The following is a 53,539-nucleotide window of genomic DNA, read 5'->3' as shown; positions in this document are numbered from 1 at the left end:
GTCCTACACCGTCCGCTGCACGATTAATCAGGCTTACGCCATGACCCTGGACGCGCCGGGGGGCACCTTGCTGGGCCTGAACTACACCCTGTCATTGAGCGCGCCCGGTAACCGCACCGGCACCGGTTTGCCGGAAAACTTCACGATCAACGGCACCATCCTGGGTGGCGGCAGCACATCCGGTACCTGCAGCGGTGCCACCTGCAACCAGACGCAGCCACGTACCCTGACCATCACCTACTGAGGCAATCACCGCTGTTTTTCTGTCTGGGCAGGCCTGCGGTAGGCCATGCCGTCAAGATCAGCCGCTGATCCGTTTGGGCCTCGCTTCCTGCTGAGTTGCCATCTGGCGCCGGTCGGCAAGAGGTACACGAGCATCCAGCGTTGGCGCTTCACCCCTGCGCGTGTGCGTCGCAACAGCTTTGCGTCGCGGCTCCGCGTGGTTTCGCCTCAAAACTGATAAATACGATCTGGAAATCGATAATAATTTCTAATTTTGGTTAATATTGCCAAAAATTTCACGAATTAATTACAGAATCAATTTTTACTAAATTTATCAATTTAATTAGAATGGTCGTTACTACTGACAGATTCAGGAGTACACGCCATGCGGACTTTCAAGACAGTTTTGGGCTTCCTGCTTGCCACGCAAGCTTTGCTGGCCTGCCCTGCGCTCCATGCGCAAAGCGCTTCAGCATCGTTTGGCGTCACCATCGTGCTGAACACCTTCAGCGAGGCCGTGACGGCCGACCACCGCTGCACCCACCGGGGACGAGCCGACGGGCCCAAGGAAACCCTGCGCATCAGCTGCCCCGCCACGGTGGATGTACAGGCCATTGCAAGCGCCTCGAATGGGAAAACGGGACAGCCCCAACGCCTGAATGCGCTGGCTGTCGTGGCGGGAAAACCCATGCGGTCCACGGAACCGCTTGAGCTGACCATCTCCTGGTAGCCCGATCTGGCCGGCCCCGGGGTCGCGCAGGCCCCTTCAAACCCAGCGCGAGGCTATTGACCCAGCCAACGCACCAGCTGCCGCCCCACCTCAGGCCGGCTCAGCAGTTCCATGTGGTTCATGCCCTGCGCTATCCACTGGTTTTCCGGCGCAAACGCCAGGCAACGCTCCGGCTCCGCATGCAGGCCCAGCGCGCTTTCGAGTGACACCAGGCCGTCGCCGACCATCTTGCGCGCCAGCGCCTCCCGCACCGCCATCAGCGGCCCCTTGCCGGGCGCCAGCGTGGTGGCCGCGACGGTGTAGCAATTAACACCGGCCGGCAGCGGCACGGGCCGGCGCGCATCGGGCCCGCGCTCAAAGCGCCCCGCGTCATGCCAGTCGGCACGCAGCACATTGCCGTGGCGCAGGTCGGTGATGCCGGCGCTGCGCACCTGGCCTATCCTGGCGAACGGTTTGGTCACGATGTTGCCGCCCAGCACACCGTCCACCCAGCTGCCCAGGCGCTCCAGCGGCGCGCCGTGATGCGGGGTTCCCAGGAACACCAGCGCCTTGAGCTGCGCCAGCCAGCTGTAGCCGGCCTCGGCCGCCTGGTGGCAGGCGCTGCGCGCGACCAGGCCGCCCATGCTGTGCACCAGAAACGTGATGCTTTCAACCGGCTGCGGCCAGGCTTTGGCCAGTTGCTGCAGCAGCCCGGCCAGTTGCTCGCCGTTGTCCGAGGTGTGCAGGCCGGTGTTGTAGTGCAGGTAGACGGGCGTATACCCAAGCTCGCGCGCCAGCTGTTCGCCGTGGCCCTTGAAGCCGCCGGCGGCCGCGCTGTTCCATTGCAGGTCGTTCATGCACAGGCCGTGCACTACCACCAGCAGCTTTCCCGTCGCATTCGGCAAGCGCACGGCCAGTGCCTGCGCTTCCAGCAGCAGCGGCTGGCCCTGATGGCGCAGGCGCATGGAAATCGCCAGCGGGTTGGCTGTCTCGGCCAAGCGGTCGCCCAGCACGCCATTGAGCGCCGACAACATGGCCTCGCGCTGCGGCGTCGAGGCCCGTCCCGCCAGCGGCGCCGCGCGCGACAGCAAGGCATTGGCCGTGCCGCCGGCCAGCCGCGTCACACCCTTGATGCCGCCGTAGACCAGGCCGGTGATGCCCAGCGGGCGCACGCCGCTGGCGCCCGGCATGCGATTGATGAATTTCGCGCCCAGCGGGCCGAAAGGCGCGGCGACGGCCTTGTAGATATTGCCCTGCACGCTTTCGGCCAGGCCGGTGACGCCCAGCGTGGCCTGCGTGGCAAGCTGCGCCAGCCCCTGGATGTCGGAGACATGCAGCCAGGTGGGCAACAGGCCCGGCGAAAAAGGCCCTGGCGTTTCGGGCTGGTCGGGTGGGGTCATGCCCGATTGTGGAGGCAGAGCCGCACGCGCGCCAGCAGGTGTTGGGACGGCCCTGGAAGCGCCTCGCCCCGAGCCCTGGCCCTAGTGCGGCAATTTGCCCGGCTCTTCATGCGCGGTCTGCTCCGCGCAGTAGGCAAACAGGCTGTCCAGTTCACTGGATTTATCGAATACGGCGTCGGCGCCCAGGTCCGCGGAGCGGCGGCGGATTTCCGGCGTCGCGTAATTGGTGAGCACCACGACCTTCTGGTAAGGCTCGCGGTTGCGGCAGCCCGCCAGCACGCCCAGGCCGTTGCCCTCTWTCAGGAAAAGGTCGACGATGGCCAGCTGCCATTCCCCGTTGTGCGCGCGCAGCCAGCGGCTGGCCTCGGCCTGGGTAGCCCCATGGCCCGTGACCTGGACAGCGGCGATTTCCTGGAGCGCCTCGATCAGGTTCTCCAGGACGATCTGGTTGTCCTCGACCAGGTAAGTAATAAGTGCCATACACCCACTTTAGRCCGCTGCGGGGCAGGCGCTGCCATCCGTTGGCCCGCCTCCAGGTAGGACAGCGTAGTACCCGCTGGCCGCGCCAACATCAAGGTCGGAGCGGCCCTAGAAATGCTCGTGCGGCGCCAGGTAACGCCACTGCCCCACAGGCAGGTGCCCCAGGTTGACCTGGCCTATGCGCACACGCTTGAGCCCCGTCACAAACAGCCCCACCTGCTCGCACATGCGGCGGATCTGGCGTTTTTTGCCTTCCTTGAGCACAAAACGCAGCTGTTCGGGGTTTTGCCACGACACMTTCGCGGGCCGCAGCGCCTGGCCGTCCAGGCTCAGGCCGTGGTTCAGCAGGGCCAGCTTTTCGGGCGGGAGCACCGACTGCACGTTGACCGTTTCCGGCCCGTAGCTCACGCGCACCAAATACTCCTTTTCGATGTCCGAGTCTTCGCCGATCAGCTGGCGCGCCACGCGCCCATCCTGCGTGAGCACCAAAAGGCCTATCGAATCGATGTCGAGCCGGCCCGCCGGCGCCAGGCCGCGCAGCTGTTCGTGGCCCCAGCGCATGTGGCTGTTGCATTCGCGCCAGCGGTTTTGCGGCTGCACCAGCACCACGGCCGGCTCGTGCCCGTCCTCGGCCTGGCCGCTGACGTAGCCGACCGGCTTGTTGATCAGGATGGTGACCTGCATGCGCTGCTGTTGCTCGGCCTGGCGGTCGATCTCGATGCGCGCGTCCACCGCCACCGGCTGGCCCATCACGGCGGGCGCGCCGTTCACGCGCACCCAGCCGCGCGCGATCCAGTCGTCGGCCTCGCGGCGCGAGCACAGGCCCAGTTCGGCCATGCGCTTGTTCAAGCGCACGGTAGGCGCGGGCGCACCCGCTGCGGCGGCCGGGGCTTTGGGGATGCGGACGGCGGCGCCCACGGGTTTGGGGGCTGAGCCGGGTTTGAGGGGGTCTTGCATGGGCTGGGTACTTGATCGAGCTAGGTGCCCGGCTGTCGGGCGCTATGGTGGCTATTGTCCCACCCAGAGCCGGTAACCGACCCCGGTTTCGGTCAGCAGGTGTTGGGGTTGCGCCGGGTCGGTTTCGAGCTTCTGGCGCAAATGGCCCATGTAGATGCGCAAATAGTGGTTTTGCTCCGCGTGCGAGGGCCCCCAGACTTCGCGCAGCAGTTGCCGGTGCGTCAACACCCGGCCGGCATGGCCGAGCAGCACCGTGAGCAGGCGGTATTCGATGGGCGTCAAATGCACCTCCACGCCGGCGCGCCGCACCAGCCGCGCCTGGCGGTCCACCTCCACCTCGCCGAAGCGGAACAGCGGCTCGTCGGGCGCGCCGTCGGCCCCGGCCCCGCGCGGGCGGCGCAGGTTGGCGCGCACGCGGGCCAGCAGCTCGCCCACGCCAAAGGGCTTGGTCAGGTAGTCGTCGGCGCCGRCATCCAGCGCGGCGATCTTGTCGGCCTCGTCGGCGCGCGCCGACAGCACCACAATCGGCACGGCCGACCAGCCGCGCACGTCGCGAATCACCTCCAGCCCGTCGCCGTCGGGCAGCCCCAGGTCCAGCACCAGCAGGTCGGGTTTGCGCGTGCCGGCTTCGGTCAGCCCGCGTTTGGCGGTGTCGGCCTCGAACACCTGCCAGCCCTCGGCCTCCAGCGCCGCGCGCACAAAGCGGCGTATCTGCGGCTCGTCTTCAATGACGACGGCAACGGGAGCGGGATGCGACATGGTGTGATCAGGCGGTTTCAGGCAGGCCCTGGGGCGGCGTGCGCCGCGGCAGGGTGACGGTGAATTCTGCACCACCGCCCGCTGCATTGCTTGCGGTGACCTGCCCGCGGTGCGCCTGCACCACCGCCTGGCAGATTGCCAGGCCCAGGCCCACGCCCGGTGTAGCCGATTCGGCCTCGCCACGCGTGAATTTCTCGAACAGCTCGTGCTCGCGGCCTTTCAGTGCGGCGGGCAGGCCGGGACCGTGGTCGCGCACCGTGAGCCGTAGCGCCGTGTCCGTCACCTCGGCGCTGATGTCAATCGGTGGCTTGCCGTACTTCGCGGCATTCTCCAGCAGGTTGACCAGCACGCGCTCCATCAGCACCGCGTCAAATTCGACCAGCGGCAGGTCGGCGGGCAGCGCCGTCACCACCGCCCTGCCGGCCAGCGCATGCTGGGCCTGACGTATCGCCGAGCCCACGATCTCCTCGACCGACTGCCAGTCGCTGCGCAAATTGACGGCGCCGCTTTGCAGCCGCGCCATGTCCAGCAGGTTGTTGACCAGTGCGCTCAGGTGGCGTGCTTCGCCGGCGATGGCGCGCGCCGCCTGCGACTGCTCATCGCTGAGCGGCGGCGCCGTGCGCTGCAGCGAATCGGCCAGGCCGATCAGCGCGGTCAGTGGCGTGCGCACGTCGTGCGAAATCGCGGCCAGGAGCATGTTGCGCAGTTTTTCGGACTCCATCTGCACCACCGCCTGCTGGGCCACATCCACATAGTGCACACGCTCCTGCGCGATAGCGATCTGCCGTGCCAGCGTGTCAAGCTGCTGCATCTGCTCCGGGATCAGCAGCCAGCGTGCCTGCGCGGGCTTCACGGCCAGCACGCCGCGCACCCGCATGGGCGCCTTGAGCGGCAGGTAATGCCAGGCCTGGGCCGACAAGGTAGCCGTGGCCAGCCCGGCCGGCTGTTCGTTACGAAACACCCAGTCGGCCACACTGGCGTCAAAATCCGCCGGCGGTTTTTCAGGCGGCAGCAGCTGGTCGTGGCCGTCGGTCACCAGCACCAGCGCCTGGCCGCCGAAGTTGCGCCGCGCGGCCGCCTCGCCGAGCTCGGTGACCTGCTCGCTCAGCAAGGCCGCCGACAAATCGCGCGTGAGCTCGAACAGCGACTGTGCGCGGCGCTCGCGGCTGGCCGCGATGCGCGCCTGGAAACGCAGGCCCGCCGTGAGCTGGCCGGTCAGCAGGCCCACCACCAGCATCACGCCGAAAGTCACGAGGTATTGCACGTCGCTGACGGCGAAAGACAGGCGCGGCGCGACAAAGAAGTAATCAAAGGCCGCGACATTGAGGAAAGCCGCGAGCGCCGCCGGACCGCGCCCGAACTTCAGCGCCACCAGCACCGTAGCCATCAGGAACACCATCACGATGTTGGCCAGGTCGAAGTAAGCCAGCAGCGGCAGGGCCAGCAGCGTGACGGCCGCGCTGCCCGCCGCGGCCCAGGCATAACCGGGCAGCTTTCCTTGCCAGGCGGCAGCCTCGTCATCCTCGGCCGAACGCTGCACGGCGCGCGCCAGCCGCCGCGCGCTGTCGGCATGGCCCACCTCGACGATGTCCAGCGTAGGCGCCAGCGTCGCGAGGCGGCGCGTCATCGAGGGGCCAGCCCACAACGCGCGCCAGCCCGGCAACTGCGGCCGTCCCACCACCAGCGTCGCGCAATTGAGCTGCTGCGCCTGCGCCACCAGTTCAGCGGCGGCATCGCTGCCCGTCAGCACCGCCGTGGCCGCGCCCAGTTCTTCGGCCAGCTGGATCACGGCCAGGATGCGGTCGCGTTCGGCCACCTCCAGCAACTGCAGGCGCGGTGTTTCCACATAAGCCGCATGCCAGCGCACATTGAGCTGGCCGGCCAGGCGCGCCGCCGTGCGCACCGTTTGTTCGGCGCCCTGGCGCGGGCCTATGCAGGCCAGGATCGCGCCTTCGGTGTTCCATACCGGGGCGATGGATTTCTCGACGCGGTAGCTGCGCACGTCGTCTTCCACATGCTCGGCCGTGCGCCGCAGGGCAATCTCGCGCAACGCAATCAGGTTGCCCTTGCGGAAAAAGTTCTGCGCCGCGCGTTCGGCCTGCTGCGGCATGTAGACCTTGCCGGCCTTGAGCCGCGCCATCAGCTCATCGGGCGTGACGTCGACCAGGATGATTTCATCGGCGCCGTCCAGCACCGTGTCCGGCACGGTCTCATGCACGCGTATGCCTGTGATGGCGCCCACCGTGCCGTTCAGGCTCTCCAGGTGCTGCACATTGACGGCCGACCAGACCTCGATGCCGGCCTCCAGCAGCTCGTGCACGTCCTGCCAGCGCTTGGCGTGGCGCGAACCTTCCACATTGCTGTGCGCGAGTTCGTCGACCAGCAGCACCGCCGGCTTGCGCGCCAGCGCCGCGTCCAGGTCGAACTCTTTCAGCGTGCGGCCGCGGTAGGCCACCTCCCGCAAAGACAGTTGCTCCAGCCCCGCCAGCAATTCCATGGTTTCGCTGCGGCCATGGGTTTCGACCACGCCGACCAGCACGTCGCGCCCGGCCTTGCGCTCGCGCTGCGCGGCGCTGAGCATGGCGTAGGTCTTGCCCACGCCAGCGCTGGCGCCGAAGTAAATACGCAAGCGGCCCCGGCGCGCCTTTTCTTCCTCGCCGCGCAGGCGGTCCAGGAGTTCATCAGGGTCGGGGCGGGCGTCGGGGGAAATGGCCATGGATTTATGGAGGGTGCCTCATGGTATCGATTAACGCAAAGCCTCAAGCGCGAGATTGAGCTTCAGCACATTGACCTGGGCCTCACCCAGAAACGCCGGCCAGGGGCGTTCGGTGTGCTGTTCGACCAGGGCCTGCACCTTCTCCAGCGGCAAGCCACGCGCCCTGGCCACCCGGGCTGCCTGGTAGCGCGCGGCGGCGGGGCTGATGTGCGGGTCCAGCCCGCTGGCCGAGGCCGTGACCAGGTCCACCGGCACCGCTGCGGTATTGCCGGGATCCGCCGCTTTGAGCGCTTCGATACGGCCTTTCACGGCATCGACCAGCGCGGGATTGAGCGGCCCCTGGTTGGCGCCGCTGGAAGCCGCGGCGTTGTAAGGCATGGGTCCGGTGGCGGAGGGACGGCCCCAGAAATGCTTGGGGTCGCCGAAGTTCTGGCCTATCAGCGCGGAGCCGACCGGCTTGCCGTCGCGCACGATCAGGCTTCCCGCGGCCTGCGACGGGAACAGCGACTGCGCGGCACCGGTCACCACCAGCGGGTAGGCGACGCCAGTGACCAGGGTCAGCACGGTGAACATCACGAGTGCGGGGCGAAGTATGGTTTTCATGGTGTTTCCTTATGCGAAATTCATCGCGACCAGCAGGAGATCAATCGCCTTGATGCCGACAAAAGGCACGATCAGGCCGCCCAGGCCATAAATCAGCAGGTTGCGGCGCAGCAGTGCCGCCGCGCCGACGGGCCGGTATTTCACGCCCTTGAGCGCCAGCGGGATCAAGAACATGATGACCAGCGCGTTGAAGATCACCGCCGACAAAATCGCTGTCGAGGGGCTGCCCAGGCGCATCACATTGAGCGCGGCCAGCTGCGGGTAGGTGCTCACAAAGATCGCCGGGATGATGGCGAAGTACTTGGCCACGTCGTTGGCGATGGAAAACGTCGTGAGCGAGCCGCGCGTCATCAGCAAGGCCTTGCCGGTCTCCACCACCTCCAGCAGCTTGGTAGGGTTGGAATCCAGGTCCACCATGTTGGCGGCTTCCTTGGCGGCCTGGGTGCCGCTGTTCATGGCCACCGCCACGTCGGCCTGGGCCAGGGCCGGCGCGTCATTCGTGCCGTCGCCCATCATCGCCACCAGCCGGCCCTCGGCCTGGTACTGGCGTATCAATTTCAGCTTGTCTTCGGGCGTCGCCTCGGCCAGGAAGTCGTCGACGCCGGCTTCGGCGGCGATCGCGGCGGCCGTGAGCTTGTTGTCGCCGGTGATCATCACCGTCTTGATGCCCATGCGGCGCAACTCGCCGAAACGCTCCTTGATGCCGGCCTTCACAATGTCCTTGAGCTCCACGATGCCCAGCACGGCGTTGCCGTCGGCCACCGCCAGCGGCGTGCTGCCGCGGCGTGCCACCTCGTCGGCAGCGCGCAGCACCTCGGCCGGCACATTGCCGCCCAGCGCCTCCACATGCTTGCGGATCGCATCGACCGCGCCCTTGCGCAGCTGGCGCGTGCTGCCGTCGGGGCGCTGCACGTCGATGCCGCTCATACGGGTTTGAGCCGTAAAAGGTACTTCGAGGCTGTCACCCACCAGGGCTTCACTCGCGCCCAGGCGCTGCGCCAAGGCGACGATGCTGCGGCCCTCGGGTGTTTCATCGGCCATGGAGGCTTGCATCGCGGCTGTGGCCAGTTTGGCGCCCGTCAAGCCAGGTGCAGGCAAGAAGCTCGAAGCCTGGCGGTTGCCGTGGGTGATGGTGCCGGTCTTGTCGAGCAGCAGCACGTCCACGTCGCCGGCGGCTTCCACCGCGCGGCCCGAGGTGGCAATCACATTGGCCTGCATCATGCGGCTCATGCCGGCCACGCCCACGGCCGACAGCAGGCCGCCTATGGTGGTCGGGATCAGGCAGACCAGCAGGGCCACCAGCGCCGTGATGCTGACCACAGTTCCCGCGCCCGCCGCGCCCACGCTGAACACCGAGAAAGGCAGCAAGGTGACCGTGACTACCAGGAAGACAATCGTCAACGCCACCAGCAGGATGGTCAGCGCGATTTCATTCGGCGTCTTCTGGCGTTTGGCGCCTTCAACCATGCTGATCATGCGGTCCAGGAAAGACTCGCCGGGGTTGACCACGATGCGCACCACCAGCCAGTCGGACAGCACGCGTGTGCCGCCGGTCACGGCCGAGAAGTCACCGCCCGACTCGCGCACCACGGGGGCCGATTCGCCGGTGATGGCGCTTTCGTCGACCGAGGCCACGCCTTCAATGACCTCGCCGTCCAGCGGGACCATGTCGCCAGCTTCGACGAACACCACCGCGCCCTTGCGCAGGTTTTCGGCTTGCTCCGGCAACCAGGCGGTACCGTGGAAGACCTTGCTGTTGGCCTCCTTGAATTTTTTGGCCCAGGTGCTCTTTTTAAGGCTGCGCAGCGACGCGGCTTGTGCCTTGCTGCGGCCCTCGGCCAGCGCCTCGGCAAAGTTGGCGAACAGCACGGTGAACCACAGCCAGACGGCCACGGCCAGAATGAAGCCTGCTGGCGCCTCGCCCTGTCCCTGCAAGGCCTGCAGGCCCAGCAAGGTGGTGAAGATGCTGCCGATGTAGACGACGAACATGACCGGGTTTCGCCATTGCACGCGCGGGTTCAGCTTGGTGAACGAGGCCGCGATGGCAGGTTTGAGCAGTGCGGGGTCGAGCAGCACAAAAGGTTTTTGGGTAGTCATATCACTTCTCTTTCGCTGCGATTCAATGGGCTGGCCAGAGCATCAAATGCTCGACCACCGGTCCCAGCGCCAGGGCTGGCACGTAATTGAGCAGGCCCACCAGCAGCACGGTGCCTATCAGCAGCATCACAAACAGCGGACCGTGCGTGGGCATGGTGCCAGCCGTGGCCGGCAGGCGTTTCTTGGAGGCCAGCGCGCCGGCAATCGCCAGCACCGGCACGATGACGCCGAAACGGCCCAGCCACATCACCAAACCCAGCAGCGTGTTGTAGAAGGGCGTGTTGGCCGACAGGCCGGCAAAGGCGCTGCCGTTGTTATTGCCGGCCGAGGTCAGCGCATACAGGATTTCAGAAAAGCCATGCGCACCCGGGTTGGCGATGCCGGCCTTGCCCGCGCCGGCCAGTACCGCCACCGCCGTGCCAGCCAACACCAGGATGGGCGTGACCAGGATGGTGATCGAGACCAGCTTCATCTCGTGCGATTCGATCTTCTTGCCCAGGTATTCCGGCGTGCGGCCAATCATCAGGCCGGCAATGAACACCGCCAGGATGGCGAAGATCAGCATGCCGTAGAGGCCGGTGCCCACACCGCCGAACACCACCTCGCCCAGCTGCATCATCACCATGGGCACCATGCCGCCCAGCGGCGTGAAGGAGTCGTGCATGGCGTTGACCGCGCCGCATGACGCCGCCGTGGTGATGACCGCGAACAGGCTGGAGGCATCGATACCGAAGCGGGTTTCCTTGCCTTCCATATTGCCGCCGGCCTGCAGCGCGCTGGCCGCCTGGTCCACGCCCAGGGGCGACAACAGCGGGTTGCCGGCATGTTCGGCCGGCGTGATGGCCACCACCGCGACCACAAACAGCAGCGTCATCGCGGCCAGCACGGCCCAGCCCTGGCGCTGGTCGCCCACCGCGCGTCCAAACGCAAAGCACAGCGCCGCGGGGATCAGGAAGATGGACAGCATCTGGAAAAAATTGCTGAGCGCCGTCGGGTTCTCATAAGGGTGGGCCGAGTTGGCATTGAAGAAACCGCCGCCATTGGTGCCCAGCATCTTGATGGCCTCCTGCGAAGCGACCGGGCCCATGGCCAGGGTCTGCGTGCCGGTCTTGGCATCCTCCATCACGGGATTGCCCTTGTCGTCTTTCAAGGCCTGGCCGTCGGCGCCGTTCTTGGCCACCTGGTAGGACGTGGTCTCCAGCGTGGCCACCTCCTTGTAGCCGTCGAAGTTCTGGATCACGCCCTGCCCCACGAGGAAAATCGCGAATACCAGCGACAGCGGCAGCAGCAGCCAGGCCGTGATGCGCGTGACGTCCACCCAGAAGTTGCCGATCGCGCCCGTGGCACGCGCGGCAAAACCACGGAACAGCGCGAACACCACGGCGATGCCGGTGGCGGCCGAGAAAAAGTTCTGCACAGCCAGCACCAGCATCTGCGTGAGGTAACTCATGGTGGACTCGCCCGCATAAGCCTGCCAGTTGGTATTGGAGACAAAGCTGATGGCGGTGTTAAAGGCCGAGTCGGGCGCCACGGCCACCATGCCGGCCGGGTTCAGCGGCAGCCAGACCTGCAGGCGCTGCAAGGCGTAAACGGCCAGCACGCCCAGCGCATTAAAGGCCAGCAAAGCCAGCGCGTACTGCGACCATTTCATGTTGGTATCGGCGGAGGTGCCGGCCAGGCGGTACAGCGGCGCTTCGAGCTTGTGCATCCAGCCGGGAAGGCTGCCGGAATAAATGCGGGCCAGCCAGAGGCCCAGCGGCCAGGCGGTGAGCAACAGGGCGACCAGGAAAAAAGCCAGCAGGCCCCAGGACGAATTGCTCATCAGAACTCCTCGGCGCAGATCAGCGCATACACGAGGTAGGTGAGCAGCACGATGGCGCAGACGCCGCCAAAGCCGTACAAAACGTCAAGGGGGATCATGAACGGCCCCCTTCGGATTTTTCGAGCCTCTGGAAACCCCAGACCAGCAAGACCATCACACCCCAAAGGGCGGCGGCGCCGAGCATAAACGCAAGATCCATGACTTTCTCCAACTGACAACGATGGGGAAAGTTTCGGATCCGGCGTGTAAAAACGGGGATGAAAGACCGGTGGCCGGTATAAAGAAAGCGTAAAAACCGGCCGTAAAACAATGCCTGCGCGCCAGGCCTTAGCCCGCAAGCCAACGTATCGCGCTGCCAATCACCATATAAAGGCCAATGGCCAGCAAGCCCGCAAAGAACAGCCGCTTGAAGTTTTTCTCATTCAGCCGGCCGCGCAGCATCTGGCCCACCGCCATCCCCAGCAATGCCGCAGGCAAGGCCACCAGCCAGCTCCATCCGCCGGGCAAGGCCGCGGCCGAAAATGAGCCTTCGAGCGCCAGGCGCCCAAACAGCGCGACGGTGGAAACGGTGAAGGACAGGCCCAGCGCCTGCACCAGCTCATCCTTCCTCAGCGACAGGGCCTGCAGGTAAGGCACCGCCGGGAAGACAAAAACACCCGTGGCCGCCGTGATGGCACCGGTGATGAGCCCCGTGACGCCGGAACAAAGCGCCTCGCCACGGCGGGGCACAGCCAGCGGAGCGGCCGCCAGCCCCAGCAGGGCATAGGCCATCAAGGCCGCCCCCAGGCCCGCCGAGGCCACATTGGCATTGAGGGTGACGAGGCTCACGGGCGCCCACAGCGTGCCGGCCGCCACGCCAAGTTGCAAAGGCCAGAGCCGCCTGGCCAGCCGGCCCAGCGCAGCGCCGTCCCACATCTGCCAGGCATTCGTCAGAAACGAAGGCAGGATCAAAATCACCGCTGCCTGCGCGGGCGGCATCACGCCGGCCAGCAAGCCCATGGACAGCGTCGGCAGCCCCAGGCCGACCACGCCCTTGACCAGGCCGGCCAGCAGGAATACCGCGGCAACCACACCCATCAAAAGGGTTTCATGCCCCGAGCCCGTGAGATTGTTTATCCAGTTCATGCAGCCGAATTCTGCGCAGCGACGCGTTCACGCTCAAGCGGTAATATGCGTTGGCAGCCTTCGTTTTCTCCGAAGGCCAGGACCCAACACAGCGCCATGCCCGCCACCCTCCGCTTTGACCTTGTCGACCTGCGGCTCTTCCTGCACGTCATCGACACCGGCAGCATCACGGCCGGCAGCAAGCTCTCGCACCTCGCGCTGGCCTCGGCCAGCGCGCGCATACGCGGCATGGAGGGCGCTCTGGGCGTTCCGCTGCTGGAGCGCCTGCGCGCCGGCGTCAAGCCGACCAAGGCCGGCCTGGCCGTGGCCCACCATGCGCGCCTGGTGCTGCAGCAGATTGAACGCATGCACGGCGAGATAGCCGACTACGCCGGCGGGCTGGCGGGCCGGGTGCGCCTGCTGTCCAACACCGCCGCCATCACCGACTACCTGCCGCAGGCGCTCGCGGATTTCCTCAACACCCATCCGGCCATCGACGTCGACCTCGAAGAACGCCCCAGCCACGTGATCGTGTCGCAGCTGCTGGACCAGGTGGCCGACCTCGGCATCGTGGCCGACTCCGCGGATATTTCCAGCCTGGAGTCCCGGCCGTTCCGTCGCGACCAGCTGGTGCTGGTGGTCCCGCAGGGCAGCGGATTCGGCCGACAGCGACAGACCAGCTTCGCGCAGGCGCTGGCCCATGACTTTGTCGGCCTGGGCGAGGACAGCGCCCTGCAGCAGCACCTGGCCCTGCAGGCAGGGCGCCTGGGGCTGCGCATGCGAACCCGCATACGGCTGCGCAGTTTTGACGCCGTCTGCCGCATGGTGGAGGCCGGTGTCGGCGTGGCCGTGGTGCCGGCCGTCGCGGCCGAGCGCCATGCGGGCGCGGGCAAGCTGCGCCTGCTCAAGCTGTCCGACAGCTGGGCCGACCGCCAGCTTTTGATCTGCGCGCGCCGCTTTGAGCAACTGTCGATGCCGGCCATCAAGCTGGTGGAGGCGCTGTGCGCGCCTGTCCCCGCAGCCACCGCCAAAAAACCAAAGCGATAAAGTCATGCCCATGGACGCACAAGCCGATACCCACACCATCACCAGCCTGCCGCAACTGGAGGCGCTATTCGGCGCCGTCGGTGACGCCTCCCTCAAAAAAGAGGTGGACTATCTGCACCCGGCCTACCAGGCACTGATCCAGGCCTCGCCTTTCGCGGTGCTGGCCACGGCCGGGCCCGGTGGCCTGGACGCCTCACCGCGTGGAGACCCGCCGGGTTTTGTGGCGATCCAGGACGACAAAACCCTGCTGCTGCCGGAGCGCCGCGGCAACAACCGCATCGACAGCCTGCGCAACCTGCTGGCCGATCCGCGCGTGGCGCTGCTGTTCCTGGTGCCCGGCGCCGGCGAGACCCTGCGCGTGAACGGCCGAGCCAGCATCACGACGGCGCCCGACCTGCTGCAACGCTTTGCCATGGAAGGAAAGCCGCCGCACTGCGTCATCGTGATCAAGGTCGAGTCGGTGTTCTTCCAGTGCGCGCGGGCCATCCAGCGCTCAAAGCTCTGGCAGGCCGTGCCGCAAGGCCGGCCCGACGTGCCCACGCCCGGCGCCATGCTGCAGGCGCTGACGGCGGCGGCCATAGACGGCGACAAATACGACCGCGAACTGCCCGCGCGGCAGAAATCGACGCTGTACTGATGGCAAATCTCGCTCCTGACCTTCTGGCCCGCTCCTGGCAGCGCTGCGCGGGTGCACTTGCGCCGCAAGCCATCGCCGGCAGCGTGTTTGATGAGCTGGTCGCGCGCTACTCGGAGCCACATCGCAAGTACCACACCGTGCAGCACCTGGCGGAATGCCTTGCGCATTTCGAGGCCGTCCGCCACCTGGCCGAACGGCCCGGCGAAGTTGAAATCGCGCTCTGGTTCCATGACGCGATTTACGACACCCATCGCCATGACAACGAAAGGCGAAGCGCCGACTGGGCGCGCGAAGTACTGGAAGGCCACGGCGCGCCGCACGCCACCGTGGAGCGGGTGGACGCGTTGATCATGGCCACCTGCCACAGCGCGCTGCCGGTGTCGCCTGATGCGAAGCTGCTGGTGGATGTGGACCTGTCCATCCTGGGCGCCCTGCCGCCACGCTTTGCCGAATACGAAGAACAGATACGCCAGGAATACGCCTTCGTTCCCGAAGAGATCTTCCGCCAGAAGCGCGGGGAGATCCTTAGCGCCTTCCTGGGCCGGCCCTTTATTTACAGCACGCCGCATTTCCAGGCCGCGCTGGAAGCGCGCGCCCGCGACAACCTGCGCCTGGCCATCGCCGGCATCACGAGCTAGGGCCTGTGCGGGGAGCCAGACCCGCCCCCTCGCCCGCGAACACACTGGAGCGCAGCGCCTCCAGGTCCAGCACACGCAGGCCGCCGTATTCGATGCGGATAAAGCCCTGGGCCTGCAAGGCGTTGAGCGCTTCGTTCACGCGCTGGCGTGACAGGCCGACCAGGTAAGCCAGTTCCTGCTGCGTGATACGCAGGATTTCACCGACCCCCGGGTACAGCACCGGGTTGAACAGCGAGGCCAGGCTGCGCGCCACGCGGATGTCGGGGTTGTTCATGCGGTCGATTTCGCGCGCGGCGATGAACTGGCCCAGGCGCTCGTTGAGCTGGTTCATCACAAAGCGGTTAAAGCCGATGGAGTGGTCCAGCAGCCAGTGAAAGGTTTCCACCGGCAGCCCGGCCACCACGCTTTTGCGCAAGGCCTGGATGTTGTAACGGTAGGGCTCGCGCTTGAGCGCCGTGCCTTCGCCGAACCAGCCGCCGGGCGGCACGCCGGTAAAGGTCATGGTCATGCCTTGCTCGTTGTCGCTGCTCATCTTGAGCAGGCCTTCGACCACGCCGAACCAGTAGGTCACCGGCTTGCCCACCCGGCACACATAGTCGCCCGGCGCGGCGTCGCCCACCTGCAGCCCCGCCAACGCGCGCGCGCGTTCATCCGGCAGCAGCAGGGGCAGCCAGGGAATGCCGCGCAATTCGTCCGGCGTGGGCGTCCTGCGGCGTTGGTGAAGGGGTGACTCAGTGGCCATGCTCGCAATGTTCAAGCAGAAACAGGGGTGGCGGATCAGGGAAAGTCCGGGGCGGGCGCAACCCTTGGATTGTCGTCGCGCAGACAGTTGGCCTTCTTTCCAAAGCATAGCATCGGCCCCGCGGAGACAGGCCACCAAGAGCCTGAAACAAGCCCGCCGAGAGCCCACAACGACCAGGAGACGCCCCCATGACAGCCCCTTCCATCCCTTCCATCACCTCGAAAATCGATTCGCCGCCGGCCCGCACCCGCCTGACGCGCCGCCGCATGCTGGGCGCGCTCGCCGCCGTACCGGCCGCGCTCTACGGCCCGGCACACGCGCAGGACAACAGCGGCCCGGTGCGCATCGCGCAATCCATCGCGCTGAGCGGGCCGCTGGGTGAACTGGGCCAGGCCATGCACCAGGGCGCCAAAGCCTGCTTTGCCGGCATCAACGCCAAAGGCGGCGTGAACGGCCGGCTGATCGAGCTCACAACGGCCGACGACGGCTACGACGTCAAACGCGCGCTGGGCAACGTCAAAGGCTTTATCGACGACAAGAGCAATTTCGCGCTCTTCAACTGCATGGGCACGCCCATGATCGAAGCCATGCTGCCGCAGGTGATGGAGTCGGGCATGCCCTTCTTCGCGCCGTTCTCGGGCGCGCTGTCGGCGCGCCCGGCCAACGCGCGCAATGTGTTCAACATACGCGCGAGTTACGCCGACGAGGCCGAGCAGCTGGTGCAGCACCTGGCGACCATAGGCATACGGCGCATCGCCATCGCCTACCAGAACAACTCCTTCGGCAAGGAGGTCTTCGACGCCACCCAGCGCTCCATGGCCAAACACAAGCTGGAAGCGACCGCCATCGTCACCGTGGAAAACAACGCTTCGGATGCCGGCGCGGCGGCGGTCAAGATAGCGGCGTCCAGCCCGGAGGCCGTGCTGGTGGGCCTGGCCGGCAAGCCGACCATCGAGTTCGTCAAAGCGATACGCGCGCAGCGCAAGGGGCTGTCGCTTTACGCGCTGTCCATCATGGGCGCGGCCGCGACGCTCAAGGCCATGGGCGACGACGCCACCGGCATCGCGGTATCGCAGGTGGTGCCGCTGCCGGGCAACACGGTGGTGCCCATGGTGCGCGAATTCCAGCAGGCCTGGAAGGCCGCCGGGGTTGGGCTGGAGCCTTCGCACCTGGCGCTGGAGGGCTACATCAATGCCCGCGTGTTCGCCGAAGCGCTGCGCCGCGCCGGCAAGAACCCGACACGCGCCGCCTTCATCGACAGCACCTGGAACTTGAAGCGCTACGACCTGGGCGGCTTCGAGGTCAGCTTCAGCGATTCGGCCCGAAACGCCTCGCGATTCGTGGAACTGACCATGGTTTCGCGCGACGGGCGCTTTATCCGATAAACCGGGCGGACCCCGGGCACACCCCAGTAGGACTTACCCGGAAATTGTCGTCGCAATGACACCGTAGCGTCAAAGCTGGTCCTACCATTCGACCCATACCAGCGGTTTTTCCCGAAAAAAACGCACATAACGGAGACAAGAAGCGAATGCAGACCACGTTCCCACGATTGCTGCTCAAACATGCGTCCGAGCGCCCCGGCGCCGCCGCCATGCGCGAAAAAGAGTACGGCATCTGGCAGGCGCACAGCTGGGCCGGCATGGCGCAGCTGGTCGAGCACATCGCCTGCGGCCTGCACCAGCTGGGCCTGCGGCGCGGCGAGCACATGGTCATCATCGGCGCCAACCGGCCGCGGCTGTACGCCACCATGCTGGCCGCGCAGGCGCTGGGCGCCATTCCGATCCCGCTCTACCAGGACGCCGTGGGCGCCGAATGCATCTTCCCCATCAACAATGCCGACGTGCGCTTCGCGCTGGTGGAAGACCAGGAGCAGGTCGACAAGCTGCTCGAGATCCGCAGCCAGTGCCCGCAACTGGACCAGATCGTTTATGACGACCCGCGCGGCCTGCGCAACTATGCCGAGGCCGGCCTGCAGTCGCTCGATGCGCTGCTGGACACGGGCCGCGGCTTTTCCGCCGGCCAACCAAATTTCTTCAGGGCCGAAGTCGAAAAAGCGAAGCCGGACGACGTGGCCGCGATGTTTTTCACCTCGGGCACCACGGGCAACCCCAAGGGCGTGGTCCACACACACAACACCCTGCTGGACCGCGCCAAGGCCGGCGCCGATTTCGACAAACTCACCTCCGGCGAGGAAGTGCTGGCCTACCTGCCGCCCGCCTGGGTCGGCCAGAACATCTTCAGCTATGCCCAGTGGCTGGCCTGCGGCTACGTCGTCAACTGCCCCGAAAGCGCCAGCACGGTGACCATAGACCTGAAGGAAGTCGGCCCGACCTATTACTTTGCGCCGCCGCGGATCTTCGAAAGCCTGCTGACCACCGTGATGATCCGCATGGAAGACGCGGGCCGCCTCAAGCGCGGCATGTTCAACTATTTCATGGAGGTGGCCAAACGCGCCGGCCCGGCCCTGATGGACGGCAAACCTGTAGTCGCCATGGACCGGTTGCTGTATGCGCTGGGCAGCGTGATGGTCTACGGCCCGCTGCGCAACACCCTGGGTTTTTCGCGCGTGCGCGTGGCGTATACCGCCGGCGAGGCCATAGGTCCCGACCTTTTCACCTTTTACCGCTCCATCGGCATCAACCTCAAACAGCTGTATGGCTCGACAGAGACCGCCGTGTTTGTCTGCCTGCAGCCGGACAACGAGGCGCGCGCCGACACGGTAGGGGTGCCGATCAGCGGCGTGCAAATCAAGGTGGCCGAGAACGGCGAGATCCTCGTCAAGTCCGCCGGCCTGCTCAAGGAATATTACAAAAACCCCACGGCGACGGCCGAGGTGCTGAGTGCCGACGGCTGGTATCACACCAGCGACGCGGGCTTTATCGACGCCGGCGGCCACCTCAAGATCATCGACCGCGTCAAGGACGTGGGCCGCATCAAGGGCGGCGCCAACGACGGCGCGATGTTCGCGCCCAAGTATGTGGAGAACAAGCTCAAGTTCTTCCCGCACATCAAGGAAGTCGTGGCCTACGGCGACGGCCGCGACCAGGTCTGCGTGATGCTCAACATCGACTTCGACGCCGTCGGCAACTGGGCCGAGCGCCGCAACCTGCCCTATGCCGGCTACACCGACCTGGCGCAGAAGCCCGAGGTCTACCAGCTCATCCAGGAATGCGTCGAGAAAGTCAACGCCGACCTCAGCGTGGACGCCCTGCTGGCCGGTTCGCAGATCAGCCGCTTCCTGGTGCTGCACAAGGAACTGGACGCCGACGACGGCGAGCTCACCCGGACCAACAAGGTGCGGCGCGGCTTCATCGCCGAAAAATACCAGCCGCTGATCGACGCGCTCTACGGCGGAAAAACCGAGCAGTTCATCGAAACCGTCGTGAAATTCGAAGACGGCCGCAGCGGCAGCGTGAGCGCGACGCTGAAGATCAGCGACGCCCAGACTTTTGCACCTGTGAAAGCGGCCGCCTGATGTCTAAAAAAATCGGTGACGTCATTCTTGACGTCAAGAACATCACCCTCAATTTCGGCGGCGTCAAGGCCCTGTCGGACATCTCCTTCAATGTCAAAGAGCACGAGATCCGCGCCATCATCGGCCCCAACGGCGCCGGCAAAAGCTCCATGCTCAACTGCATCAACGGCGTCTATGCGCCGCAGCAGGGCTCCATCACCTTCCGCGGCCAAACCTTCAAGCACATGAACAGCCACCAGGTGGCGGTGATGGGCGTGGCGCGCACCTTCCAGAACCTGGCGCTGTTCAAGGGCATGAGCGTGCTCGACAACATCATGTCGGGCCGCAACCTGAAGATCAAAAGCAATCTGCTGCTGCAGGCGCTGCGCATAGGCCCGGCCGAAAAAGAAGAAATCATGCACCGCGAGGCGGTTGAAAAAATCATCGACTTCCTGGAAATCCAGGCCTACCGCAAGACGCCCGTCGGCCAGCTCCCCTACGGCCTGCAAAAACGCGTGGACCTGGGCCGCGCCCTGGCCATGGAGCCGCAGGTGCTGCTGCTCGACGAACCCATGGCCGGCATGAACGTCGAGGAAAAACAGGACATGTGCCGCTTTGTACTCGACGTCAACGACGAGTTCGGGACCACCGTGGTATTGATCGAGCACGACATGGGCGTGGTGATGGACATCTCCGACCGCGTGGTGGTGCTCGACTACGGCAAAAAAATCGGCGACGGCACCCCCGACGAAGTACGCAACAACGAAGACGTGATCCGGGCTTACCTCGGCACCAGTCATTAAAGCGGCAGGATTAAAAAGATGGCTTTCTTCTTGGAAACTTTGCTTGGCGGCCTGATGGCCGGCATGCTGTATTCGCTGGTGGCGCTGGGCTTTGTGCTGATCTTCAAGGCTTCCGGCGTCTTCAATTTCGCGCAGGGCGCGATGGTGCTGTTTGCCGCCTTGGCCATGGCGCGCTTTTCGGAATGGATTCCGCGGTGGACAGGCATCAACAGCCTGCTGCTGGCCAACGTCGCGGCCTTTGTGATCGCCGGCGCCATCATGTTTGTGGTGGCCTGGGTCATAGAGCGCCTGGTGCTGCGCCACCTGGTCAACCAGGACGGCGCCACCCTGCTGATGGCCACGCTGGGCATCACCTACTTCATGGAAGGCCTGGGCCAGGCCATGTTCGGCAGCGATATCTACAAGATAGACATCGGCATGCCCAAAGACCCGGTCTTTGTGCTGGAGTCGGTTTACCAGGGTGGCGTGCTGATCAACAAGGAAGACGTGATCGCAGCCGCCATTGCCGCCGCGCTGGTGGCCGCGCTCAGCATCTTCTTCCAGAAGACCGCCACCGGGCGCGCCCTGCGCGCCGTGGCCGACGACCACCAGGCCGCGCAATCCATAGGCATACCGCTCAACCGCATCTGGGTCATCGTCTGGTGCGTGGCCGGTGTGGTGGCGCTGGTGGCCGGGATGATCTGGGGCAGCAAGCTGGGTGTTCAGTTCTCGTTGACCACCGTGGCCCTGCGCGCCTTGCCGGTGGTGATCCTGGGCGGCCTCACCTCGGTGCCCGGAGCCATCATCGGCGGGCTGATCATAGGCGTGGGCGAGAAGCTCTCCGAGGTCTACCTGGGCCCCTTTGTGGGCGGCGGCATAGAGATCTGGTTCTCGTATGTACTGGCGCTGGTGTTTTTGCTGTTCAGGCCACAGGGCCTGTTCGGTGAAAAAATCATCGATCGCGTCTAGATATGAAGCCCCCACGCTTTTCACTTCGCCTTCGGCTCCGTGTAATGCGCTGCCCCCCGGGGGGGCCGCTGCGCCTGCGGCCCGGCAAAGCCGGTTCCGCGGCCCCTGCTGAATGGGGCGCACCCGTACGCAAAACTTCGTTTATCTCGATCTAACACCGGTTCACCTTTATGTTCTACAGAGAAAACGGCCAGTTCAAGACCAGCTATCGCGCCGACCAGCAGATATTTCCGATCGCGCAGGATCGCATCGTCATGCTGGCCCTGCTGGCCGTCGCCTTCATCGCCGTGCCCGCCATGGCCAGCGACTACCTGTTCCGCGCCATCCTCATGCCTTTTGTGATCATGTCGCTGGCGGCGCTGGGCGTGAATATCCTGGCCGGCTACTGCGGCCAGATCTCGTTGGGCTCGGGGGCCTTCATGGCGGTGGGTGCTTACGGCGCCTACAACTTTTTCGCCCGTATCCCCGGCATGCCGCTGATCGTCACCTTGATTTTGGGCGGCCTGTGCGCCACGGTATTCGGCATCCTTTTCGGCCTGCCCAGCCTGCGCGTCAAGGGCCTGTACCTGGCCGTGGCCACGCTGGCGGCGCAGTTCTTCGCGGACTGGATGTTTTTGCGCATCAAGTGGTTCACGCTGGACAACGCCTCAGGCTCGGTGGCCGTGTCCAACCTGCAGGTCTTCGGCCTGCCGCTGGAAAGTGATGTGAGCAAGTACCTGTTCTGCCTCAGCGTGCTGTGTGTGTTGAGCCTTGCGGCCAAGAACCTCGTGCGCGGCGCCATAGGCCGCGAGTGGATGGCCATACGCGACATGGACGTGGCGGCCGCCGTGATCGGCATACGCCCCATGTACGCCAAGCTCAGTGCCTTCGCGGTCAGCTCCTTCATCATCGGCGTGGCCGGCGCACTCTGGGCATTCTTCTACCTGGGTGCCTGGGAGCCGGGCGCCTTCTCGGTGGACCTGTCCTTCAAGCTGCTGTTCATGGTGATCATCGGCGGCATGGGATCCATCATGGGCAGCTTCTTCGGCGCCGCCTTCATCGTGATCCTGCCGATCGCGCTCAGCCGCTTGCTGCCGCTGCTGGCCTCCATGGCCGGTGTCGAGATCACCACCACAGCCGCCTCGCATGCCGAGCTGATGGTCTTCGGCGGCCTGATCGTATGGTTCCTGATTGTCGAGCCGCACGGGCTGGCCAAGCTCTGGTCCACCGCCAAGCAAAAGCTGCGCCTATGGCCCTTCCCCCATTGAGAGAGCCGCACGTGCACGCACCAAGCCGCCCCATATGCTCGCTAGTCCCGATGCGCCGGCCGGCTCCGCAATGTTTACTGACAACGTCGTTCCTTTAACACCCACAGGAGAAGTTCATGAAGATTCGCCAACTCGTTCTAGCCGCGGCCGTCGTGGCCACCAGTGCCACCGCGCTGCTCGGCGGTACGGCCTTCGCCCAGGCCAAGCAGCAGTACATGCCGGTGCTGTCCTACCGCACCGGCCCGTATGCGCCTAACGGCACGCCTATCGCCAACGGCATCGTCGACTACTACAGGCTCACCAACGCGCGCGGCGGCATCAATGGCGTGAAACTTCTGGTCGAGGAGTGCGAAACCGGCTACGACACCGCGCGCAGCGTGGAGTGCTATGAGCGCCTCAAGGGCAACAACGGCGGCGCCGCCGTGATCCAGCCCTGGTCGACAGGCGCCACCTTCGCCATCACGGAAAAAGCCCCGACCGACAAGATCCCGCTGGTGACCCTGGGCTATGGCCGCAGCGAAAGCGCCGATGGCACGGTGTTCAAATGGAATTTCCCGCTGGCAGGCAACTACTGGGTGGCCGGCGACGTGATCATCCAGGCCATCGGCAAGAAGGAAGGCGGGCTCGACAAGCTCAAGGGCAAGAAGATCGCGCTGGTCTACCACGACAGCCCCTTCGGCAAGGAGTCGCTGCCCATCCTGCAGGAGCGTGCCAGGGCGCACGGCTTCCAGCTGATCGAGCTGCCGGTGACGGCCCCCGGCGTGGAACAAAAGGCCACCTGGCTGCAGGTGCGCCAGTCGCGCCCCGACTACACCATCTTGTGGGGCTTCGGCGTGATGAACTCCACCGCGCTCAAGGAAGCCCAGGCCACCGGCTACCCGCGCGAGAAGATGTACGGCGTGTGGTGGTCGGGCGCCGAACCCGATGTGCGCGACGTGGGTGACGGCGCCAAGGGCTACAACGCCGTGGCACTGCAAAACAGCTCGGACTTCGACGCCAAGGTGGTCAAGGAAACCCTGAGCAGCCTGCACGCCAAGGGCCAGGGCACAGGCCCCAAGGAAGAGGTAGGCCAGGTACTGTGGCTGCGCGGCGCCATGAGCGCCATGCTCACCGTCGAAGGCATACGCGCCGCCCAGGAGCGCTTCGGCAAAGGCAAGGTCATGACCGGCGAGCAGGTGCGCTGGGGTCTGGAGAACCTGAACCTCACCCAGGCCAAGCTGGATGCACTGGGCTTCAGCGGCGTGCTGCGCCCCATCAGCACTTCCTGCCAGGACCACATGGGCGCCACCTGGGCTCGCATATCGACCTGGGACGGCAAGGCCTGGAAGATCAGCAGCGACTGGATGCAGGGTGACGAGCAGATCATCAAGCCCATGGTCAAGGCCAACGCCGCCAAGTACGCCGCCGAGAAGAAGCTGGCGCCGCGCACCCCGGCCGACTGCCAGTCTTGAGCGGCGTAGCCGCTCAGCTGGCTTTGCCAGGTACTGACGGCACCCGCCCCAACCCCTCCCGCCAGGCGGGAGGGGCGCGGCTCTCGCGAGCCGCCAGCCTTGAGGGCTGCCCTTACCGGCAGCCCTCAAGATTGGTCAGGAAAAAATATGGACACACCTAACATCATTCTCAACGTCAACGGCATCGAGGTCATCTACAACCATGTGATCCTGGTGCTCAAAGGCGTTTCCCTGCAGGTGCCGCAAGGAAAAATCGTCGCCATCCTGGGCGGCAACGGCGCGGGAAAAACCACAACCCTGCGCGCCGTCTCCAACCTGCTGCAGGGCGAGCGCGGCGCGGTCACCAAGGGCTCCATCGAGCTGCGCGGCGAGCGCATCGAGAACCTCTCGCCGGCCGACCTGGTGCAGCGCGGCGTGGTGCAGGTGATGGAAGGGCGCCACTGCTTCGCCCACCTGACCATCGAAGAAAACCTGCTGACCGGTGCCTACACGCGCAGCAGCAAGGCCGAAGTGGCCGCCAACCTCGAGAAAGTCTACAACTACTTTCCGCGCCTGAAAACCCGGAGTACTTCGCAGGCGGCTTATACGTCGGGCGGCGAGCAGCAGATGTGCGCCATCGGCCGGGCCCTGATGGCCAGCCCGTCCATGGTGCTGCTGGACGAGCCCTCCATGGGCCTGGCGCCGCAGATCGTCGAGGAGGTCTTCAACATCGTGAAAGACCTGAACCAGAAGGAGCAGGTCACCTTCCTGCTGGCCGAGCAGAACACCAATATGGCGCTGAAGTACGCCGACTACGGCTACATCATGGAAAGCGGCCGCGTGGTGATGGACGGCGCGGCCGCCGACCTGGCCAACAACGAGGACGTGAAAGAGTTCTACCTTGGCGTGGGCGGCGGCGAGCGCAAGAGTTTCAAGGACGTCAAGAGCTACAAGCGCCGCAAGCGTTGGCTGGCCTGAGGGGGATAGGGACATGAGCAATTTCTTCGACACCCTGGAACACCGGCCGCATGCCAGCCGCGAGGCCGCCCAGCTGGCCGCGCTGCCGCAGCAGATCGCGCACGCGCAGTCGCACGCGCCGGCTTTTGCCGGCATCCTCAAAGGCGTGAGCGGCGCGGCCGTCAGCTCGCGCGCCGCGCTGGCGCGCCTGCCCGTCACGCGCAAGTACGAATTGCTCGAGCGCCAGCAGGCTTCGCGCGAGGCGGGCGGCGACCCCTTCGGCGGCTTCAGCGCGCTGCGCTATGGCGCCGCGATGCCGCGCGTGTTCGCCAGCCCCGGCACGATTTACGAACCCGACAGCACGCGCAAGGACTACTGGCGCATGGCGCGCGCGCTGCACGCCGCCGGCTTCAGGCCCGGGCAGCTGGTGCACAACTGCTTCAGCTACCACTTCGTGCCCGCCGGCACCATGATGGAAAGCGGCGCCCATGCGCTGGGCTGCACGGTGTTTCCGGGCGGCACCGGGCAGACCGAGCAGCAGGTGCAGGCCATGGCCGAGCTCAAGCCCGCCGGTTATGTCGGCACGCCCAGCTTCCTCAAAATCATTGTCGACAAGGCCGCCGAGATGAAGGTGGGGCTGCCCAGCGTGACCCGAGCCATGGTCTCGGGCGAGGCCTGCCCGCCCAGCCTGCGCGACTGGTTCGCCGAGCACGGCATCGCCGCCTACCAGTGCTATGCCTCGGCCGACCTCGGGCTGATCGCCTATGAAACCGAGGCCCGCGAAGGCCTGGTACTGGACGAAGGCGTGATCGTGGAAATCGTGCGCCCCGGCACCGGCGACCCGGTCGCCGAAGGCGAGGTCGGCGAGCTCGTGGTCACCACGCTGAACCCCGACTACCCGCTGATCCGCTTCGGCACCGGCGACCTCTCGGCCGTGCTGCCGGGCCACTGCCCGAGCGGGCGCACCAACACGCGCATCAAAGGCTGGATGGGCCGGGCCGACCAGACCGTCAAGGTGCGCGGCATGTTTGTGCACCCGGGCCAGGTCGCCGACATCGCGAAACGTTTTCCTGAAGTGCTCAAGGCCAGGCTGGTGGTCAGCGGCGAAATGGCCAACGACAGCATGCACTTCCAGGCTGAGGCCTCATCCACCCCCGACGGATTGGACCAGCGCATAGGGGAAGCCATACGCGATGTCACCAAGCTGCGCGGCACGGTGCAGCTGGTCGCGCCCGGCAGTCTCCCCAACGACGGAAAGGTTATTGAGGACGCTCGGAGTTACAAGTAAAAGTAGCCTGAAAGGCCGCATAAACAGTGCTTCCTAACGGTTCTTGACGTTTCCTTAAACCCGGAAAGACGGGTTCATAAAGGGGATAGCCCTTACGTAGTTCCCGCGATGTTTACGCCGTAAGGGGACCGTAAACTTGGCGCGTTCAATACTAGGAGACGCTCATGAAACGCCTGTTAATCCTCGCCGCCGCCGCGACGGCCATGTTTGCCGCCCACGCGCAAGCCCCCGCCTTCCCCGGCTCCAAACCCATCAGCCTTGTGGTGCCCTTCGCGGCCGGCGGCCCCACAGACCGCGTCGCGCGCGACCTCGCTGAAGCCATGCGCAAAGCCATGGGCGGCAGCGCCAACTTCGTTGTTGAAAACGTCAACGGCGCCGGCGGCACCATAGGCGCGGCCAAGGTGGCGCGCGCCACCCCTGACGGCCACACCCTGCTGGTACACCACATCGGCATGGCCGCCGCGACGGGCCTGTACCGCAAGCTGCCTTACWAGGTGCCCGAGGATTTTGAGTTCCTCGGCATGGTCAACGAAGTGCCCATGACAATCATCGGCAAGCCGCAGCTGGCCGCCAACAACTACCGCGACTTCGAGAACTACATCCGCGCCAATTCCGGCAAGCTCAACATCGCCCACGCCGGCCTGGGCTCGGCTTCGCACCTGTGCGGCCTGATGTGGCAGGCGGCCATCAACGCCAAAGACGCGATGACCACCATCCCCTTCGGCGGCACCGCCCCGGCCATGAATGCGCTGGTCGGCGGCCAGGTCGACATGATGTGCGACCAGACCACCAACACCACCGGCCAGATCGAAGCCGGCCGCGTCAAGGCCTTTGCCGTGACCACCGCCAAGCCGCTGTCGAACAACAAGCTGCTCAAAGACTACCCGACGCTGCAGGACATGGGCCTCAAGGGCTTCGACCTGACCGTCTGGCACGGCCTCTACGCACCCAAGGGCACGCCCCCGGCCGTGCTGACCCAGCTCAACAACGCACTCAAAGCGGCCCTGAAAGATCCCGAATTCATCAAGAAGCAGGAAGGCCTGGGCGCCGTGGTGGTGACCGACAACCGCGGCGACCCCGCCGCCCACAAGGCGTTTGTGGTCGGCCAGATCGCCAAGCTCAAGCCCGTGATCGAAGCCGCCGGCAAGTTTGCCGACTGATCCATTCCCCGTTTTGATTGCCAAGCCGCCCGGTTCGCGCCGGGCGGCTTTTTTTATGGCGGCTGGGTTGAAACCCTCTTGAAGCACCCGCTTGCGCACGCTATCTTCAAGTGACCCCCGGCCGCGTGCCGGCCATCCCCTGGAGCCTCTCTTGAACAACAACAGCAAACCCTTTCTTTCCCGTCGCTCCGGCGCTTTCCTGGCCACCGCGCTGGCCGCCCTCACCACCTTCATGGCCACGCCCTCGGCCTGGGCCCAAAGCGCCAGCTGGCCCGCCAGGCCCGTCAAAATCGTCGTGCCCTTCGCGCCCGGCGGCACCACCGACATCCTGGCCCGCGCCATGGCGCCTGAACTCTCCAAAGCCTTCGGCCAGCCTTTTGTCGTCGAGAACCGCGCCGGCGCCGGTGGCAACATAGGCGCCGACGTGGTCGCCAAGTCCACGCCCGACGGCTACACCCTGCTGATGGGCACCGTCGGCACACACGGCATCAACAAATCGCTGTATTCGAAAATGGCCTACGACCCACAAAAAGACTTCGCGCCCATCACGCTGGTCGCGGGCGTTCCCAACGTCATGGTCGTCAACACCGAAAAAGCCAAGGCCGCCGGCATCAACAACGTCACCGACTTCATACGCGCCGCCAAAGCAAAACCCGGCACCTTCAACATGGCCTCCAGCGGCAACGGCACCTCCATTCACCTGGCCGGCGAGCTGTTCAAGACCATGAGCGGCACCTATATGACGCATTTCCCCTACAGCGGCTCCGGCCCCGCGCTACTCGCTTTGGTGGGCGGCGACATGGACGTCATGTTCGACAACCTGCCCTCTTCCATGCAGCTCATCAAGTCCGGCAAACTCAAAGCCTTGGCCGTCACCAGCTCAGAACGCTCAGCCGCCCTGCCCGACGTGCCCACCATAGAACAAGCCGGCGGCCCGGCCCTAAAAGGCTATGACGCCAGCTCCTGGTTCGGCCTGCTCGCACCCACCGGCACATCGCCCGACATCGTGAACCGCATCCAGCAGGAAGCCGCCAAGGCGCTGGGCACGCCGACGATGAAGGAGAAACTGCTCGCGCAAGGCGCGATCCCCGGCGGGAATACGCCGGCACAGTTCACGGCCTTTATCAATGCCGAGCACAAGAAGTGGGCGCAGGTGGTGAAGGCTTCTGGGGCGAAGGTGGATTAAGTTCATTTTTTTGGAACGATAAATAGTGAATTTTCAACAGATCGGCGAGTATCTGGTTGCAACCCGTATCACAGGGCCAACACACAACATGCTGCAATTGCAGTTGTCGTCTGATCCAAATAGCTCGCCTGGCGTCGAGGTACTTCCCGGAGTTGGTCCAAACCAAGGTGCGCTGAATTCACAAGAGGTGTTGCGCCAGGTGATCGCCGGCGTGGAAGCAGCCAACATAGAGTTCAAATGCGACTATCGCGTGGGCAGGGTTCGGTTTGTAGAAAACGATTCCAGGCCTGAGTCTGTTTACAAAGAACTAGCGGCATTCATAGTCGGGCAGGTTGTGCATGGCTAGCCCGCGCTCCATCCATTGCGTCGCACGTTAGGCCACACATGCCCAGCACGAGCCCATTGCAAATTGCCGAAGAGCTCTTCGTCTCGTATCAAGGCCCAGGGACAGAGGCTGCGCGAATCGGCGAAGCGGCTTCTCATGTGCTTCTGCAAGGACGAACACCCGATGCCCTGTCCGCCGCTGAAACGCGTTGCCTCCTAAGAGCCTATAACTGGGCGTCCCGGCACGAGGATGGCTTTGACCTTGCCAAACGCGCATTCCAACGGTGGGGCGACGAATTCTTGCTAGACCTGCGCCACGCGCTATACATCACGTCCTACTGGCCCAAAGGCGCCTACGCCGCTCGCGCCGATGAACTGATACGCGAAGGGATAGGCCCTGCAAGTTATTGGTACATGTCAAAGGCTGATTGGTGGGTGACTGAAGCCACCGGCGAGCATGACAGCGAACTAGAGTGGTACCCGGGCGACGAAATCGTTGATCAAGCGGCATTGGATCAAGCCGCGATTGAGCTCGATGCCGCAATCAAGTTCTCTTCTCCGAGTTCCAAACTTCCTGATGCCAGCTGGAAGGAGCGGTATGCACCACTCCTGGAGCAGCCTCGCTTCAGCCGATTCCTGCCAGAGGCGGGTGCTCTCTAACGTTAGACCGCACATGTTGCCGAAGCACGTGCTTGAGTTCCTCAATCGTGGCGACAGCGTCGCCGCCGAGGTTCTGGTTGAACCGAGCGGTACGCGATGCTTTGTGCGCATTCGGCCTGTAGCGAAGCCTGGCGTTCCTCGCGACGAAAGAAGGTACCTGAACTCGACGTGGTCCCTTTGGGAGTATTGGGATTTCGAGTTCCGTCGCTTCACGCTTCAAGAGGGGTGGGCAGGGGATGAATGGAACTACGATCGCTACATCGTGAGCGATGCGCGCCGAACGACATACGACCCGGCTTCCTTTCAGTTGCTCCTAGCTGAATGGATTCCCGATGCAGCACTCCTTCAGCACATCTCGGAATCGCCATGTCCGGAGTGATGAGGTTTAACCGGTTGGTATGACCACAATGCATACTTCGAGGATGAACGGAACTACACCGTCGCTTCTGACCACCCATTCAGAGCGAGTTTTCACGATTGATCACTTTCTTACCGCGGCGGACTGTGCCGACTTGATTGCTTTGGCTGATGCGCATGGATTCGAGTCGGCGGGTGTGCGCACTGCCGAGGGCCAGCGATCCATGCCCATGGTGCGTAACAACGAGCGCACATTGTTTGAATCGCCTCACTGGGTGCAGCGCTTGTGGGAAGGCCTGGCGGCGGCTGCGCTGCCGACGCTCGAAGGACAGAAGGCTGTAGGCCTGCCCAAGGACCTCCGCTTCTACAAGTATTCGCCGGGGCAGCGCTTCAAGATGCACAAGGACGGCCCGTGGATGGAGGGCGGCCTCACCAGTCGGCTGACTTTCCTGGTCTACCTCAACGAAAACTTCATCGGTGGTGAAACCGATTTCCGGGACTTCAAAATCCTGCCCCGGACCGGCCGCGCCCTGCTTTTTATCCACGATACCTGGCACGAGGGCGCTACCGTCGAGCAAGGAACAAAGTACGTTCTGCGTTCTGATGTTCTTTATGGGGTCGCGCCTTAGTGGTGCGGCGTCCAGGGCCTCACTTTTTCTCGCATCGCCGACACAGACCAAGGACCGTGGCGCCTTGCAGATAAACTCCCACGAACAAAAGGGAGGATCGTCATGAACACCAAAGCAGCACGTCGCCGTGCAGGCTACTTTTCGGCTATCTGCGTCTTGGCCGCCGTACTTCAGCTCAGCAGCCTGCCGGTCTTTGCGCAGGCGGCCGCACCAGCCAATGCCCAGATCACTTCGCGCCTGGACCAAGTTACCAAGATGCTCGCCGGCGCTGCATCCCGCGATGCCAATGCGGTATGGGATGCGAAGACGGAGATTGAAGAGCTGCCCTACCCGGCTCGCGGCGACCGCAAGCTCGCGCGGCGGCTGAACACCACGGCGCTGGAAAAGTTCAAGGCTGACCAGATGGCCGATTCGGCGGCCGATTTTGAAAAGGCGCGGCGGGCCGATCCCTCGGACCAGGAGATCGCCAACAACTACGGCTACATGCTGTACCGCGCGGGCAAGCTGACCGAGGCGGAAGCGCAGCTGCGCTACACGCTGGCGCTGGCGCCGGCACGGGCTGCGGCCTGGGCCAACCTGGCAGAGGTGTTTGGGGCGCAGGGGCAGGTGCAGCGCTCGGCGGATGCGTTTGTGGTGTCGCATCGCTTTTCACGCAACCCGGACACGACGCGCCAGTACATTGAAAAATTTGCCGCCTCCACGACGGACTCGGCGGGCCTGAAGCAGGGCGCGGCGCAGGCGCTTTCACGGCTGTTCCCCACTGCGGGTGCAAATGGCGCCGCGGCGGCTGCCGCGCAGCCGCTGGCCGGCACGGCGGCTGAACGCAATGTGGCTGCGCAGACGGAAATGGCTGCGGCGGCAGGCGCTGCTGCGGCAACCCCCGCTGCGGTCCGCGCGCCCGCCGCTACCGATGCGGTCAAAGCGGCGCCGGTGTCGCTGGCGAACCCATTTGCGCGGCTGCTGTCGCAGCTGCCGAACCCTGAAGTCGCGGCGCTGTTCCAGGCGGCTTCCAAGGGTAACGCCGGCACGCGTGAAGAGCTGCTGCGCCTGGCCAATGGCGGCAATGCCCGCGCGCAGCACGCCGTGGCGATGCTTTACAACAACGGGATGGGCGTAGAGGTGAACCACGAGCTGGCCAATACCTGGTACCGCAAGTCGGCGGACGCGGGTTTTGTGCTGGCGCAGGCCAGCCTCGCGTGGAACCAGCACAACGGCATCGGCACGGCGGTCGACCCCGCGCTGGCCTTTGAGAACTACCGGCGCGCCGCAGAGCAGGGCCACCCCTATGCGATGAACAATGTGGCGGTGATGTATTACCGGGGCCAGGGCACGCGGCCAGACGTGAAAGCCTCGTTTGACTGGTTTATGCGGGCGGCGGAAGCGGGCCTGGCGCGCGGCGCGCACAACGTGGCCTCGCAGCTGGAAAACGGCAACGGCCAGCCGGCGGATCCGCGCAAGGCCTTTGCCTATTACCTGTCGGCGGCGACGTCGGGGTTTGCGCAGTCGCAGTACAAGGTGGGCCACGCCTATGAATACGGATGGGGCGGCACGCAAGACAAGGCTGCTGCTGCCGAGTGGTACAAAAAAGCGGCGCTGCAGGGCCTTGAGCCGGCGAAGGATGCCTTGAAGCGGCTGGGCGTGACTGACTTTTAAAGCACCGGCCGCGGATCACAGGATCCCAAGTCGCCTTTTCGAGCAAAAAGAAAAAGCCCTGTCACCAGGGCTTTTTTTATGGATGGCGGACGCGCTTACGGTAGTCAGACGCCCCAGACCACCTCATGCCCGGACTTGAGGTTGCGCTGCAGCATGTCGATAAAAGGCACGGCGCGCTGGCGCAGGCCCAGGCCGTCGCCGGGGACGACGCCGTCTTCGGCATTGGCGTCATGGGCTTCCTCGTGCGCGATGGCGGCCTGCAGGGCGGCGATGGCGGCGGGCATCTGTTCGGGCAGGATGATGCCCTTGGGGGCGGGGTCTTTGCCGATGATTTCGAGGACCTTGCGGCCGTTGGCTTCGAGCATGATCACATCGCCGGCGTCTTTGGATTTGAATTTGTAAAGCATGGAGAACTCCTCAAGTTGGACAGACAGGCCATTATGGAAAGTTTTGATCCTCATGTATGTAGGCAGGTTCCACCTGTTGCCGCCTCGGGGTTTTCCGGCCGCGGCTGCAGGGCCGGCCGCGCGGCTCAAGCAAAATAGCGGCCTATGTTCAATATCGCCACTGTCCCCAAGTCGGCCCGCCAGGCGCTCAGCCAGGACGGCCTGAGCCTGCTGAACCCGGCCGAGCTGACGGCCACGCTGGAACTGGGTACCGCCTGGGCGCCGGCCTGGAATGCACTGACGGCCTCCTGGGACAGGCTGCCGCCGGACGCCCACCTGAAGGACGGCGGGCATTACCGCAAGCGCCGGCATTCGTGTTTTGTGCAGGAGCTGGCCGCGGGCACGCTGGTACAGACGCCGCACCGCGCGCACTGGCAGCCGACGGATTACAACGCGCTRCACGGCGGCTTTGAGCGCTGGTTCGAGCCTGTGGAGCCTGCCGTGGCGGGCGCCACGGCGTGGACGGACCTGATAGCCGGCCTGGGCAAGCTGTTTGCCCAGGTGCAGCCGGCCGAGCGCTGGCACATCGAGGCTCACCAGTTCCGCATCGACACGGCGGGCGGTGTGGGCCGGCCGACGCCGGAGGGCGCGCACCGCGACGGTGTGGACTTTGTGGTGGTGATGATGGTGGCGCGCCACGGCGTGAAGGGCGGCGAGACCCGGGTGTTCGATGCCAACGGCCCGCATGGCGTGCGATTTGTGATGCGGGAGCCGCTGACGGCGCTGCTGCTGGACGATGCGCGGGTGATCCACGAGACCACGCCGATACTGCCGGCGGACGACCAGCCTGGCGCCGGATTCCGCGATACGCTGGTGCTCACTTACCGGGCAGCTGCCTTCCAGGCACCCTGAATCCCGGGGCCGGGCTCCCGGTCCACCACTTGCCTTCCCGTCACAAAGTCTTGCACGCCTTGCGGTAAAACCCGCTTGACGGATTTAGTTTAAACCTAAACAATTAAGGCAAGATTAATCCAGAGAGTACGCTTTCATGCACATTCTTTGCCTGGGCGGTGGTCCCGCAGGTTTGTATTTCGCCCTGCTGATGAAGCTGCAAAACCCGGCCCACCAGGTGACGGTGGTAGAGCGCAACCGGCCTTTCGACACCTTCGGCTGGGGCGTGGTGCTGTCGGACCAGACCCTGGGCAACCTGCGCGCGGCCGACCCGGTCAGCGCGCAGCTGATCGGCGATGCCTTCAACCACTGGGATGACGTGGAGGTGTTCTTCAAGGGGCGCTCCGTGCGCTCCGGCGGCCACGGCTTTTGCGGGATCGGGCGCAAGCGCCTGCTCAATATCCTGCAGGAACGCTGCATCGCGCTGGGCGTGGACCTGGTGTTTGAAACCGACGTGCAGGACGACCAGGCCATCGCGGCGCAGTACAAGGCCGACGTGGTGATCGCCAGCGACGGGCTGAACAGCCGCATCCGCAACCGTTATGCCGACACCTTCAAGCCCGACGTCGAGCTGCGCGCCTGCCGTTTTGTCTGGCTGGGCACGCACAAGACTTTCGACGCCTTCACCTTTGCATTCGAGCAGACCGAGCACGGCTGGTTCGCGGCGCACGCCTACAAGTTTGACGAGAACACCTCGACCTTTATCGTGGAGACGCCGGAAGCGGTGTGGAAGGCCCACGGTCTGGACCAGATGAGCCAGGAGGACGGCATCGCGTTTTGCGAGCGACTGTTCGCCAAGTACCTGGACGGCAATGCGCTGATGAACAACGCGACGCACGTGCGCGGCTCGGCGATCTGGATACGCTTTCCGCGCGTGGTGTGCGAGCGCTGGGTGCATGAGGCCGACATCGACGGCAAACAAGTGCCGATTGTGTTGATGGGCGATGCGGCGCACACCGCGCATTTCTCGATCGGCAGCGGGACCAAGCTGGCCCTGGAAGATGCGATTGAATTGACCAATTGTTTTGCGCAGCACGGCGATGCCACGGCGGCGCTGCAGGCCTATGAAGCGCTGCGCTCGGTCGAGGTGCTGAAGATCCAGAACGCGGCACGCAACTCGACCGAATGGTTCGAGAACGTGGATCGCTACAGYGGCATGGGGGCCGAGCAGTTCTTTTATTCGCTGCTGACGCGCTCGCAGCGCATCAGCCATGAAAACCTGCGCGTGCGCGATGCAGCCTGGCTACAAGGTTATGAGCAGTGGCTGGCCAGGAGCAATGCTGCCCACGCGCCGCCGCCCATGCTGCTGCCGCTCAAGGTGCGCGAACTCAGTTTGAAGAATCGCATTGTCGTGTCGCCCATGGCCACCTACAGCGCGGTGGATGGCGTGCCCCAGGACTTTCACCTGGTGCACCTGGGCGCGCGCGCGCTGGGTGGCGCGGCGCTGGTGTTTGTGGAAATGACTTCGCCCTGCCCCGAAGGCCGCATCACGCCGGGCTGCCCGGGCCTGTGGAACGAAGCGCAGACCACTGCCTTCAAGCGCATCGTGAATTTTGTGCATGCCTCGGGCGCGGGTGCAAAGATGGGCCTGCAGCTGGGCCACAGCGGGCCCAAGGGTTCAACGCAGGTGGGCTGGGAAGCGTCCGACGAGCCGCTGCCCAGCGGCAACTGGCCGTTGCTGGCGGCCAGCGCGGTGGCTTACGGCCCGACCAACCAGGTTCCGCAGGCGATGACGCGTGCCGACATGGACCGTGTGAAGGCGGAGTTTGTGCAATCCACCCGCTATGCAGCCGACGCCGGCTTTGACTGGCTGGAACTGCATTGCGCGCACGGCTACCTGCTGTCGAGCTTTATCACGCCGCTGACCAACCAGCGCACGGACGACTACGGTGGCAGCCTGGAAAACCGCTGCCGCTTTCCGCTCGAGGTGTTCAGCGCGATGCGCGCGATATGGCCGGCGCATCTGCCCATGAGCGTGCGGATCTCGGCGCACGACTGGGCGCCGGGCGGCAACACGGCGGACGACGCGGTGGCCATTGCGCGCATGTTCAAGGCCGCGGGCTGCGATTTCATCGACGTGTCGTCGGGCCAGACCACGCGTGCGGCCAAGCCGATTTATGGCCGCATGTACCAGACGCCATTTGCCGACCGCATCCGCAACGAGGTGGGCATACAGACCATCGCCGTGGGCGCGATCTCGGAAGTCGACCACGTCAACAGCATCATCGCGGCGGGCCGCGCAGACCTGTGCGCGATTGCGCGCCCGCACCTGGCCGACCCGGCCTGGACGCTGCACGAGGCCGCCAAACTGCAAAGCCGCCACGTGAACTGGCCTCAGCCCTACCTGAGCGGGCGCGACCAGCTCTACCGCGAGGTCGCCAAACAGAAAGAGATGGCGGCACAGGCCGCGATCAGCAAATAAGCAAATAAGCAATAAAGCGCAAGTACACAAGGAGACCCCCATGGACATGGAAGCACGAGGCCACAGCGAACACCCTGAAGCATTGCGGCTCTGGCTGCGCATGCTGACCTGCACGCAGTTGGTGGAAAAGCAGGTGCGCACGCAGCTGCGCGAGCAGTTCGACACCACGCTGCCGCGTTTTGACCTGATGGCGCAGCTCGAGCGCAGCCCCGAGGGCCTGAAGATGAACGAGCTATCACGCCGCATGATGGTGACGGGCGGCAACGTGACGGGCATCACCGACCAGCTGGTGGCCGAAGGGCTGGTGGAGCGCGTGGACGTTGAAGGCGACCGCCGCGCCTACCGCGTACGCCTGACGCCGCGCGGGCGAAAACTCTTCGACGAGATGGCGAGCGAGCACGAAGCCTGGATCGTCGCGGCTTTCGAGGCCCTGTCGCCGCGCGAAGTCGAATCACTGCACAAGCTGCTGGGTAAGGTCAAGCAGCACCACAACCAACTCGCCGACACCAAACTGGAGACGACATGAAACATTACATCGGCCTGGCCAACCCCATGCGCTCGCATTTTGATGCGATGGCCCACTACCAGGCGGAGCATTTCGCCTATTCCTTCGATGCCGGCGTCGCGACGCTGACGCTGAACCGGCCCGAGCGCAAGAACCCGCTGACCTTTGATTCCTATGCCGAGCTGCGCGATTTGTTCCGCACGCTGAACAGCGCAACGGATGTGAAGACGGTGGTGATCACCGGCGCGGGCGGCAATTTCTGCTCGGGCGGCGACGTGCATGAAATCATCGGGCCGCTGACCAAGATGAGCATGCCGGAAATGCTGGAGTTCACGCGCATGACGGGCGACCTGATCAAGGCCATGCGCCTGTGCCCGCAGCCCATCATCGCGGCGATTGACGGCATTTGCGCCGGCGCCGGCGCCATGATGGCGCTGGCGGCCGACATGCGCCTGGGCACGGCGCAGGCCAAGACGGCCTTCCTGTTCACGCGCGTGGGCCTGGCCGGCGCCGACATGGGCGCCTGCGCGCTGCTGCCGCGCCTGATAGGCCAGGGGCGCGCCTCGGAGCTGCTGTTCACCGGAAGGGCCATGAGCGCGCAGGAGGGCCTGGCCTGGGGATTTTTCAACGCGCTGCATGAGCCGCAAGACGTGCTGGCGCAAGCGCAAAAGCTGGCGCAAGAGCTGGCCGAGGGCCCGACCTTCGCGCACGGCATGACCAAGACCATGCTGCACCAGGAATGGGCCATGACGCTGGACCAGGCGATTGAAGCCGAGGCGCAGGCGCAGGCCATCTGCATGCAGACGCAGGATTTCACGCGCGCCTACAAGGCGTTTTCAGCCAAGAAAAAACCTGTGTTCCAGGGTGATTGAACATGAAATCGACGACCGCCCACCTGGCCCTGCCTTTTTTTGACGAGGTTCACCGCGAACTGGGTTCACGCCTGGCCGGGTGGATGCCGCAGCAGCACATCGACGAGAGCGACGACCGCAAGGCCTGCAAGGAGTGGGTGAGCCTGCTGGGCGCCGAGGGCTGGCTGCGCTACTGCGTGCCGGCGGGCAAAGATGGCGCGCTGGGCGGTGCACTGGAAAAACTCGATTCGCGTGCGCTGGTGATCCTGCGCGAGACGCTGGCTTTTCATTCGCCCCTGGCCGACTTCGCCTTTGCGATGCAAGGGCTGGGCAGCGGTGCGATCACGCTGGCGGGCACGCCGGCGCAGCAGGCGGCGTATTTGCCGCTGGTAGCCAGCGGCCAGAAGATCGCGGCCTTCGCCTTGAGCGAGCCCGACGCGGGATCTGACGCGGGCGCCATGGCGACCGCCGCCACGGACACCGGCGAAGGCTGGGCGCTGAACGGCAGCAAAACCTGGATCAGCAACGGCGGCATCGCGGATTTTTACGTGACCTTCGCCAAGACCGACCCGCAGGCCGGCACGCGCGGCATCACGGCCTTTATCGTCGATGCCGACAGCGCGGGCCTGGACAGCAGCGAACACATCGCCGTGATGGCGCCGCACCCGCTGGCCACGCTGAAGTTCGCGCATTGCAAGTTGCCGAAGGATGCGCAGCTGGGCGCGCTGCACGGTGGCTTCAAGCTGGCGATGCAGACGCTGGACATTTTCCGCGCCTCCGTCGCTGCCGCCGCTCTGGGCATGGCGCGCCGTGCGCTGGCCGAGGCGGTGCGCTTCTCCAAAGAACGCAAGATGTTCGGCCAGACCCTGGCGGACTTCCAGCTCACGCAGGCCAAACTCGGCGAGATGGCGGCGCTGGTCGACGCGGCCGCGCTGCTGACCTACCGCGCGGCCTGGATGCGCGACGAGAGCGAACGCCTGGGTACCGGTGCGCGCATCACCGCCGAGGCGGCCATGGCCAAGATGACGGCCACAGAGAACGCGCAGAAAGTCATCGACATGGCGCTGCAGATGCACGGCGGCCTGGGCGTGAAAGTCGGCACCAAGGTGGAAAGCCTGTACCGCGACATCCGCTCGCTGCGCATCTACGAAGGCGCGACCGAAGTGCAGCAACTCATCATTGGAAAGGCCGTACTGCAATCATGAGCACCTCCGTCTCCGACCCCGAGCTTCCTTCCGCCGAAACGATGCCCGCGGCGCCCTCCGCGCAGGCGGACCGCTTTGTTCACGACCGCCTGCCGCCGCCTGAACAGCTGCCGCGCATGGTGTATGCGCTGCCCGAGCTGCGCGTCCCGGCGCGCGCCAACCTCGTGCAACACTTGTTCGAGAAGGCTTTTCGCGAGGGGCGCGCGGACAAGCCGCTGCTGCGCTCGGACAAGATCACGCTGAGCTACACCGACGCGCTGGAGCGTGTGAACCGGATTGCGCAGGTGCTGACCGAAAACTTCGGCCTCAAACCCGGCAACCGGGTGCTGTTGCGCGGCGGCAATTCAATAGGCATGGCGCTGGCCTGGTTGGGCGTGGTCCAGGCCGGGCTGGTCGCGGTGGCCACCATGCCGCTGTTGCGCGCCAAGGAACTCGGCGAGATCATCGAGAAAGCCCGGCCCGCGCTGGCCTTGTGCGATGCCGGCCTGCTGGAGGAACTGCAGGCGGCGCAGGCGCCAGGCGCCACGCTGCCCACCATCGTGCCCTTTAATGTGATGGACGCGCCGGGATCGCTGGCCGTACTGTCGGCGCAGAAAGACGGAAAGTTCACGCCCTGCCCCGTGTCGGCCGACGACATCGCGCTGATGGCCTTCACCTCGGGCACCACCGGCAAGCCCAAGGCCGCCGTGCACACGCACCGCGACGTGCTGGCCGCCTGCGAGGCCTGGCCGCGCCATGTGCTCAAGGCAAAGCCGGACGACATCGTGGTGGGCTCGCCGCCCCTGGCCTTTACCTTCGGCCTGGGCGGCATGCTGATTTTTCCGATGTGGGCGGGCGCCTCCGTGTATTACCCCTCCATAGGCTACACGCCGGAGGCCATGGTCAAGCTCATCAATCAGGTCGGCGCGACGGTCTGCTATACCGCGCCCACGTTTTACCGGCAGATGGCGCCTTTTGCCAAACAGCACGGCGTGCCCGGCCTGCGGCTGTGCGTGAGCGCCGGCGAGAGCCTGCCGGACGCCACGCGCCAGCTGTGGAAGGATGCCACCGGCATCGAGATGGTTGACGGCATAGGCGCGACCGAGATGTTCCACATCTTCATCTCAGCCGCCGGCGCCGAGGTGCGCCGCGGCGCCATCGGCAAGGTGGTGCCAGGTTATACCGCCAAGGTGGTGGACGAGACGGGCGCGGAAGTGCCGCGCGGCACCATCGGCAAGCTGGCCGTGGTGGGGCCCACCGGCTGCCGCTATCTTGATGACGCACGCCAGGGCAACTATGTGAAGAACGGCTGGAACTACCCGGGCGACGCCTTCATGCAGGACGCCGACGGCTATTTCTTCTACCAGGCGCGCGCCGACGACATGATTATCACGGCCGGCTACAACGTGGCCGGGCCCGAGGTGGAAGACGCGCTGCTCAAGCACCCGGCCGTGGCCGAGTGCGGTGTGGTCGGCCTGCCCGATGAGGACCGCGGTATGGTGGTGAAGGCTTTCATCGTGCTCAAGCCCGGCGAGGCCGCCGGCGACACGTTGGCCAAGGCCTTGCAAGACCACGTCAAGGCGACGCTGGTGTTCCGGAGCACAAGCTGATCGCCGGCGGAACCGGCGTGCCCATCGTGGACCTGAAGACCGAGTTCCTGGGCATGTGCCGCAACGGCGATGCGCTCACGATCACGCTGGAATTGACGCGTATCGGCAACTCGAGCTTGGGCATGCAGTACGAAGTCCATGGCGAGGCTGGCGACATCAGGCTCAGGGCGCATGGCGTGGTCGTCTATTCCGAAGTTCCCCACGGCAAGCCTGTGCGCATTCCCGAAGCGTTGCGCAGCGCGCTGCTGCCTTATCTGCAACAAACATCCCCTGGAGACACATGATCAAGAAACTACAACCCCCCGGCTGGGCCGAGCCCAAGGGCTATGCCAACGGCATGCTGGCGCGTGGCGCGCTGCTCTTCGTGGGCGGCCAGATCGGCTGGAATGCGAAGCAGGAGTTCGAGAGCGACGACTTCATCGCACAGACCAGGCAGGCGCTGCAGAACATCCTGGCAGTGCTCCAGGCCGGCGGCGCCGGGCCCGAACACATGGTGCGCATGACCTGGTACATCGTCGACAAGGTGGAGTATGTCGCCAGGCTCAAGGAGCTGGGCGGCGCCTACCGCGAAGTCATGGGCAAGAACTTCCCGGCCATGACCTGCGTCGAGGTGGCGGGCCTGGTGGAAGACCGTGCGCGGGTGGAGATTGAAGTGACGGCGGTGGTGCCGGACTGAGCTGGGTGTGCGGGCCTGTCGGGTGGCGATGCCTGCATCGCTGCTTGATGGCCCTACCGCGGCGCGCATTCAATCAAGAATTCAAGAATGTGAGCCGGAAAGCAAAACGCCTGCTGATGCAGGCGTTTTGCTGTGAGTCCGGAGACTCACGTGTTGGTTGCGCGGGCAAGATTTGAACTTACGACCTTTGGGTTATGAGCCCAACGAGCTACCAGGCTGCTCCACCGCGCGGTATATCCGTATTGTAGCTTACTCTGCCTTGGCCGCGTCAGCGGTAGTGTCTTCCGACACTTCAGGACGGTCCACCAGTTCGACCAAAGCCATGGGTGCATTGTCGCCAACGCGGAAACCCATCTTCAGGATGCGGGTGTAGCCGCCTGGACGGGCCTTGTAGCGCGGGCCGATTTCAGCGAACAGCTTGACGACCATGTCGCGGTCGCGCAGGCGGTCGAATGCCAGGCGCTTGTTGGCCAGCGTGGGTTCTTTGCCCAGGGTGATCATGGGTTCCACCACACGGCGCAATTCCTTGGCCTTTGGCAGGGTGGTCTTGATGACTTCGTGCTGCAGCAGCGAATTCATCATGTTGCGCAGCATGGCGAGGCGGTGCTCGCTGGTGCGGTTGAGTTTACGTAGTCCGTGTCCGTGGCGCATGGTGTGTTTCCTTTTTTAAAATCCGGGCAGCCGTATCAGGTACTGCCCGTGCGAGATCCCCGTTCAGGCGGGATCTTGGGGTTTCTATTATCGCTTATCGAGGCCGGCGGGCGGCCAGCTTTCAAGGCGCATTCCGAGCGTGAGGCCGCGGGAGGCCAGCACTTCCTTGATTTCGTTCAGGGATTTACGTCCCAGGTTGGGGGTCTTGAGCAGCTCGTTTTCAGTGCGCTGGATCAGATCGCCAATGTAGTAAATGTTTTCCGCCTTGAGGCAGTTCGCCGAACGAACGGTGAGTTCGAGCTCGTCGACAGGACGCAACAGGATGGGATCGAACTGCTGCGAGCTGCGCTGAACAGGTGCGTCAAACGCGGCCAGTTCATTGCCTTCGAGCTGCGCGAACACCGCCAGTTGCTCAACCAGGATCTTGGCCGAGGCACGGACAGCATCTTCAGCCGTCACGGCGCCGTTGGTTTCGATTTCCAGCACGAGCTTGTCGAGGTCGGTGCGCTGCTCGACGCGGGCGCTTTCGACGATGTAGCTCACGCGCTTGACGGGCGAGAACGACGCGTCCAGCACGATGCGGCCGATGGACTTCGGCGATTCGTCGCCGTAGCGGCGCTGGTTGCCTGCGACAGGTTCACGATCACGTGCTCAGGGTTGATGATTTCCACGTCGTGCGGCGTCTGGATGTCGGCGGCCGTAACCGGGCCTTCGCCGTCCTTGCGCAGGCTCAGCGTGACTTCGTCGCGGTTGTGGAGTTTGAACACCACGCCCTTGAGGTTCAACAGGATGTTGACGACGTCTTCCTGCACACCGTCGATGGACGAGTACTCGTGCAGGACACCCGCGATGGTGACTTCGGTGGCGGCGTGGCCGACCATCGAAGACAACAATACGCGGCGCAGCGCGTTGCCCAGCGTATGGCCGTAGCCACGCTCGAACGGCTCCAGAGTCACCTTGGCGCGGTTGGCGCCAAGCTGCTCAACATTGATGGTTTTTGGTTTCAACAAATTGGTCTGCATGCAGTCTTCCTCTCAATACCCTCGGTTCGTTACACCGATAAGGCCGGCGAAGCACACCCTGGCGATACGGTGCCCCGTATCGCAGGAACGAAAATTAGCGTGAGTACAACTCGACGATCAACGATTCGTTGACGTCGGCGGCAAACTCATCGCGGTCAGGAACCTTCTTGAAGGTGCCTTCGCCCTTGTCGGCGTTCACATCGACCCAGGCGGGCATGCCGACCTGTTTGGCGAGCTCGAGAGCTTCGGTGATGCGGGTCTGCTTCTTCGACTTGTCGCGCACGGCGATGATGTCGCCGGCCTTGACCATGTACGAAGGAATGTTGACCGAGCCGCCGTTGACCGTGATGGCCTTGTGCGACACCAGCTGGCGCGCTTCAGCGCGGGTCGAGCCGAAGCCCATGCGGTACACCACGTTGTCCAGGCGGCATTCCAGGATGAACAACAGGTTGGCGCCGGTATTGCCCTTGCGGCGATCGGCTTCTTCGAAGTAGCGGCGGAACTGCTTTTCGAGCACGCCGTACATGCGCTTGACTTTTTGCTTCTCGCGCAGTTGCAGGCCGAAGTCGGAAGTGCGGGTACCGGAGGTACGGCCGTGCTGACCTGGCTTGGAGTCGAATTTGGCCTTGTCGCTGATGGCGCGGCGTGCGCTCTTCAGGAACAGGTCGGTGCCTTCACGGCGGGATAGTTTGGCCTTGGGGCCTAGGTAACGTGCCACTTGAGTGTCCTTTTGTCATCTGCTGCATTTGCATGCAGGAGCCGGAGGTCGTGACCTGCCGGCGGTGGGCTTGGTAAAAATGCCTGGTATCTGACGGACTGGAAACAACCCGTCGGACAGCCAGGCACGGGGGATTAAATGCGGCGGCGCTTTTGCGGGCGGCAGCCGTTGTGCGGAACCGGGGTCACGTCGGCAATCGAATTGATCCGGATGCCGAGCGCGCCCAAAGCGCGAACAGACGATTCACGGCCGGGACCGGGACCCTTGATTTCAACGTCAAGGTTCTTGATGCCCTGTTCAATGGCGGCGCGGCCTGCTACTTCCGAAGCGACCTGCGCTGCGAAAGGAGTGGATTTGCGCGAGCCCTTGAAGCCCTGGCCACCGGAGGAAGCCCAGGACAAGGCATTGCCCTGGCGATCCGTGATGGTGATGATCGTGTTGTTGAAAGAAGCGTGCACGTGGGCGATGCCATCGGCCACGTTCTTGCGAACTTTCTTGCGAACGCGCTGTGCGGCGTTATTGCTTGGTGATTTTGCCATGACGACCTCTCAATTATTTCTTCAAAGCTGCTGCGGCCTTGCGCGGACCCTTGCGGGTGCGGGCGTTGGTCCGGGTACGCTGGCCGCGCATGGGCAGGCCACGACGGTGGCGGAAGCCGCGGTAGCAGCCGATGTCCATCAGGCGCTTGATGTTCATCGTGGTTTCACGACGCAAGTCACCTTCGATGGTGAACAGGGCGATCTGCTCACGGATTTTTTCCAGGTCGCCATCGGTCAGGTCTTTGACCTTTTTGGCGTRGGCGATGTCGCATGCTTCGCAGATTTTGCGAGCGCGCGTGCGACCGATGCCAAAGATAGCAGTCAAGCCGATTTCGGCGTGCTGCTGCGGCGGAATATTGATACCAGCGATACGAGCCATGTTCGTCCTCTAAAACTCTTGAAATCAGCCTTGACGCTGTTTGTGGCGCGGGTCCGTGCAGATCACACGAACAACGCCCTTGCGCCGGATAACCTTGCAGTTGCGGCAAATCTTCTTGACCGAAGCTGAAACTCTCATTTCTATTACTCCTAAACTTTCACTCTGTGCTTACTTGGCACGGAAAACAATGCGTGCGCGCGATAAATCGTAAGGCGTCAATTCAACCGTTACCTTGTCACCGGGGAGAATGCGGATGTAGTGCATACGCATTTTTCCCGAGATGTGCCCCAGTACAACATGTCCATTTTCCAGCTTCACCCTGAAAGTTGCATTGGGGAGGTTTTCTACAACCTCGCCTTGCATCTGGATCACATCGTCTTTAGACATATCCCATCAAATATCCAGTTAACCGCCCAGTGACGTCTTGAAGTTCGCCTTTTTAAGCAACGACTCATACTGTTGCGACATCATGTAGTTCTGCACCTGGGCCATGAAATCCATGGTCACCACGACAATAATCATCWACGACGTGCCGCCGAAATAGAAGGGCACGTTGTATTTCAAAATCAAAAACTCAGGCAACAGGCACACGAATGTGATGTACACCGCACCTGCCAGCGTCAAGCGCACCAGGATTTTGTCAATATAGCGAGCCGTCTGGTCACCTGGGCGAATGCCGGGGATGAAGGCGCCGCTCTTCTTCAGGTTGTCCGCCGTTTCACGGCTGTTGAACACCAGGGCCGTGTAGAAGAAGCAGAAAAACACAATCGCGCTGGCATACAGCATCACATAGATCGGCTGGCCCGGGGTCAGCGTGCTGGCGATGTCCTTGAGCCAGCGCATGCTGTCACCAGCACTGAACCAGCCCACAACGGTCGCCGGCAACAAGATGATCGACGAAGCGAAGATCGGAGGGATCACACCCGCCATGTTCAGCTTCAGCGGCAAGTGCGATGACTGTCCGCCGTAGACCTTGTTGCCCACCTGTCGCCGCGCATAGTTCACAAGAATCTTGCGCTGGCCCCGCTCCACGAACACCACAAAATACGTTACCAGCACAACCACAGCGACGATCAGGATGGCGATCACGATGCTCATGGCGCCGGTTCGTACCAGTTCCAGCAAGCCGCCCATCGCATTCGGCAGGCCGGCCGCGATACCCGCAAAAATCAGGATCGAAATACCGTTGCCCAAACCGCGCTCGGTGATCTGCTCGCCCAGCCACATCAAAAACATGGTGCCGGCCGTCAGGCTGAAAACCGCCGTCATACGGAAACCGAAGCCAGGCACCAGGACCAGGCCAGGCGAGCTCTCCAGTGCCACGGCAATCCCCATGGACTGGAACAGTGCCAGGGCCAGCGTGCCGTAACGCGTGTACTGGGTGATCTTGCGGCGGCCGCTTTCACCCTCTTTTTTCATCTGCTCGAACGTCGGAACGACGTAGGTCATCAGTTGCATGATGATCGAGGCCGAGATGTACGGCATGATGCCCAGGGCAAACACCGTGAACCGCGACAAGGCACCACCCGAGAACATATTGAACAGGTTCAATATGCCGCCTTGCTGGCCCTTGAAAAGCTCTTTCAGCTGGCCAGGGTCAATCCCCGGCACCGGGATGTGCGCGCCGATGCGGTACACCACCAGGGCCAGCAGCAAAAACACAAGCCTGTTGCGCAGGTCACCGTACTTGCCGGTTTTCGCAATTTGAGCCGAGTTGGTTGCCACTGATGTATCCAGTCAGGTATTAAGCGACGGAGCCGCCGGCGGCTTCGATCACGGTCTTGGCAGCCGCCGTGGCGGAAATGCCGTTCAGCTTCACAGCCTTGGTCAGTTCGCCGGTCTTGATGACCTTGACGTTCTTGGCGAGCTGGCCCACCAGGCCGGCCGTCTTCAGTGCCAGCAGGTCCACTTCGGCCAAGCCGAGTTGTTCCAGCGCACCGAGAGTGACTTCGGCGTTGAACTTCAGCAGATGCGACTTGAAGCCACGCTTTGGCAAGCGGCGCTGCATAGGCATTTGACCGCCTTCAAAGCCGACCTTGTGGTAGCCGCCCGCGCGGGACTTCTGTCCCTTGTGGCCGCGGCCCGACGTTTTGCCCAGGCCGGAGCCGATGCCGCGACCGACACGGCGCTTGGCATGTTTGGCGCCTTGGCCAGGCTTGATTCCGTTCAATTCCATGATGAGTCTCCGCTCAGACAATCTTGACCAGATAGCTGATCTTGTTGATCATGCCGCGCACTGCGGGCGTGTCCTGCAGTTCGCTGACGCTGTTGACGCCACGAAGGCCCAGACCGCGCACGGTGGCGCGATGCGATTCCTTGGTGCCAATCGGGCTGCGAACCAGCTGGACTTTTACTTTGGTTTCTTTGGTCATTTCAATGCCGCCTTAGCCGAAGATTTCTTCGACTGATTTACCACGCTTGGCCGCAATTTCAGAAGCGGTCGTGGAGTTGTTCAGTGCATCCATGGTGGCGCGCACCATGTTGTAGGGATTGCTCGAACCATGGCTCTTGGCCACGATGTCGGTAATGCCCATGACTTCGAAAACAGCGCGCATCGGGCCGCCGGCAATGATGCCGGTACCCTTGGGAGCCGGCGCCATCATGACGCTGGCTGCACCGTGGTGGCCGAAAACATTGTGGTGGATCGTGCCGTTCTTCAACGAGACCTTGGTCATGTTGCGGCGCGCTTCTTCCATGGCCTTCTGCACGGCTGCCGGCACTTCTTTCGATTTGCCCTTACCCATGCCGACGCGGCCGTCACCGTCACCAACCACCGTGAGTGCGGCGAAACCGAGGATACGGCCGCCCTTCACGACTTTGGTCACGCGGTTGACCGCGATCATTTTTTCCTTCAGACCATCGTCTGGAGCGTCGTTGTTCGATTTTGCTTGAAACTTAGCCATACTTAATTCCAGTCTGCTTAGAACTGCAAGCCAGCTTCGCGGGCCGCATCAGCCAGCGCTTTAACGCGGCCGTGGTACGCAAAACCGGCGCGATCAAACGCCACTTTTTCAACACCTGCCGCTTTTGCCTTTTCGGCAATGCGCTTGCCGATGGCCTGCGCAGCAGCAACGTTTCCGCCCTTACCCGAGGCGCCGATGTCCTTGCGCACTTCGACTTCCGCGGTGGAAGCGGCAGCCAGCACCTTGGTGCCGTCGCCAGAGATAACAGTGGCGTAGATGTGCAAGTTGGTGCGGTTGACGGTCAGACGGGCAACACCTTGCGTGGCAATGCGGATGCGGGTCTGGCGTGAACGACGAAGGCGCTGCTCTTTTTTGGTCAACATGATGCAGCTCCTTATTTCTTCTTGGTTTCTTTGATCGTGATTTTTTCATCCGAATAACGGATGCCCTTGCCCTTGTAAGGCTCGGGAGGACGGACGGCGCGCACTTCGGCGGCGATCTGTCCCACACGCTGGCGGTCGGAACCCTTGATGRTGACTTCGGTCGGCGTAGGCGTTTCCACCTTGATACCGGCCGGCATGTCCATCACCACTGGATGGGAGTAACCCACCGTCAGGTTCAGCTTGGCGCCTTGGGCCTGGGCTTTGTAACCCACGCCGATCAGGCTGAGCTTTTTCTCAAAGCCCTTGGTCACGCCGGTCACCATGTTGTTCACGAGCTGGCGCATCGTGCCGCTCATGGCATTGGCTTCACGCGAATCGTTGGCCGGCACAAAGGTCAGCTTGCCTGCATCGTTCTTGATGGTGACAAGCGCGTTTTGCGTCAGCGCCAAGGTGCCGAGGGCGCCCTTGACGTTAATCTGGTCTTCTTTCATGGCCACGTCCACACCCTGGGGGRTGGAGACCGGCATTTTTCCTACACGAGACATTTCAGTTTCTCCTCAATGCCGCCGTTAGGCCACGTAGCAAAGCACTTCACCACCGATACCGGTAGCGCGGGCTTTACGATCAGTCATGACACCTTGCGGCGTCGTGACAATTGCCACGCCAAGGCCGTTCATGACCTGGGGGATGGCGCCATGGCCTTTGTAGACACGGAGACCGGGGCGGCTGACGCGCTCGATGCGCTCAATCACGGGGCGGCCTGCGTAATACTTCAGGGCGATTTCCAGCTGGGACTTGCCTTCGTCGGTCTTGACGGAGAAGCCATCGATGTAGCCCTCATCCTTCAGTACCTGCGCGATGGCAACTTTGACTTTCGACGACGGCACCAGCACAACGGCTTTTTCAACCATTTGTGCATTGCGGATGCGGGTCAACATGTCGGCGATAGGATCACTCATGCTCATTTTGTGGTTCTCCTATGCTTACCAGCTGGCCTTGGTGATACCAGGGATATCACCAGCAAAAGCCAACTCGCGGATCTTGGCGCGAGCCAGGCCGAATTGACGGAACGTACCGCGTGGGCGACCCGTGATCGCGCAGCGGTTGCGCTGGCGGGTAGGGTTGGCATTGCGGGGCAACTTTTGCAGCTCGAGGCGGGCCAGAGCGCGTTCGTCGTCCGAGCGCTTGGCGTCGTTGGACGTCGCCTTGAGTTCAGCGTATTTTTTGGCGAACTTGGCCGCGAGTTTCTCGCGCTTCAGTTCACGTTGCAGTAAAGCTTGTTTTGCCATGTCCCGCCTCAGTTCTTGAACGGAAAACGGAAAGCGGTGAGAAGTGCCTTGCACTCTTCATCGGTCTTTGCCGTGGTGGTGATGCTGATATTGAGACCGCGCAAGGCGTCAACCTTGTCGTACTCGATCTCAGGGAAAATGATCTGCTCTTTCACGCCGATGTTGTAGTTTCCGCGGCCGTCGAAGGCCCGGCCGGAAATACCGCGGAAGTCACGCACGCGCGGCAGGGCCACGGTAACGAAACGATCGAGGAACTCATACATCTTCACGCCGCGCAGGGTGACCATGCAACCGATGGGCAGGTCTWCGCGGATCTTGAAACCGGCGATAGCCTTTTTGGCCYTGGTCACGACGGGCTTCTGGCCGGCAATCTTGGTCATGTCGCCGACGGCGTTRTCCATGACTTTCTTGTCGGCAACAGCCTCGCTCACGCCCATGTTGAGCGTGATCTTGGTGATGCGGGGAACCTGCATCGGCGAGGTGTAGCCGAATTTTTCAATCAGGCCGGGGGCGATTTTTTCGCGGTACTGGGCCTGCAGGCGAGCCTGCGGAGCAGCTTGTTGTACAGGTGCGGTCTTTGCCATGTTATGCAGCCTTGATTTCTTCGCCGCTGGACTTGAAGACGCGCACTTTTTTGCCGTCTGCCAGAAGCTTGATGCCAACGCGATCCGCCTTGCCGGTTGCGGCATTGAAGATTGCCACGTTCGACTGGTGAATCGGCATGCTTTTTTCGACGATACCGCCGGTGGTGCCCTTGAGGGGATTGGGCTTGGTGTGTTTTTTCACCAGGTTGATCCCGTCCACCAGCACGTAGCTGTCGTCTTTGCGCAGCGAAATCTTGCCGCGCTTGCCTTTGTCGCGACCGGCGATCACGATGATCTCGTCGCCTTTACGGATTTTGTTCATGGCGAGTCCTTACAGAACTTCAGGAGCCAGGGACACGATCTTCATGAACTTTTCAGTGCGCAGTTCACGCGTCACTGGTCCGAAGATGCGGGTGCCGATAGGCTCCAGCTTGGCGTTAAGCAACACTGCTGCGTTGCCGTCGAATTTGACGAGGGAGCCGTCACCGCGGCGGATACCCTTGGCGGTGCGAACGACCACTGCACTGTAAACCTCGCCTTTTTTGACGCGGCCACGCGGAGCGGCTTCTTTGATGCTCACCTTGATGACGTCACCAACGCTGGCGTACCGGCGCTTGGAGCCGCCCAGAACCTTGATGCACATCACGGACTTGGCACCCGTGTTGTCAGCAACATCGAGCTTGGATTGCGTTTGAATCATTTAAATGTGTTCCCAACTTGCACCGGAAGGCAACCCCTTGGGATCACCAGCCAATCAGTCTTGGGCCTGTCGTCCACACCGCAAACCACTTGCGATGCTTCCGTTAGGCAGAATTCCTCGCCTTTTAGAGCGAAGCCCACGATTATCACTAAATCACCCGGCACTGTCAACCGGCTGTTGTGAAAATATCCCCGTCAAGGCCCAGCAAGTGGCTTCGCCAGCCTGCACAGCCTCGGAATCGATCTCGCCACCGGGCCAGGGAGGCCAGACGAAATCACCGCGAAAGCCAATATGAATAACGACTGATAGCTATAAAAAATGGAGCGCTTCTGGGGCGATACTTTCCTTCAGTGGGTATTCGCTTTTCTCCCCGAAAGCCGCCGAAAAATCAGTCCGGCAGGCTCRAGTACTGGCCGCAGAGCGCCAAAAACGCGTCCAGTTGCGGATCCACTCCGTTTTCCTGCTGCAGCAAGGTCGCCACTTCCGGCGCCAGGGTCCTGGCCAACGCGGCATCGAGGAACAGCAGGCGGGAGCGGCGTGCCAACACGTCTTCCACCGTGCGAGCATATTCATGGCGGGCGGCAAAACGCACCATGGCTTCCGTCAGGCCGCCGCCCAGTTCACGGGCCGCCCCAGGCAGGCCGTCCAGGGCCGGCGCTTCACTGCCATATAGATGAGCCCCAGGCGCCTCACTGATCTTGTGATTTGAGTTGTGAGCGCCAACTAACTTCAAATGCGTGGTGGCGCTTGCTGCCCGTGCCGGGAGCAGCGCCGCGCCAAAACATTTGTCCAGCACGTCTTCGGCCATCGCGCGATAGGTGGTCCATTTCCCGCCCGTGACAGTGACCAGGCCGCTTTTGCTGACCAGTACCGTGTGTTCGCGCGACAGCGCCTGGGTGCTCCCGGCGTCCTCATCCGGCGGTTTGACCAGGGGCCGCAGCCCCACCCAGATGCTTTTGATATCCGCCGGGCCAGGGGCGCGGCTCAAATAGCGCGCGGATTCGCGCAGGATGAAATCGACCTCTTCCCTGAAAGGCAGCGGTTCGCGGGCCAGGTCGTGGCGCGGCGTGTCAGTGGTGCCCAGGATGGTCTTTCCGAGCCAGGGCACGGCAAACAGCACCCGGCCGTCGGCCGTCTTGGGTACCAACAGGGCGTGGTCGGTCGGCAAAAACGAGCGGTCCACGACGATGTGCACGCCCTGGCTGGGCGCCACCATGGGCTTGGCGTCACGGCCTATGGCCTGGCCGTCCTGCATACGCAGCTGGTCCACCCAGACGCCGGCGGCGTTCACCACGCAGTTCGCCCGGATCTCGAACACCTGCCCCGTCTCCTGGTCGCGCGCATGCAGGCCGACCAGCTTGCCGCCTTCATGGATCAGGCCGGTGGCCGGGCAGTAGTTCACCAGCAGCGCGCCCTGTCGCGCCGCCGTGCGGGCCAGGGCCAGCGCCAGCCGCGCGTCGTCGAACTGGCCGTCCCAGTATTTGACGCCGCCCTTGAGGTCTTGCGGCTGCACGTTCGGCAGGTACGCAAGGGTTTCCCGGCGGTTGAGAAATTCCGTGGCGCCCAGGCCCGCTTTGCCGGCCAGCGCGTCATACATCTTGAGTCCTATGCCGTAAAACGGCGCCTCCCAGAATTTGTAGGAAGGCATGACAAAAGGCAGCGGCTGGGCCAGGTGCGGTGCATTGGCCAGCAGCGTGGTGCGCTCGTGCAAGGCCTCGCGCACCAGAGAGATATTGCCCTGGGCCAGGTAGCGCACGCCGCCGTGCACCAGCTTGGTGGCACGCGAGGACGTGCCTTTGGCGAAATCGTGCGACTCCACCAGCACGACGGAAAAGCCGCGCGCGGCGGCGTCCAGCGCCACGCCGAGTCCGGTGGCACCACCGCCAATGATCGCAATGTCATAGTGCCGCGGCTCGGCGAGCCTGGCCATCAAGTCCTGGCGCCGCGTCGCCGCAGGCGCTGATTCAGTTGTCATGGGCTTAGATTCCCGTTCCATACAAACCCATTTTTTTAAGTGCGCCCGAGCTTACCCCAGCGCTACGGCAACAGCCCTCACGGACCGCCGCCTCCAGCTTCAGCAAAAAACAGGCCGTGCGGCACCGATGCGCCGCACGGCCTGCGGGGGTCAGCGCACCTTGCCGTCTTTCCAGGCCTGCAGCAGCTTGTCGTAGTTGATGGTCTCGCCCTTGGGCTTTTCATTGGCCAGCTTGGCCCATGGCGCACCCTTGTCGCTCAGCCATTTGGCCGGATCGCCTTTGGGGTTGAGCTTGGGCGCGCAGTGGGCCATGCCGGCGCGCTCCAGGCGTCCCATCACCTGGTCCATCTCGTCGGCCAGCGTATCCATCGCACCCTGAGGGGTCTTCTCGCCCGTCACGGCCTGCGCCACGTTCTTCCACCAGAGCTGCGCCAGCTTGGGGTAGTCGGGCACGTTGTTGCCGGTCGGCGTCCAGGCCACGCGGGCCGGGCTACGGTAGAACTCGATCAGGCCGCCGTAATTGGCGGCATTCTTGGTGAAGTAGTCGTGGTGGATATCGCTGTCGCGGATGAAGGTCAGGCCCACCACCGATTTCTTGGCGGAGACGGTCTTGGACGTGATGAACTGGGCATACAGCCAGGCGGCCGCCACCTTGTTGGGGTCATGGTCCTTGAAGAAAGTCCAGGAGCCCACGTCCTGGTAGCCGTTTTGCATGCCCTGCTTCCAGTAGGGGCCGTTGGGGCCGGGTGCCATACGCCACTTCGGCGTGCCGTCGGCGTTCACCACGGGCAGGCCCTTCTTGGTCATGTCGGCGGTAAAGGCCGTGTACCAGAAGATCTGCTGGGCGATCTGCCCCTGGGCCGGCACCGGACCGGCTTCGCCAAAGGTCATGCCGCTGGCCTCCTTGGGCGCGTACTTCTTCATCCAGTCCACATACTTGGTCAGCGCGTAAACCGCGGCCGGCGAATTGGTGGCGCCGCCGCGCGAAACCGAAGCGCCCACCGGCGTGCACTTGTCGGCTGCCACCCGGATGCCCCACTCGTCCACCGGCATGCCGTTGGGAATGCCCTTATCGGCGGTACCGGCCATGGACAACCAGGCATCGGTAAAGCGCCAGCCCAGCGACGGGTCCTTTTTGCCGTAATCCATGTGGCCGTAGATGGGCTTGCCGTCTATGGTTTTCACGTCGTTGGTGAAGAACTCCGCGATGTCTTCGTAGGCGCTCCAGTTCAGCGGCACGCCCAGCTCGTAGCCGTACTTGGCCTTGAACTTGTCCTGCAGGTCCTTGCGCGCGAACAGGTCGGCGCGGAACCAGTAAAGGTTGGCAAACTGCTGGTCTGGCAACTGGTAGAGCTTGCCGTCGGGCGCCGTGGTGAAACTGGTACCGATGAAGTCCTTGAGGTCCAGGCCTGGGTTGGTGTATTCCTTGCCCGCGCCGGCCATGTAGTCGGACAACGCCAGTATCTTGCCGTAGCGGTAGTGGGTGCCTATCAAGTCGGAGTCGGAAATCCAGCCGTCGTAAATCGACTTGCCGGACTGCATGGAAGTCTGCAGCTTCTCGACCACGTCGCCTTCCTGGATGATGTCGTGCTTGACCTTGATGCCGGTGATTTCCTCAAAGGCCTTGGCCAGCGTCTTCGACTCGTATTCATGGGTGGTGATGGTCTCGGACACGACCGAGATTTCCTTCACACCCTTGGCCTGCAGCTTCTTGGCCGTGTCGATGAACCATTTCATCTCGGCCTGCTGCTTGTCCTTGGACAGCGTGGAGGGCTGGAA

59 protein-coding genes, 1 tRNA gene and 1 pseudogene are annotated in these 53,539 nt (G+C 63.7%); 28 read left to right on the top strand and 33 right to left on the bottom strand.

Features of this window, described 5'->3' with window-relative positions; genetic code table 11:
• Both AC1D0P_RS00650 and AC1D0P_RS00645 read left to right on the top strand, forming a co-directional pair.
• On the top strand, window positions 1-244 hold a 244-nt coding region (locus tag AC1D0P_RS00650; protein WP_477674900.1), incomplete at its 5' end, for a hypothetical protein.
• Between the two features lie 363 nt (window positions 245-607).
• Window positions 608-952 carry a hypothetical protein gene (locus tag AC1D0P_RS00645; RefSeq protein WP_477674899.1) on the top strand — a complete coding sequence of 115 codons (345 nt, stop codon included), beginning with the start codon at window positions 608-610 and terminating at the stop codon, window positions 950-952.
• Window positions 953-1,005: 53 nt separating this feature from the next.
• On the opposite strand, the gene AC1D0P_RS00640 is transcribed toward AC1D0P_RS00645, so the two are convergent.
• From AC1D0P_RS00640 to AC1D0P_RS00595, 10 genes are all read right to left on the bottom strand, one after another.
• Window positions 1,006-2,331, bottom strand: coding sequence for an esterase/lipase family protein (locus tag AC1D0P_RS00640; protein WP_477674898.1), 1,326 nt, complete (start codon window positions 2,329-2,331; stop codon window positions 1,006-1,008).
• 81 nt (window positions 2,332-2,412) lie between these two features.
• On the bottom strand, window positions 2,413-2,811 hold the full coding sequence (locus AC1D0P_RS00635) for a response regulator (protein WP_477674897.1): 399 nt from the start codon (window positions 2,809-2,811) through the stop codon (window positions 2,413-2,415).
• Window positions 2,812-2,919: 108 nt separating this feature from the next.
• Window positions 2,920-3,768, bottom strand: coding sequence for a pseudouridine synthase (locus tag AC1D0P_RS00630; protein ID WP_477674896.1), 849 nt, complete (start codon window positions 3,766-3,768; stop codon window positions 2,920-2,922).
• A 51-nt stretch (window positions 3,769-3,819) separates the two neighbouring features.
• Window positions 3,820-4,527 carry a two-component system response regulator KdpE gene (gene kdpE / locus AC1D0P_RS00625; protein ID WP_477674895.1) on the bottom strand — a complete coding sequence of 236 codons (708 nt, stop codon included), beginning with the start codon at window positions 4,525-4,527 and terminating at the stop codon, window positions 3,820-3,822.
• A 7-nt stretch (window positions 4,528-4,534) separates the two neighbouring features.
• Complete coding sequence (locus tag AC1D0P_RS00620) at window positions 4,535-7,243, bottom strand: DUF4118 domain-containing protein (protein ID WP_477674894.1); 2,709 nt, start codon at window positions 7,241-7,243, stop codon at window positions 4,535-4,537.
• A 30-nt stretch (window positions 7,244-7,273) separates the two neighbouring features.
• Window positions 7,274-7,846, bottom strand: a complete 573-nt coding sequence (gene kdpC / locus AC1D0P_RS00615) for a potassium-transporting ATPase subunit KdpC (RefSeq protein WP_477674893.1) — start codon at window positions 7,844-7,846, stop codon at window positions 7,274-7,276.
• Between the two features lie 9 nt (window positions 7,847-7,855).
• Window positions 7,856-9,943 (bottom strand): potassium-transporting ATPase subunit KdpB, encoded by a 2,088-nt coding sequence (kdpB, locus tag AC1D0P_RS00610; RefSeq protein WP_477674892.1) that lies wholly within the window; start codon window positions 9,941-9,943, stop codon window positions 7,856-7,858.
• 22 nt (window positions 9,944-9,965) lie between these two features.
• Window positions 9,966-11,765 (bottom strand): potassium-transporting ATPase subunit KdpA, encoded by a 1,800-nt coding sequence (gene kdpA / locus AC1D0P_RS00605; protein ID WP_477674891.1) that lies wholly within the window; start codon window positions 11,763-11,765, stop codon window positions 9,966-9,968.
• The gene (locus AC1D0P_RS00600) at window positions 11,765-11,863 is read right to left on the bottom strand and encodes a potassium-transporting ATPase subunit F (protein ID WP_436156902.1); all 99 of its coding nucleotides are present in this window, start codon (window positions 11,861-11,863) and stop codon (window positions 11,765-11,767) included. Before AC1D0P_RS00600 ends, kdpA begins: the two co-directional genes overlap by 1 nt.
• 229 nt (window positions 11,864-12,092) lie before the next feature.
• Window positions 12,093-12,890 carry a sulfite exporter TauE/SafE family protein gene (locus AC1D0P_RS00595; RefSeq protein WP_477674890.1) on the bottom strand — a complete coding sequence of 266 codons (798 nt, stop codon included), beginning with the start codon at window positions 12,888-12,890 and terminating at the stop codon, window positions 12,093-12,095.
• A 96-nt stretch (window positions 12,891-12,986) separates the two neighbouring features.
• Here AC1D0P_RS00595 and AC1D0P_RS00590 point away from each other — a divergent pair, with 96 nt between their 5' ends.
• From AC1D0P_RS00590 to AC1D0P_RS00580, 3 genes are read left to right on the top strand one after another with little or no spacing between them, the layout of a single operon-like run.
• Entirely contained in the window at window positions 12,987-13,916 is a 930-nt protein-coding gene (locus AC1D0P_RS00590) for a LysR substrate-binding domain-containing protein (protein ID WP_477674889.1), read from the top strand.
• A 10-nt stretch (window positions 13,917-13,926) separates the two neighbouring features.
• Entirely contained in the window at window positions 13,927-14,553 is a 627-nt protein-coding gene (locus AC1D0P_RS00585; RefSeq protein WP_477674888.1) for a pyridoxamine 5'-phosphate oxidase family protein, read from the top strand.
• A complete protein-coding gene (locus AC1D0P_RS00580; protein WP_477674887.1) occupies window positions 14,553-15,191 on the top strand; it encodes an HD domain-containing protein in 639 nt (212 codons plus the stop codon). The genes AC1D0P_RS00585 and AC1D0P_RS00580 overlap by 1 nt, the downstream gene beginning before the upstream one ends.
• Here the strand turns inward: AC1D0P_RS00580 and AC1D0P_RS00575 are convergent.
• The gene (locus tag AC1D0P_RS00575; RefSeq protein ID WP_477674886.1) at window positions 15,181-15,933 is read right to left on the bottom strand and encodes a Crp/Fnr family transcriptional regulator; all 753 of its coding nucleotides are present in this window, start codon (window positions 15,931-15,933) and stop codon (window positions 15,181-15,183) included. The two genes, AC1D0P_RS00580 and AC1D0P_RS00575, sit on opposite strands and share 11 nt — an antisense overlap.
• A gap of 188 nt (window positions 15,934-16,121) precedes the next feature.
• Between AC1D0P_RS00575 and AC1D0P_RS00570 the strand changes: the two genes are divergently transcribed.
• The 15 genes from AC1D0P_RS00570 (at window position 16,122) to AC1D0P_RS00500 (ending at window position 32,032) form a co-directional block, all read left to right on the top strand.
• Window positions 16,122-17,318, top strand: coding sequence for an ABC transporter substrate-binding protein (locus AC1D0P_RS00570; RefSeq protein WP_477674885.1), 1,197 nt, complete (start codon window positions 16,122-16,124; stop codon window positions 17,316-17,318).
• Window positions 17,319-17,464: 146 nt separating this feature from the next.
• Window positions 17,465-19,411, top strand: a complete 1,947-nt coding sequence (locus AC1D0P_RS00565; RefSeq protein ID WP_477674884.1) for an AMP-dependent synthetase/ligase — start codon at window positions 17,465-17,467, stop codon at window positions 19,409-19,411.
• The gene (locus AC1D0P_RS00560) at window positions 19,408-20,193 is read left to right on the top strand and encodes an ABC transporter ATP-binding protein (RefSeq protein ID WP_477674902.1); all 786 of its coding nucleotides are present in this window, start codon (window positions 19,408-19,410) and stop codon (window positions 20,191-20,193) included. Before AC1D0P_RS00565 ends, AC1D0P_RS00560 begins: the two co-directional genes overlap by 4 nt.
• An 18-nt stretch (window positions 20,194-20,211) precedes the next feature.
• Window positions 20,212-21,141 carry a branched-chain amino acid ABC transporter permease gene (locus tag AC1D0P_RS00555; RefSeq protein ID WP_477674883.1) on the top strand — a complete coding sequence of 310 codons (930 nt, stop codon included), beginning with the start codon at window positions 20,212-20,214 and terminating at the stop codon, window positions 21,139-21,141.
• A 170-nt stretch (window positions 21,142-21,311) separates the two neighbouring features.
• The gene (locus tag AC1D0P_RS00550; RefSeq protein ID WP_477653800.1) at window positions 21,312-22,388 is read left to right on the top strand and encodes a branched-chain amino acid ABC transporter permease; all 1,077 of its coding nucleotides are present in this window, start codon (window positions 21,312-21,314) and stop codon (window positions 22,386-22,388) included.
• A 116-nt stretch (window positions 22,389-22,504) separates the two neighbouring features.
• Window positions 22,505-23,839 (top strand): ABC transporter substrate-binding protein, encoded by a 1,335-nt coding sequence (locus AC1D0P_RS00545; RefSeq protein WP_477674882.1) that lies wholly within the window; start codon window positions 22,505-22,507, stop codon window positions 23,837-23,839.
• 147 nt (window positions 23,840-23,986) lie between these two features.
• Window positions 23,987-24,796 (top strand): ABC transporter ATP-binding protein, encoded by an 810-nt coding sequence (locus tag AC1D0P_RS00540; protein WP_477674881.1) that lies wholly within the window; start codon window positions 23,987-23,989, stop codon window positions 24,794-24,796.
• Between the two features lie 13 nt (window positions 24,797-24,809).
• Complete coding sequence (locus AC1D0P_RS00535; RefSeq protein WP_477674880.1) at window positions 24,810-26,063, top strand: phenylacetate--CoA ligase family protein; 1,254 nt, start codon at window positions 24,810-24,812, stop codon at window positions 26,061-26,063.
• A gap of 164 nt (window positions 26,064-26,227) precedes the next feature.
• Complete coding sequence (locus AC1D0P_RS00530; protein WP_477674879.1) at window positions 26,228-27,223, top strand: tripartite tricarboxylate transporter substrate-binding protein; 996 nt, start codon at window positions 26,228-26,230, stop codon at window positions 27,221-27,223.
• Between the two features lie 232 nt (window positions 27,224-27,455).
• Window positions 27,456-28,409 (top strand): Bug family tripartite tricarboxylate transporter substrate binding protein, encoded by a 954-nt coding sequence (locus AC1D0P_RS00525; RefSeq protein ID WP_477674901.1) that lies wholly within the window; start codon window positions 27,456-27,458, stop codon window positions 28,407-28,409.
• Window positions 28,410-28,434: 25 nt separating this feature from the next.
• Window positions 28,435-28,755 (top strand): hypothetical protein, encoded by a 321-nt coding sequence (locus AC1D0P_RS00520; protein ID WP_477674878.1) that lies wholly within the window; start codon window positions 28,435-28,437, stop codon window positions 28,753-28,755.
• 38 nt (window positions 28,756-28,793) lie between these two features.
• Window positions 28,794-29,393: a hypothetical protein gene (locus AC1D0P_RS00515; RefSeq protein WP_477674877.1), complete on the top strand. Its 600-nt coding sequence runs from the start codon at window positions 28,794-28,796 to the stop codon at window positions 29,391-29,393.
• A 13-nt stretch (window positions 29,394-29,406) separates the two neighbouring features.
• The gene (locus AC1D0P_RS00510; protein ID WP_477674876.1) at window positions 29,407-29,772 is read left to right on the top strand and encodes a hypothetical protein; all 366 of its coding nucleotides are present in this window, start codon (window positions 29,407-29,409) and stop codon (window positions 29,770-29,772) included.
• 43 nt (window positions 29,773-29,815) lie between these two features.
• Entirely contained in the window at window positions 29,816-30,379 is a 564-nt protein-coding gene (locus AC1D0P_RS00505) for a 2OG-Fe(II) oxygenase (protein WP_477674875.1), read from the top strand.
• Window positions 30,380-30,481: 102 nt separating this feature from the next.
• On the top strand, window positions 30,482-32,032 hold the full coding sequence (locus AC1D0P_RS00500; RefSeq protein ID WP_477674874.1) for a tetratricopeptide repeat protein: 1,551 nt from the start codon (window positions 30,482-30,484) through the stop codon (window positions 32,030-32,032).
• A 104-nt stretch (window positions 32,033-32,136) separates the two neighbouring features.
• Here AC1D0P_RS00500 and AC1D0P_RS00495 read toward each other — a convergent pair whose 3' ends face one another.
• Window positions 32,137-32,439, bottom strand: coding sequence for a DUF1840 domain-containing protein (locus AC1D0P_RS00495; RefSeq protein ID WP_436156923.1), 303 nt, complete (start codon window positions 32,437-32,439; stop codon window positions 32,137-32,139).
• A 144-nt stretch (window positions 32,440-32,583) separates the two neighbouring features.
• On the opposite strand from AC1D0P_RS00495, the gene AC1D0P_RS00490 reads away from it, so the two are divergent.
• The 8 genes from AC1D0P_RS00490 to AC1D0P_RS00455 all read left to right on the top strand — a co-directional run bounded on the left by AC1D0P_RS00490 (window position 32,584) and on the right by AC1D0P_RS00455 (window position 40,617).
• Window positions 32,584-33,330 carry a 2OG-Fe dioxygenase family protein gene (locus AC1D0P_RS00490; protein WP_477674873.1) on the top strand — a complete coding sequence of 249 codons (747 nt, stop codon included), beginning with the start codon at window positions 32,584-32,586 and terminating at the stop codon, window positions 33,328-33,330.
• A gap of 136 nt (window positions 33,331-33,466) precedes the next feature.
• Window positions 33,467-35,791, top strand: coding sequence for a bifunctional salicylyl-CoA 5-hydroxylase/oxidoreductase (locus AC1D0P_RS00485; RefSeq protein WP_477674872.1), 2,325 nt, complete (start codon window positions 33,467-33,469; stop codon window positions 35,789-35,791).
• Between the two features lie 40 nt (window positions 35,792-35,831).
• Window positions 35,832-36,317, top strand: coding sequence for a MarR family winged helix-turn-helix transcriptional regulator (locus AC1D0P_RS00480; RefSeq protein ID WP_436156926.1), 486 nt, complete (start codon window positions 35,832-35,834; stop codon window positions 36,315-36,317).
• Window positions 36,314-37,168: an enoyl-CoA hydratase family protein gene (locus tag AC1D0P_RS00475; RefSeq protein WP_477674871.1), complete on the top strand. Its 855-nt coding sequence runs from the start codon at window positions 36,314-36,316 to the stop codon at window positions 37,166-37,168. Before AC1D0P_RS00480 ends, AC1D0P_RS00475 begins: the two co-directional genes overlap by 4 nt.
• Window positions 37,169-37,170: 2 nt before the next feature.
• Window positions 37,171-38,352, top strand: coding sequence for an acyl-CoA dehydrogenase family protein (locus tag AC1D0P_RS00470; RefSeq protein ID WP_477674870.1), 1,182 nt, complete (start codon window positions 37,171-37,173; stop codon window positions 38,350-38,352).
• A complete protein-coding gene (locus AC1D0P_RS00465; protein ID WP_477674869.1) occupies window positions 38,349-39,941 on the top strand; it encodes an AMP-binding protein in 1,593 nt (530 codons plus the stop codon). Before AC1D0P_RS00470 ends, AC1D0P_RS00465 begins: the two co-directional genes overlap by 4 nt.
• Before the next feature lie 17 nt (window positions 39,942-39,958).
• The gene (locus tag AC1D0P_RS00460) at window positions 39,959-40,225 is read left to right on the top strand and encodes an acyl-CoA thioesterase (RefSeq protein ID WP_477674868.1); all 267 of its coding nucleotides are present in this window, start codon (window positions 39,959-39,961) and stop codon (window positions 40,223-40,225) included.
• Window positions 40,222-40,617, top strand: a complete 396-nt coding sequence (locus AC1D0P_RS00455; protein WP_477674867.1) for a RidA family protein — start codon at window positions 40,222-40,224, stop codon at window positions 40,615-40,617. Before AC1D0P_RS00460 ends, AC1D0P_RS00455 begins: the two co-directional genes overlap by 4 nt.
• Before the next feature lie 154 nt (window positions 40,618-40,771).
• On the opposite strand, the gene AC1D0P_RS00450 is transcribed toward AC1D0P_RS00455, so the two are convergent.
• The 21 genes and pseudogenes from AC1D0P_RS00450 to AC1D0P_RS00350 all read right to left on the bottom strand — a co-directional run.
• Window positions 40,772-40,848, bottom strand: a tRNA-Met gene (locus AC1D0P_RS00450).
• 18 nt (window positions 40,849-40,866) lie between these two features.
• Window positions 40,867-41,268 carry a 50S ribosomal protein L17 gene (rplQ, locus tag AC1D0P_RS00445; RefSeq protein ID WP_007869297.1) on the bottom strand — a complete coding sequence of 134 codons (402 nt, stop codon included), beginning with the start codon at window positions 41,266-41,268 and terminating at the stop codon, window positions 40,867-40,869.
• Between the two features lie 87 nt (window positions 41,269-41,355).
• Window positions 41,356-42,290: pseudogene (gene rpoA / locus AC1D0P_RS00440) on the bottom strand (DNA-directed RNA polymerase subunit alpha).
• Window positions 42,291-42,384: 94 nt separating this feature from the next.
• Complete coding sequence (rpsD, locus tag AC1D0P_RS00435; protein WP_411878479.1) at window positions 42,385-43,008, bottom strand: 30S ribosomal protein S4; 624 nt, start codon at window positions 43,006-43,008, stop codon at window positions 42,385-42,387.
• A gap of 134 nt (window positions 43,009-43,142) precedes the next feature.
• Entirely contained in the window at window positions 43,143-43,547 is a 405-nt protein-coding gene (gene rpsK / locus AC1D0P_RS00430) for a 30S ribosomal protein S11 (RefSeq protein ID WP_007869288.1), read from the bottom strand.
• 13 nt (window positions 43,548-43,560) lie between these two features.
• Window positions 43,561-43,926 (bottom strand): 30S ribosomal protein S13, encoded by a 366-nt coding sequence (rpsM, locus tag AC1D0P_RS00425; RefSeq protein WP_477674866.1) that lies wholly within the window; start codon window positions 43,924-43,926, stop codon window positions 43,561-43,563.
• 24 nt (window positions 43,927-43,950) lie between these two features.
• On the bottom strand, window positions 43,951-44,064 hold the full coding sequence (rpmJ, locus tag AC1D0P_RS00420; RefSeq protein ID WP_028820150.1) for a 50S ribosomal protein L36: 114 nt from the start codon (window positions 44,062-44,064) through the stop codon (window positions 43,951-43,953).
• A gap of 30 nt (window positions 44,065-44,094) precedes the next feature.
• A complete protein-coding gene (gene infA / locus AC1D0P_RS00415; protein WP_007869286.1) occupies window positions 44,095-44,313 on the bottom strand; it encodes a translation initiation factor IF-1 in 219 nt (72 codons plus the stop codon).
• A gap of 18 nt (window positions 44,314-44,331) precedes the next feature.
• Window positions 44,332-45,651 (bottom strand): preprotein translocase subunit SecY, encoded by a 1,320-nt coding sequence (gene secY / locus AC1D0P_RS00410; protein ID WP_477674865.1) that lies wholly within the window; start codon window positions 45,649-45,651, stop codon window positions 44,332-44,334.
• A 19-nt stretch (window positions 45,652-45,670) separates the two neighbouring features.
• Window positions 45,671-46,102 carry a 50S ribosomal protein L15 gene (gene rplO / locus AC1D0P_RS00405; protein ID WP_477674864.1) on the bottom strand — a complete coding sequence of 144 codons (432 nt, stop codon included), beginning with the start codon at window positions 46,100-46,102 and terminating at the stop codon, window positions 45,671-45,673.
• 13 nt (window positions 46,103-46,115) lie between these two features.
• Entirely contained in the window at window positions 46,116-46,298 is a 183-nt protein-coding gene (gene rpmD, locus AC1D0P_RS00400; RefSeq protein WP_122954340.1) for a 50S ribosomal protein L30, read from the bottom strand.
• Window positions 46,299-46,310: 12 nt separating this feature from the next.
• Window positions 46,311-46,829, bottom strand: a complete 519-nt coding sequence (gene rpsE, locus AC1D0P_RS00395; protein ID WP_092130234.1) for a 30S ribosomal protein S5 — start codon at window positions 46,827-46,829, stop codon at window positions 46,311-46,313.
• A gap of 17 nt (window positions 46,830-46,846) precedes the next feature.
• On the bottom strand, window positions 46,847-47,212 hold the full coding sequence (rplR, locus tag AC1D0P_RS00390; protein WP_411884579.1) for a 50S ribosomal protein L18: 366 nt from the start codon (window positions 47,210-47,212) through the stop codon (window positions 46,847-46,849).
• A gap of 11 nt (window positions 47,213-47,223) precedes the next feature.
• On the bottom strand, window positions 47,224-47,757 hold the full coding sequence (gene rplF / locus AC1D0P_RS00385; RefSeq protein ID WP_477674863.1) for a 50S ribosomal protein L6: 534 nt from the start codon (window positions 47,755-47,757) through the stop codon (window positions 47,224-47,226).
• A 24-nt stretch (window positions 47,758-47,781) separates the two neighbouring features.
• Entirely contained in the window at window positions 47,782-48,177 is a 396-nt protein-coding gene (rpsH, locus tag AC1D0P_RS00380) for a 30S ribosomal protein S8 (RefSeq protein ID WP_122954342.1), read from the bottom strand.
• Window positions 48,178-48,195: 18 nt separating this feature from the next.
• A complete protein-coding gene (rpsN, locus tag AC1D0P_RS00375) occupies window positions 48,196-48,501 on the bottom strand; it encodes a 30S ribosomal protein S14 (protein WP_411878484.1) in 306 nt (101 codons plus the stop codon).
• 8 nt (window positions 48,502-48,509) lie between these two features.
• Window positions 48,510-49,085, bottom strand: a complete 576-nt coding sequence (rplE, locus tag AC1D0P_RS00370) for a 50S ribosomal protein L5 (RefSeq protein ID WP_477674862.1) — start codon at window positions 49,083-49,085, stop codon at window positions 48,510-48,512.
• A 1-nt stretch (window position 49,086) separates the two neighbouring features.
• A complete protein-coding gene (rplX, locus tag AC1D0P_RS00365; protein WP_122954344.1) occupies window positions 49,087-49,407 on the bottom strand; it encodes a 50S ribosomal protein L24 in 321 nt (106 codons plus the stop codon).
• A gap of 9 nt (window positions 49,408-49,416) precedes the next feature.
• A complete protein-coding gene (gene rplN, locus AC1D0P_RS00360) occupies window positions 49,417-49,785 on the bottom strand; it encodes a 50S ribosomal protein L14 (RefSeq protein ID WP_007869247.1) in 369 nt (122 codons plus the stop codon).
• A gap of 388 nt (window positions 49,786-50,173) precedes the next feature.
• Window positions 50,174-51,760, bottom strand: a complete 1,587-nt coding sequence (locus AC1D0P_RS00355; protein ID WP_477674861.1) for a glycerol-3-phosphate dehydrogenase/oxidase — start codon at window positions 51,758-51,760, stop codon at window positions 50,174-50,176.
• A gap of 150 nt (window positions 51,761-51,910) precedes the next feature.
• Window positions 51,911-53,539 (bottom strand): ABC transporter substrate-binding protein (locus tag AC1D0P_RS00350; protein ID WP_477674860.1); only part of this gene is annotated, 1,629 nt, incomplete at its 5' end.

The organism is Polaromonas sp. P1_G2 (assembly GCF_056405515.1).
The sequence above is the reverse complement of the archived record's forward strand: the minus strand, read 5'-3'. Positions and strand labels throughout refer to the sequence as shown.

Excerpts from the sequence above, each read along its gene's own strand:
- AC1D0P_RS00590 (WP_477674889.1), top strand. The coding sequence starts at position 12,987 with ATGCCCGCCACCCTCCGCTTTGACCTTGTCGACCTGCGGCTCTTCCTG.
- rplQ (WP_007869297.1), bottom strand. The coding sequence starts at position 41,268 with ATGCGCCACGGACACGGACTACGTAAACTCAACCGCACCAGCGAGCAC.
- AC1D0P_RS00465 (WP_477674869.1), top strand. The coding sequence starts at position 38,349 with ATGAGCACCTCCGTCTCCGACCCCGAGCTTCCTTCCGCCGAAACGATG.
- rplR (WP_411884579.1), bottom strand. The coding sequence starts at position 47,212 with ATGTTGACCAAAAAAGAGCAGCGCCTTCGTCGTTCACGCCAGACCCGC.
- kdpC (WP_477674893.1), bottom strand. The coding sequence starts at position 7,846 with ATGAAAACCATACTTCGCCCCGCACTCGTGATGTTCACCGTGCTGACC.
- AC1D0P_RS00585 (WP_477674888.1), top strand. The coding sequence starts at position 13,927 with ATGGACGCACAAGCCGATACCCACACCATCACCAGCCTGCCGCAACTG.
- AC1D0P_RS00595 (WP_477674890.1), bottom strand. The coding sequence starts at position 12,890 with ATGAACTGGATAAACAATCTCACGGGCTCGGGGCATGAAACCCTTTTG.
- AC1D0P_RS00645 (WP_477674899.1), top strand. The coding sequence starts at position 608 with ATGCGGACTTTCAAGACAGTTTTGGGCTTCCTGCTTGCCACGCAAGCT.
- AC1D0P_RS00475 (WP_477674871.1), top strand. The coding sequence starts at position 36,314 with ATGAAACATTACATCGGCCTGGCCAACCCCATGCGCTCGCATTTTGAT.
- AC1D0P_RS00575 (WP_477674886.1), bottom strand. The coding sequence starts at position 15,933 with ATGGCCACTGAGTCACCCCTTCACCAACGCCGCAGGACGCCCACGCCG.
- rplX (WP_122954344.1), bottom strand. The coding sequence starts at position 49,407 with ATGAACAAAATCCGTAAAGGCGACGAGATCATCGTGATCGCCGGTCGC.
- AC1D0P_RS00580 (WP_477674887.1), top strand. The coding sequence starts at position 14,553 with ATGGCAAATCTCGCTCCTGACCTTCTGGCCCGCTCCTGGCAGCGCTGC.
- AC1D0P_RS00620 (WP_477674894.1), bottom strand. The coding sequence starts at position 7,243 with ATGGCCATTTCCCCCGACGCCCGCCCCGACCCTGATGAACTCCTGGAC.
- kdpB (WP_477674892.1), bottom strand. The coding sequence starts at position 9,943 with ATGACTACCCAAAAACCTTTTGTGCTGCTCGACCCCGCACTGCTCAAA.
- AC1D0P_RS00525 (WP_477674901.1), top strand. The coding sequence starts at position 27,456 with ATGGCCACGCCCTCGGCCTGGGCCCAAAGCGCCAGCTGGCCCGCCAGG.
- AC1D0P_RS00535 (WP_477674880.1), top strand. The coding sequence starts at position 24,810 with ATGAGCAATTTCTTCGACACCCTGGAACACCGGCCGCATGCCAGCCGC.
- kdpA (WP_477674891.1), bottom strand. The coding sequence starts at position 11,765 with ATGAGCAATTCGTCCTGGGGCCTGCTGGCTTTTTTCCTGGTCGCCCTG.
- AC1D0P_RS00540 (WP_477674881.1), top strand. The coding sequence starts at position 23,987 with ATGGACACACCTAACATCATTCTCAACGTCAACGGCATCGAGGTCATC.
- AC1D0P_RS00480 (WP_436156926.1), top strand. The coding sequence starts at position 35,832 with ATGGACATGGAAGCACGAGGCCACAGCGAACACCCTGAAGCATTGCGG.
- rpsN (WP_411878484.1), bottom strand. The coding sequence starts at position 48,501 with ATGGCAAAACAAGCTTTACTGCAACGTGAACTGAAGCGCGAGAAACTC.
- AC1D0P_RS00600 (WP_436156902.1), bottom strand. The coding sequence starts at position 11,863 with ATGATCCCCCTTGACGTTTTGTACGGCTTTGGCGGCGTCTGCGCCATC.
- AC1D0P_RS00555 (WP_477674883.1), top strand. The coding sequence starts at position 20,212 with ATGGCTTTCTTCTTGGAAACTTTGCTTGGCGGCCTGATGGCCGGCATG.
- rplO (WP_477674864.1), bottom strand. The coding sequence starts at position 46,102 with ATGGAATTGAACGGAATCAAGCCTGGCCAAGGCGCCAAACATGCCAAG.
- AC1D0P_RS00510 (WP_477674876.1), top strand. The coding sequence starts at position 29,407 with ATGTTGCCGAAGCACGTGCTTGAGTTCCTCAATCGTGGCGACAGCGTC.
- AC1D0P_RS00495 (WP_436156923.1), bottom strand. The coding sequence starts at position 32,439 with ATGCTTTACAAATTCAAATCCAAAGACGCCGGCGATGTGATCATGCTC.
- rpmJ (WP_028820150.1), bottom strand. The coding sequence starts at position 44,064 with ATGAGAGTTTCAGCTTCGGTCAAGAAGATTTGCCGCAACTGCAAGGTT.
- infA (WP_007869286.1), bottom strand. The coding sequence starts at position 44,313 with ATGTCTAAAGACGATGTGATCCAGATGCAAGGCGAGGTTGTAGAAAAC.
- AC1D0P_RS00470 (WP_477674870.1), top strand. The coding sequence starts at position 37,171 with ATGAAATCGACGACCGCCCACCTGGCCCTGCCTTTTTTTGACGAGGTT.
- AC1D0P_RS00500 (WP_477674874.1), top strand. The coding sequence starts at position 30,482 with ATGAACACCAAAGCAGCACGTCGCCGTGCAGGCTACTTTTCGGCTATC.
- AC1D0P_RS00550 (WP_477653800.1), top strand. The coding sequence starts at position 21,312 with ATGTTCTACAGAGAAAACGGCCAGTTCAAGACCAGCTATCGCGCCGAC.
- AC1D0P_RS00505 (WP_477674875.1), top strand. The coding sequence starts at position 29,816 with ATGAACGGAACTACACCGTCGCTTCTGACCACCCATTCAGAGCGAGTT.
- AC1D0P_RS00515 (WP_477674877.1), top strand. The coding sequence starts at position 28,794 with ATGCCCAGCACGAGCCCATTGCAAATTGCCGAAGAGCTCTTCGTCTCG.
- AC1D0P_RS00565 (WP_477674884.1), top strand. The coding sequence starts at position 17,465 with ATGCAGACCACGTTCCCACGATTGCTGCTCAAACATGCGTCCGAGCGC.
- AC1D0P_RS00455 (WP_477674867.1), top strand. The coding sequence starts at position 40,222 with ATGATCAAGAAACTACAACCCCCCGGCTGGGCCGAGCCCAAGGGCTAT.
- AC1D0P_RS00640 (WP_477674898.1), bottom strand. The coding sequence starts at position 2,331 with ATGACCCCACCCGACCAGCCCGAAACGCCAGGGCCTTTTTCGCCGGGC.
- rpsE (WP_092130234.1), bottom strand. The coding sequence starts at position 46,829 with ATGGCTAAGTTTCAAGCAAAATCGAACAACGACGCTCCAGACGATGGT.
- rpsK (WP_007869288.1), bottom strand. The coding sequence starts at position 43,547 with ATGGCAAAATCACCAAGCAATAACGCCGCACAGCGCGTTCGCAAGAAA.
- AC1D0P_RS00570 (WP_477674885.1), top strand. The coding sequence starts at position 16,122 with ATGACAGCCCCTTCCATCCCTTCCATCACCTCGAAAATCGATTCGCCG.
- AC1D0P_RS00545 (WP_477674882.1), top strand. The coding sequence starts at position 22,505 with ATGAAGATTCGCCAACTCGTTCTAGCCGCGGCCGTCGTGGCCACCAGT.
- rplN (WP_007869247.1), bottom strand. The coding sequence starts at position 49,785 with ATGATTCAAACGCAATCCAAGCTCGATGTTGCTGACAACACGGGTGCC.
- rpmD (WP_122954340.1), bottom strand. The coding sequence starts at position 46,298 with ATGACCAAAGAAACCAAAGTAAAAGTCCAGCTGGTTCGCAGCCCGATT.
- rpsH (WP_122954342.1), bottom strand. The coding sequence starts at position 48,177 with ATGAGCATGAGTGATCCTATCGCCGACATGTTGACCCGCATCCGCAAT.